Origin of the sequence: Streptomyces sp. M-16 (assembly GCF_052114405.1) — a bacterium.
Lineage (GTDB): Bacteria > Actinomycetota > Actinomycetes > Streptomycetales > Streptomycetaceae > Streptomyces.
Map to the genome: position 1 here is coordinate 1 of NZ_JBFRER010000021.1, position 56,390 is coordinate 56,390.

General features: G+C 71.5%; 52 protein-coding genes and 2 pseudogenes (1 of these 54 running past the window's edge). 32 read left to right on the plus strand and 22 right to left on the minus strand.

Annotated features, from left to right (window positions below):
• Nucleotides 1-333: 333 nt before the first annotated feature.
• The gene (locus AB4039_RS12235; protein ID WP_266844413.1) at nt 334-843 is read right to left on the minus strand and encodes a hypothetical protein; all 510 of its coding nucleotides are present in this window, start codon (nt 841-843) and stop codon (nt 334-336) included.
• Nucleotides 844-1,116: 273 nt separating this feature from the next.
• Nucleotides 1,117-2,100, minus strand: a complete 984-nt coding sequence (locus tag AB4039_RS12240) for an aldo/keto reductase (protein WP_266844415.1) — start codon at nt 2,098-2,100, stop codon at nt 1,117-1,119.
• Nucleotides 2,101-2,222: 122 nt separating this feature from the next.
• Between AB4039_RS12240 and AB4039_RS12245 the strand changes: the two genes are divergently transcribed.
• From AB4039_RS12245 to AB4039_RS12260, 4 genes are all read left to right on the plus strand, one after another.
• Complete coding sequence (locus AB4039_RS12245) at nt 2,223-2,852, plus strand: TetR family transcriptional regulator (RefSeq protein ID WP_266844417.1); 630 nt, start codon at nt 2,223-2,225, stop codon at nt 2,850-2,852.
• Nucleotides 2,853-2,883: 31 nt separating this feature from the next.
• Nucleotides 2,884-4,104 (plus strand): aromatic acid exporter family protein, encoded by a 1,221-nt coding sequence (locus tag AB4039_RS12250; protein ID WP_266844419.1) that lies wholly within the window; start codon nt 2,884-2,886, stop codon nt 4,102-4,104.
• 134 nt (nt 4,105-4,238) lie between these two features.
• Nucleotides 4,239-5,633, plus strand: coding sequence for an alpha/beta hydrolase family protein (locus AB4039_RS12255; protein WP_442270702.1), 1,395 nt, complete (start codon nt 4,239-4,241; stop codon nt 5,631-5,633).
• 77 nt (nt 5,634-5,710) lie between these two features.
• Complete coding sequence (locus tag AB4039_RS12260) at nt 5,711-6,466, plus strand: tRNA-dependent cyclodipeptide synthase (protein WP_442270703.1); 756 nt, start codon at nt 5,711-5,713, stop codon at nt 6,464-6,466.
• A gap of 6 nt (nt 6,467-6,472) precedes the next feature.
• Here AB4039_RS12260 and AB4039_RS12265 read toward each other — a convergent pair whose 3' ends face one another.
• From AB4039_RS12265 to AB4039_RS12305, 9 genes are all read right to left on the minus strand, one after another.
• Nucleotides 6,473-7,117 carry a GTP-binding protein gene (locus AB4039_RS12265; RefSeq protein ID WP_442270704.1) on the minus strand — a complete coding sequence of 215 codons (645 nt, stop codon included), beginning with the start codon at nt 7,115-7,117 and terminating at the stop codon, nt 6,473-6,475.
• The gene (locus tag AB4039_RS12270) at nt 7,104-7,475 is read right to left on the minus strand and encodes a DUF742 domain-containing protein (RefSeq protein ID WP_371680878.1); all 372 of its coding nucleotides are present in this window, start codon (nt 7,473-7,475) and stop codon (nt 7,104-7,106) included. Before AB4039_RS12270 ends, AB4039_RS12265 begins: the two co-directional genes overlap by 14 nt.
• Nucleotides 7,475-7,879 (minus strand): roadblock/LC7 domain-containing protein, encoded by a 405-nt coding sequence (locus tag AB4039_RS12275; protein WP_266844427.1) that lies wholly within the window; start codon nt 7,877-7,879, stop codon nt 7,475-7,477. The genes AB4039_RS12270 and AB4039_RS12275 overlap by 1 nt, the downstream gene beginning before the upstream one ends.
• On the minus strand, nt 7,876-10,239 hold the full coding sequence (locus tag AB4039_RS12280) for a nitrate- and nitrite sensing domain-containing protein (protein WP_442270705.1): 2,364 nt from the start codon (nt 10,237-10,239) through the stop codon (nt 7,876-7,878). The genes AB4039_RS12275 and AB4039_RS12280 overlap by 4 nt, the downstream gene beginning before the upstream one ends.
• A 257-nt stretch (nt 10,240-10,496) precedes the next feature.
• Nucleotides 10,497-10,961 (minus strand): hypothetical protein, encoded by a 465-nt coding sequence (locus AB4039_RS12285; protein WP_442270706.1) that lies wholly within the window; start codon nt 10,959-10,961, stop codon nt 10,497-10,499.
• Nucleotides 10,962-11,120: 159 nt separating this feature from the next.
• Entirely contained in the window at nt 11,121-11,552 is a 432-nt protein-coding gene (locus tag AB4039_RS12290) for an ATP-binding protein (RefSeq protein ID WP_442270707.1), read from the minus strand.
• 266 nt (nt 11,553-11,818) lie between these two features.
• Nucleotides 11,819-12,091 carry a GNAT family N-acetyltransferase gene (locus AB4039_RS12295; RefSeq protein WP_442270761.1) on the minus strand — a complete coding sequence of 91 codons (273 nt, stop codon included), beginning with the start codon at nt 12,089-12,091 and terminating at the stop codon, nt 11,819-11,821.
• Nucleotides 12,092-12,605: 514 nt separating this feature from the next.
• Entirely contained in the window at nt 12,606-14,162 is a 1,557-nt protein-coding gene (locus AB4039_RS12300) for a hypothetical protein (RefSeq protein ID WP_442270708.1), read from the minus strand.
• Nucleotides 14,163-14,282: 120 nt separating this feature from the next.
• Entirely contained in the window at nt 14,283-14,525 is a 243-nt protein-coding gene (locus tag AB4039_RS12305) for a hypothetical protein (RefSeq protein ID WP_442270709.1), read from the minus strand.
• Nucleotides 14,526-14,797: 272 nt separating this feature from the next.
• Here AB4039_RS12305 and AB4039_RS12310 point away from each other — a divergent pair, with 272 nt between their 5' ends.
• A complete protein-coding gene (locus AB4039_RS12310) occupies nt 14,798-15,508 on the plus strand; it encodes an O-methyltransferase (protein ID WP_442270710.1) in 711 nt (236 codons plus the stop codon).
• A gap of 217 nt (nt 15,509-15,725) precedes the next feature.
• Here the strand turns inward: AB4039_RS12310 and AB4039_RS12315 are convergent, their stop codons facing one another.
• Together AB4039_RS12315 and AB4039_RS12320 are read right to left on the minus strand one after the other, a co-directional pair.
• A complete protein-coding gene (locus tag AB4039_RS12315) occupies nt 15,726-16,829 on the minus strand; it encodes a serine hydrolase domain-containing protein (protein ID WP_442270711.1) in 1,104 nt (367 codons plus the stop codon).
• 56 nt (nt 16,830-16,885) lie between these two features.
• Nucleotides 16,886-18,445 carry an alpha/beta fold hydrolase gene (locus tag AB4039_RS12320; protein WP_442270712.1) on the minus strand — a complete coding sequence of 520 codons (1,560 nt, stop codon included), beginning with the start codon at nt 18,443-18,445 and terminating at the stop codon, nt 16,886-16,888.
• A 554-nt stretch (nt 18,446-18,999) separates the two neighbouring features.
• Here AB4039_RS12320 and AB4039_RS12325 point away from each other — a divergent pair.
• Nucleotides 19,000-19,887 carry an ATP-binding protein gene (locus tag AB4039_RS12325; protein ID WP_266844443.1) on the plus strand — a complete coding sequence of 296 codons (888 nt, stop codon included), beginning with the start codon at nt 19,000-19,002 and terminating at the stop codon, nt 19,885-19,887.
• Nucleotides 19,888-20,076: 189 nt separating this feature from the next.
• Nucleotides 20,077-21,174, plus strand: a complete 1,098-nt coding sequence (locus AB4039_RS12330) for a pentapeptide repeat-containing protein (RefSeq protein ID WP_442270713.1) — start codon at nt 20,077-20,079, stop codon at nt 21,172-21,174.
• A 34-nt stretch (nt 21,175-21,208) separates the two neighbouring features.
• Here AB4039_RS12330 and AB4039_RS12335 read toward each other — a convergent pair.
• A pseudogene (locus AB4039_RS12335) lies at nt 21,209-21,286 on the minus strand (integrase); the annotation flags it as partial.
• A gap of 369 nt (nt 21,287-21,655) precedes the next feature.
• A complete protein-coding gene (locus AB4039_RS12340; protein ID WP_266844446.1) occupies nt 21,656-22,501 on the minus strand; it encodes a MurR/RpiR family transcriptional regulator in 846 nt (281 codons plus the stop codon).
• 52 nt (nt 22,502-22,553) lie between these two features.
• Here AB4039_RS12340 and AB4039_RS12345 point away from each other — a divergent pair, with 52 nt between their 5' ends.
• Nucleotides 22,554-23,429, plus strand: coding sequence for an EamA family transporter (locus tag AB4039_RS12345; RefSeq protein WP_442270714.1), 876 nt, complete (start codon nt 22,554-22,556; stop codon nt 23,427-23,429).
• 84 nt (nt 23,430-23,513) lie between these two features.
• Here the strand turns inward: AB4039_RS12345 and AB4039_RS12350 are convergent, their stop codons facing one another.
• A complete protein-coding gene (locus AB4039_RS12350; protein ID WP_266844448.1) occupies nt 23,514-23,693 on the minus strand; it encodes a DUF6480 family protein in 180 nt (59 codons plus the stop codon).
• Nucleotides 23,694-24,124: 431 nt separating this feature from the next.
• Here AB4039_RS12350 and AB4039_RS12355 point away from each other — a divergent pair, with 431 nt between their 5' ends.
• A complete protein-coding gene (locus AB4039_RS12355) occupies nt 24,125-24,634 on the plus strand; it encodes a TspO/MBR family protein (RefSeq protein ID WP_442270715.1) in 510 nt (169 codons plus the stop codon).
• 4 nt (nt 24,635-24,638) lie between these two features.
• On the opposite strand, the gene AB4039_RS12360 is transcribed toward AB4039_RS12355, so the two are convergent.
• The gene (locus tag AB4039_RS12360; protein WP_442270716.1) at nt 24,639-24,983 is read right to left on the minus strand and encodes a hypothetical protein; all 345 of its coding nucleotides are present in this window, start codon (nt 24,981-24,983) and stop codon (nt 24,639-24,641) included.
• A 249-nt stretch (nt 24,984-25,232) separates the two neighbouring features.
• Nucleotides 25,233-25,454, minus strand: coding sequence for a DUF7489 domain-containing protein (locus AB4039_RS12365; RefSeq protein WP_266844453.1), 222 nt, complete (start codon nt 25,452-25,454; stop codon nt 25,233-25,235).
• Between the two features lie 359 nt (nt 25,455-25,813).
• Here AB4039_RS12365 and AB4039_RS12370 point away from each other — a divergent pair, with 359 nt between their 5' ends.
• A complete protein-coding gene (locus AB4039_RS12370; RefSeq protein ID WP_442270717.1) occupies nt 25,814-26,869 on the plus strand; it encodes a hypothetical protein in 1,056 nt (351 codons plus the stop codon).
• Nucleotides 26,870-27,025: 156 nt separating this feature from the next.
• Complete coding sequence (locus AB4039_RS12375) at nt 27,026-27,577, plus strand: hypothetical protein (RefSeq protein ID WP_442270718.1); 552 nt, start codon at nt 27,026-27,028, stop codon at nt 27,575-27,577.
• A 123-nt stretch (nt 27,578-27,700) separates the two neighbouring features.
• Here AB4039_RS12375 and AB4039_RS12380 read toward each other — a convergent pair whose 3' ends face one another.
• On the minus strand, nt 27,701-28,627 hold the full coding sequence (locus AB4039_RS12380; RefSeq protein WP_442270719.1) for a LysR family transcriptional regulator: 927 nt from the start codon (nt 28,625-28,627) through the stop codon (nt 27,701-27,703).
• A 79-nt stretch (nt 28,628-28,706) separates the two neighbouring features.
• Here AB4039_RS12380 and AB4039_RS12385 point away from each other — a divergent pair, with 79 nt between their 5' ends.
• The 4 genes from AB4039_RS12385 to AB4039_RS12400 all read left to right on the plus strand — a co-directional run bounded on the left by AB4039_RS12385 (nt 28,707) and on the right by AB4039_RS12400 (nt 31,165).
• On the plus strand, nt 28,707-29,435 hold the full coding sequence (locus AB4039_RS12385) for an SCO6745 family protein (protein WP_266844457.1): 729 nt from the start codon (nt 28,707-28,709) through the stop codon (nt 29,433-29,435).
• A gap of 215 nt (nt 29,436-29,650) precedes the next feature.
• On the plus strand, nt 29,651-30,298 hold the full coding sequence (locus tag AB4039_RS12390) for a dihydrofolate reductase family protein (protein WP_266844912.1): 648 nt from the start codon (nt 29,651-29,653) through the stop codon (nt 30,296-30,298).
• A 334-nt stretch (nt 30,299-30,632) separates the two neighbouring features.
• On the plus strand, nt 30,633-30,911 hold the full coding sequence (locus AB4039_RS12395) for a DUF5825 family protein (RefSeq protein WP_442270720.1): 279 nt from the start codon (nt 30,633-30,635) through the stop codon (nt 30,909-30,911).
• Complete coding sequence (locus tag AB4039_RS12400; RefSeq protein WP_442270721.1) at nt 30,818-31,165, plus strand: VOC family protein; 348 nt, start codon at nt 30,818-30,820, stop codon at nt 31,163-31,165. The genes AB4039_RS12395 and AB4039_RS12400 overlap by 94 nt, the downstream gene beginning before the upstream one ends.
• Before the next feature lie 147 nt (nt 31,166-31,312).
• Here the strand turns inward: AB4039_RS12400 and AB4039_RS12405 are convergent, their stop codons facing one another.
• On the minus strand, nt 31,313-31,966 hold the full coding sequence (locus AB4039_RS12405) for a TetR/AcrR family transcriptional regulator (protein WP_442270722.1): 654 nt from the start codon (nt 31,964-31,966) through the stop codon (nt 31,313-31,315).
• Nucleotides 31,967-32,097: 131 nt separating this feature from the next.
• Here AB4039_RS12405 and AB4039_RS12410 point away from each other — a divergent pair, with 131 nt between their 5' ends.
• From AB4039_RS12410 to AB4039_RS12420, 3 genes are all read left to right on the plus strand, one after another.
• Nucleotides 32,098-33,060, plus strand: a complete 963-nt coding sequence (locus tag AB4039_RS12410; RefSeq protein ID WP_266844462.1) for an alpha/beta hydrolase — start codon at nt 32,098-32,100, stop codon at nt 33,058-33,060.
• A 10-nt stretch (nt 33,061-33,070) separates the two neighbouring features.
• On the plus strand, nt 33,071-34,048 hold the full coding sequence (locus AB4039_RS12415) for an aminoglycoside N(3)-acetyltransferase (protein ID WP_442270723.1): 978 nt from the start codon (nt 33,071-33,073) through the stop codon (nt 34,046-34,048).
• Between the two features lie 114 nt (nt 34,049-34,162).
• A complete protein-coding gene (locus tag AB4039_RS12420; RefSeq protein ID WP_266844466.1) occupies nt 34,163-34,558 on the plus strand; it encodes a DUF6924 domain-containing protein in 396 nt (131 codons plus the stop codon).
• Between the two features lie 53 nt (nt 34,559-34,611).
• Here the strand turns inward: AB4039_RS12420 and AB4039_RS12425 are convergent, their stop codons facing one another.
• Entirely contained in the window at nt 34,612-35,286 is a 675-nt protein-coding gene (locus AB4039_RS12425) for a DUF4232 domain-containing protein (protein ID WP_266844468.1), read from the minus strand.
• 646 nt (nt 35,287-35,932) lie between these two features.
• On the opposite strand from AB4039_RS12425, the gene AB4039_RS12430 reads away from it, so the two are divergent.
• Genes AB4039_RS12430 through AB4039_RS12450 form a run of 5 tightly spaced genes read left to right on the plus strand, consistent with a single transcriptional unit; the run spans nt 35,933 to nt 43,452 of the window.
• A complete protein-coding gene (locus tag AB4039_RS12430; RefSeq protein ID WP_266844470.1) occupies nt 35,933-37,201 on the plus strand; it encodes a phenylacetate--CoA ligase family protein in 1,269 nt (422 codons plus the stop codon).
• A complete protein-coding gene (locus tag AB4039_RS12435; protein WP_442270724.1) occupies nt 37,198-38,565 on the plus strand; it encodes an MFS transporter in 1,368 nt (455 codons plus the stop codon). The genes AB4039_RS12430 and AB4039_RS12435 overlap by 4 nt, the downstream gene beginning before the upstream one ends.
• Nucleotides 38,562-39,701 carry a GNAT family N-acetyltransferase gene (locus AB4039_RS12440; RefSeq protein WP_266844473.1) on the plus strand — a complete coding sequence of 380 codons (1,140 nt, stop codon included), beginning with the start codon at nt 38,562-38,564 and terminating at the stop codon, nt 39,699-39,701. Before AB4039_RS12435 ends, AB4039_RS12440 begins: the two co-directional genes overlap by 4 nt.
• The gene (locus tag AB4039_RS12445; protein ID WP_266844475.1) at nt 39,698-40,867 is read left to right on the plus strand and encodes a LuxE/PaaK family acyltransferase; all 1,170 of its coding nucleotides are present in this window, start codon (nt 39,698-39,700) and stop codon (nt 40,865-40,867) included. The genes AB4039_RS12440 and AB4039_RS12445 overlap by 4 nt, the downstream gene beginning before the upstream one ends.
• Nucleotides 40,864-43,452, plus strand: coding sequence for an acyl-CoA reductase (locus AB4039_RS12450; protein WP_442270725.1), 2,589 nt, complete (start codon nt 40,864-40,866; stop codon nt 43,450-43,452). The genes AB4039_RS12445 and AB4039_RS12450 overlap by 4 nt, the downstream gene beginning before the upstream one ends.
• An 86-nt stretch (nt 43,453-43,538) precedes the next feature.
• Here AB4039_RS12450 and AB4039_RS12455 read toward each other — a convergent pair.
• Nucleotides 43,539-45,104 (minus strand): annotated as a pseudogene (locus AB4039_RS12455) (ATP-binding cassette domain-containing protein); the annotation flags it as partial.
• Between the two features lie 332 nt (nt 45,105-45,436).
• On the opposite strand from AB4039_RS12455, the gene AB4039_RS12460 reads away from it, so the two are divergent.
• The 9 genes from AB4039_RS12460 to AB4039_RS12500 all read left to right on the plus strand — a co-directional run.
• Nucleotides 45,437-46,690 (plus strand): hydroxymethylcytosylglucuronate/cytosylglucuronate synthase, encoded by a 1,254-nt coding sequence (locus AB4039_RS12460; protein ID WP_442270726.1) that lies wholly within the window; start codon nt 45,437-45,439, stop codon nt 46,688-46,690.
• 117 nt (nt 46,691-46,807) lie between these two features.
• Nucleotides 46,808-47,797 carry a cytosylglucuronate decarboxylase gene (gene blsE / locus AB4039_RS12465; protein WP_266844479.1) on the plus strand — a complete coding sequence of 330 codons (990 nt, stop codon included), beginning with the start codon at nt 46,808-46,810 and terminating at the stop codon, nt 47,795-47,797.
• Nucleotides 47,785-48,720 (plus strand): CGA synthase-related protein, encoded by a 936-nt coding sequence (blsF, locus tag AB4039_RS12470; protein WP_266844481.1) that lies wholly within the window; start codon nt 47,785-47,787, stop codon nt 48,718-48,720. Before blsE ends, blsF begins: the two co-directional genes overlap by 13 nt.
• A 130-nt stretch (nt 48,721-48,850) precedes the next feature.
• Nucleotides 48,851-50,017, plus strand: coding sequence for an arginine 2,3-aminomutase (gene blsG, locus AB4039_RS12475; protein WP_266844482.1), 1,167 nt, complete (start codon nt 48,851-48,853; stop codon nt 50,015-50,017).
• Nucleotides 50,014-51,195: a DegT/DnrJ/EryC1/StrS family aminotransferase gene (locus AB4039_RS12480; protein ID WP_266844483.1), complete on the plus strand. Its 1,182-nt coding sequence runs from the start codon at nt 50,014-50,016 to the stop codon at nt 51,193-51,195. The genes blsG and AB4039_RS12480 overlap by 4 nt, the downstream gene beginning before the upstream one ends.
• Nucleotides 51,192-52,433 carry an ATP-grasp domain-containing protein gene (locus AB4039_RS12485; RefSeq protein ID WP_442270727.1) on the plus strand — a complete coding sequence of 414 codons (1,242 nt, stop codon included), beginning with the start codon at nt 51,192-51,194 and terminating at the stop codon, nt 52,431-52,433. Before AB4039_RS12480 ends, AB4039_RS12485 begins: the two co-directional genes overlap by 4 nt.
• A 95-nt stretch (nt 52,434-52,528) precedes the next feature.
• Complete coding sequence (locus AB4039_RS12490) at nt 52,529-53,758, plus strand: MFS transporter (protein ID WP_442270728.1); 1,230 nt, start codon at nt 52,529-52,531, stop codon at nt 53,756-53,758.
• Nucleotides 53,759-53,876: 118 nt separating this feature from the next.
• On the plus strand, nt 53,877-55,760 hold the full coding sequence (locus tag AB4039_RS12495) for a hypothetical protein (protein ID WP_266844486.1): 1,884 nt from the start codon (nt 53,877-53,879) through the stop codon (nt 55,758-55,760).
• 48 nt (nt 55,761-55,808) lie between these two features.
• Nucleotides 55,809-56,390 carry the 5' portion of a class I SAM-dependent methyltransferase gene (locus AB4039_RS12500; RefSeq protein ID WP_266844487.1) on the plus strand. It continues 69 nt past the right edge of the window, so only the first 582 of its 651 coding nucleotides appear in the window; it begins with the start codon at nt 55,809-55,811; its stop codon lies beyond the right edge, outside the window.

A 56,390-nucleotide genomic window follows, 5' to 3' on the forward strand; every position in this document is an offset into this window, starting at 1 on the left:
ACTGCCGCCTCAAAGGCGACGGAGTGCACCAAGCCATGCTCGGCATCGCCCGCCTGCACAACCTCGCCCTCGCCGGATAAGCCAGCGGATCGCACCGCGACCGACCCTGCCCAGGGCGACTCAAAGATCATTTACGGGACAAGTCTTAGGTACCGCATGCACGAACGATCCGGACTTCTGGGCCCTGGTCCGAATTCCGGGCCCGAGGAGTCGGGCTGCCGGCGCCACGGGATCGACTGGGGCCGGGCTGGGCCCCGAGCGGAGCTTGGTGGATCCGCCCCGGGCCCAGGGGCGGCCGACGCCCGCCCCGTCGGCCACCGTTGCCGTCCCGGCTCAGCAGCCTCCGCAGTTGTAGTAGAGGACGTCCCAGTGGTTGCCCTCGTCCGCGTAGACGTTGCCCGAGCCGGACTGCCACATGGGAGCTCCGTCGCCGCGCAGGCCGATGTAGGAGAACGTGCTCTTGACGTAGTTGGTGAGGCACGAGGCCTTCGCGTAGTCGAGTTTGTAGCCGTTCCAGTGGGAGTACGTGCCGCTCGCGTGGCCGGTCTCGGTGCCGCCGGTGATGTTCAGGGCGCAGCCGGTGGCGCTCTTCAGCGTCTGGGCGCCCTGGGCCGTCGCGAGGTTGAGCTGGTCGAAGGACGTGCAGGTCGGGTTGTTTCGGTCCGAGCAGTTGCCCGACGAGGACCATGTGATCCCGGCCTGGCGGAACATCGAGGTCGCCGTCGCATGGCTGATCTTGGTCGCCGCGTGGGCCTGTGTCGTGCCTGCCAATGCTCCGAAGCCCGGTGCGAACAGCGCGCCGAGGAGGAGTAAGAGTGCGGTGACGACGGATCGGGTCTTCACGTGGGAAGCCTCCTGCTGGGTGAACACGAGCGGTGGGGGCCGTGCCCGTACGGGTCGGGCACCGCGATGGTGCCCGACCGGGCCGCCGTTGCGCCAGAGGGCCGCGTCCCATGCAGCGCGGCCCCGGCTCCCACCTCCCCGGCACGGCACCTTCCCCTGCCGCTACGGAGGCCCGCACTGCCCGGCCGCGGGCCTCGCCGCACGCCCCGCCGCCCGTGGCGGCCGGGCCCCCGAGGGCACCCTCCGTACGGCACGGCAGGGCGGGGGTGTCCATCAGCCGTTGAGGTTGTGCATGAAATCCGGGGCGTAGCGGTCGCCGGAGGCGATGCCGCGGGGCGCGACGGCTTCGATCGCGGCGATGTCCTCATCGGTGATCGTCACGCCGGTGGCGGCGATGTTCTCCTCCAGGTACCCGCGCCGCTTCGTCCCCGGGATCGGCACCGCGCCCCGGCGCAGCACCCAGGCGAGGGCCAGCTGGGAGGGGGTGACCTCCTTGGCCTCCGCGAGGCGTCGGACGGCGTCGACGACCGCGAGGTTGCGGGCGAAGTTCTCCCCCTGGAAGCGGGGGTCCGTCCGGCGGAAGTCGTCGTCGGCGAAGTCGTCGGGGCTGGTGATGGCGCCGGACAGGAAGCCGCGGCCCAGCGGGGAGTAGGCGACCAGGCCGATGCCGAGTTCGTCGAGGGTGGCCTGCACGCCGTTGTCCTCCAGGCCCCGCTCGAACAGGGAGTACTCGGTCTGCACGGCCGTCAGGGGGTGGACGGCGTGCGCGCGCCGGATGGTGGCAGCGGCGGCCTCGCTGATGCCGAGGTAGCGGACCTTGCCCGCGGTGACCAGCTCCGCCATGGCGCCGATGCTCTCCTCGATCGGCACGTCCGGGTCGACGCGGTGCAGGTAGTACAGGTCGATGTGGTCGGTGCCCAGGTGGCGCAGCGAGCGGTCGGCAGCACGGTGGATGTAGGAACGGCGGCCGTTGTGGCCCCGGACGGCGCCGTCGTCGTCGATCTCGATGCCGGTCTTGGTGGCGATGACCACCTGGTCGCGGCGACCGGCGACGGCCTTGCCGACCAGCTGCTCGTTGACGAAGGGACCGTAGCCCTCGGCGGTGTCCAGCAGGGTGACGCCCAGCTCCAGTGCCCGGTCGATGGTGGCGAGCGATTCGGTCTCGTCGGTGGCTCCGTAGAAGGCGCTCATGCCCATGCAGCCGAGTCCTTCGGCGCCGACCTGCAGTCCCTGGGAGCCGAGTGCGCGCAGTTCCATGGTGTTCTCCTTGCGGGGGAAGCGACGGGTCCAGCAGTAAGTAACTAACTGGTTATCTACACGATGCACGAGCCCCGCCCCACATGTCAATAACCAGATAGTTACTTGCTAGCCTGGGGGCCATGGCACGTGATTCCAGCGCAACGAAGGCCCGTATCCTCGCGGCCGCCTTCGACGAGTTCGCCGAGTACGGTATCGCCGGCGCCCGGGTCGACCGCATCGCCGACACGGCCGGGGCGAACAAGCGGATGATCTACGTCTACTACGGCAACAAGGAAGGCCTGTTCGACCAGGTGCTCCTGCAGGCCGTGGAGCAGGGCGCGGAATCGGTCCCCTTCGACGCGGAGAACCTGCCCCGCTACGCCGGTGCCATTTTCGACCACCTGACGGCCGACCCGCGACTCATGCGCCTGGTGATGTGGAAGCGGCTGGAGCGCCCGGAGGCCACCGCCCTGGAGGCGGAGGCGTACGCACGCAAGGCGGCCTCCCTGGCCGCGGCCCAGCGCGACGGGCTTGTCGACCCCACACACGACCCGGCCGACCTGCTCGTCCTGGTCCTCGGCCTGGCCCAGGCCTGGTACACCACGACCGGTGGTGGCGGGAACCCCGAAGAGCACCGATCCGGCCATCGTGCGGCCGTGGTCGACGCCGTTGCCCGTCTGGTCGAGGTCCGCGAGCCCGCCCCGCGGAACCCGGCCGCCCGAAACGAGGGCACCCCGCCCCGGCGGGGAGCCGGCGCCCTCGGGGTGTGATCGCGGGGCCCTACGGGGAACAGGCGATGGTATGCCGGAAGTCGCACATCCCCCCGCCCCTCCCCTCCTCCGCCGCCGCCTGCGCCAGCTGCTGTCCAGGCGGCGGGACCCCGTGGTGGTGCAGAGCGTACGGTCCACCGGGGCCGCGGTGGTGTCGTACGTCATCGCACTCCGGCTCAGTGACGAGCCCGCCCCGCTGACGGCCCCGCTCACGGCCCTGCTGGTGGTCCAGGTCACCCTGTACTCCACGCTCACCACCGGGGTGCGCCGGGTGAACTCCGTCGTGGCCGGGGTCCTGGTCGCGATCGGCTTCAGCGCGCTCGTGGGCCTTACCTGGTGGAGCCTCGGGCTGGTCATCCTGGCCTCGCTGGTGGTCGGGCACCTGGTCCGGGTGGACGAGTTCGTCCCGGAGGTGGCCATCAGCGCGATGCTGGTCCTCGGCGTCAGCCAGGTGGCCGCCACCGCCTGGGACAGAGTGCTGGAGACGCTGATCGGCGCAGTGGTCGGACTGGCGTTCAACCTGCTGTTCGCCCCGCCCGTCTGGGTGGAGCCCGCCAGCCGGGCGATCGACGACCTCGCGGCGCGCATGGCCACACTGATGACCGGCATGGCCGACGGGCTCACCGGACACACCACCGTCGCGGGGGCCGTCACCCAGCTGCACGAGGCGCGCCGGCTCGACAACGACATCGCCGGGGTCGACGCCGCACTGCGCCAGGCGGAGGACAGCCTGCGCATGAACCCCCGTGTACGGGAAGGGCTGATGTTCCGGCTGGTCCTGCGCACGGGCCTGGACACCCTTGAGATCTGCGCCGTCGTGCTGCGCGTCTCGGCCCGGGCGCTCACGGACCTGGCGAAGGCCCGCGAGGACGAGCCGATGTTCTCACCCGCGGTGACCCGGGCCCTTCAGGACCTGTTCGGGCACATGGCGCTCGCCGTCCACAGCTTCTCCCGGCTGATCACCGCGCAGGTCACCACGAACGCCGAGGAGCAGGAGGAACGGCTCACGCGGGAGCTGGGCATGGCACGGGAATGCCGGGACCTGCTGGCGAACCTGCTGCTGGAGCAGCTGCGCACCGCGCCCGCGCAATGGCAGCTGCACGGCGCTCTCCTCGCCGATGTGGACCGCGTGCTGGACGAACTCGACGTGGACAAGCGGTCCCACCGGCTCATGGAGGAACTGGACCGCCACTCCCGGCTGCGGCGAGGGCGCGGCGGCCGGCTCCCCGGTGTGCTGCGCCGCCGCGGGTGAACCGAGCGGCATCCTGCCGGCGGCCCCGTCCGGTTCACGTCGCAGCCCTCCTCGAACGCGCGCGACGGTAGCCGATTCGAGCCATTTCACCTCAACTAAAGTGAGGCTTACCTAAGTACCCCTGGGCTGTGCGCATGAACAAGATCATCCACAGGGCCGCCGCAGCCGCGGCGGCCGGGCTTCTGCTGCTGGGCGGCGCGGCGACGGCCACCGCCGGGACCGCCGACCGGGCCGACGCCCCCGCCGGTGCCACGCGCCTGGCGCTGCCCCGCCCCACCGGCCCCTTCGCCGTCGGCCGGGACACCCTCCACCTCGTCGACGGCAACCGCAAGGACCCCTGGGTCCCGGCCGCCGACCGCGAGATGATGGTGTCCCTCTACTACCCCGCCCTCGCGGACACCGGCATCCCGGCCCCGTACACGACCCTCGACGAGGCCCGCGCGCTGCTCACCTACCGCGGTGAGCCCTCCCGCCACGCCACCGCCGAACAGGTGGCCGCCGTCCGCACCCACGCCCGTGAGGGCGCGCTGCCGCGTACCGGACCCGGGCGCTACCCGCTGATCGTCCTCTCACCCGGCTTCACCCTGCCCCGCTCCTCACTCACCGTGCCGGCGGAGGACCTGACCTCGCGCGGCTACGTGGTGGCCGCACTGGACCACGCCTACGAGTCCGACGGCAGCACCTTCCCCGGCGGCCGACTGCTGGGCTGCACAGCCTGTGACCAGGTGTTCCCCGACCGGTCGCTGAGCCGGGTGTCCGAGGCCCGCGCCCGGGACGTGACGTTCCTGCTGGACCGGCTCACCTCGGACCGTCCCGCCTGGCGGCACGCCCGGCTGATCGACACCCGGCGCATCGGCATGGCCGGCCACTCCATCGGCGGCGCCTCCGCGGCCGCCGCCATGGCCGCCGACCCCCGCGTGGGAGCCGGGGTCAACATGGACGGCACCTTCTTCGCCCCGCTGCCCGAGGGCGGCCTTGGCAAGCGCCCGTTCCTGCTGCTCGGCGGTGACCCCGCCCTGCTGCCGCCCGACATCGAGGACACCAGCTGGGCGGACGCCTGGCCCCGGATGGACGGCTGGAAGCGCTGGCTCACCGTCACCTGCATGGGCCACCCCGGCTTCACCGACTGGCCGGTGCTCTCCGACCGGGCGGGCGCCCCCCACCCGGAGACCCCGCTTTCGGGCACCCGCTCGCAGCAGATCACCCGCGCCTACCACGGGCGACTTCTTCGACCGGCACCTCAAGGGCCTGCCCGCGCCGCGCCTGGACGGGCCGACGGCCGCCGACCCCGAGGTGCTGTTCCAGCGGAGCTGATCCGCCCTCCGAGGCCCCGGCACGACGGCTCACCGGCCTCGGGCGAGGTGCAGGGACTCGGTCGACTCCCGCAGGCGGGCGAGTCGTCCGTGCTGACCGCGATCGTGTCCGCGGGCGCGCCGGGACCCGGCTTTCACCCGGCCGGAGGAACGGTCACGAGGTCCGCTCGCCGGCGAAGGTCGCGGGGGCGTGCCGTTCGCGGCCGCACCGACTGAAGGAACGTTTCTGCCTCGCATGCCGTCAAGCAGGACGACTGCCCCTACCAGGCGACCCCTTCAGGCGGAAAACCACCATGGACCACCGGACCCTCCCCTCTGCTCCTTCGCACGCCTCCACCCGTCCGGCAACGGGACGCCGGACCCGCTACCGGGCCGCGATCCAATCGGTCTCCCCCGCGGCCCACCGGAGCACCTTCGAAGACCAGGAGGCGTGTTTCCTCGGCGTCAGCCTGGACAACAGCACCTTCACCCCGGCCAAGTTCGACAGCATGCTCCGGTGGATCTCCCCCCGCTTCAGCCGCTGCACCGTCCTCACAGGCGACGGCATCCACCGCCTCACCCTGGCCTCGACCCGCGGCATGGACCCCGGGCGGGCCCTCGAACACGCCCTCGATCTGGGGCGGCAGTTCGTCCGCGCCCAGCAGCCGGTCCTGGAGACGTACCGCGCGGCGACCGACTTCACCGTCGTCACCTGCAGCGAGGTCCAGGAGACCGAGGAGTACGCGGAGCACCACCGCCGCCTGCGTGCCCTGTTCACCCAGGACGCCGCTTTCCGCACCTCGGTGGAAGCCTCCGGGCGCGCCTTCCACGCCAAACACTCCCCCGCGGTCGGTGCCGCGGAACGCCGGCAGCGCGTCGACGCGTCCAGCTCCTACTTCCTCGAAGAGTCCGCCGTCTTCTGCTGCCTCACTCGCCGCGGCCTGCCCGTCATGGTCCACCCCGGACGGCTCGGCACCCTCGCCGACATCGCTGCCGGTCACCACCCCCGAGCCCCCGGCGAACTCCGCGACCTGACCCTCGTCGCCCTCCGCATCCAAGGCGGCCGGTGACCCCGGTCAGGGACGCGCCGTGCGGGCTTCGGCGCCGCCTCGGGCGCGGGGGTGTCCGGCCGGGGCTCCCGCCTGCGCGATGACCACGTCGAGCAGGGCCAGCAGGCAGTCGCGCGCTTCCGCACGCGAGCGGGCGTCCAGCAGGAGCACGGGGGTGGCGGGGTCCCTCAGCCGCAGTGCCGCGGCGATCTCCTCGGCGGTGTAAGGCTGTTCGCCGTGGAAGCAGTTCGCGCCGACCACGAAGGGCAGCCCCCGGCTCTCGAAGAAGTCGATCGCCGGGAAGCCCCGGTCCAGGCGGCGCGTGTCGACGAGCACGAGCGCCCCCAGGGCACCGTTGAGCAGGTCGTCCCACATGAACCAGAACCGCTCCTGGCCCGGTGTGCCGAACAGGTAGAGGACGACTCCGGCGTCGGCGAGGGTGATCCGGCCGAAGTCCATCGCGACGGTGGTCAGCGTCTTGGACTCGATCCCGTCGAGGTCGTCCACACCGATCCCCGCGGACGTGAGCCGCTCCTCCGTGCGCAGCGGCTCGATCTCGGAGACCGCCTCGACCAGGGTCGTCTTGCCGACTCCGAATCCCCCCGCGATGAGGATCTTGACGGGGGACGCTCCCTGGGCGGCGGGGGCGGCGGGGGTGTCATATCCGGGCAAGGTTGTCCCTGATTTTCATGAGCAGGTGGACATTGGTGGTCCCGGCGCCGTCCAGGGGCGGCCGGTGGTGGATCAGCCCGCGTTCCGCGAGTTCGCCCAGCAGGAGTTTCATCGGGGTGAGGCGCATGTGCATGCGGGCGGCGATCTCGGCGACCGCCAGTCCGCCCGGCGGCGCGCACATGGTGAGGACGGCCCGCCATTCGGTGGCCAGGCCGGTGTGGGCGTCGTCCCCGGCGACCGCCGCCACGATGGTGGTGTCCATCGTGAGGACGGTCTGCGGAGCGGCGGCCGTGCGGCCGTCGGTCAGCGCGTACAGCCGTGTCCTGCGGGGGCTTCGGCGCTGCGGCTCGTCCGGCATTACGACGTCGGCGCGGACGTGCGCTCGGGTGTTCCCAGCCACTCGCCGAGCGCCTGGGCGGTTCGCACGGCCTCGCCGCCCAGTTCGCCGAGCCGTGCCTTGCGGGAGGTCACCACGATGAGAGTGCTGCCTTCGCCGCACCCGACGACGCAGAGATACCGGTCGTCCATCTCGACCAGTTGGCGGATGACCCGGCCGCCGTCGATCTCCCGGGATATCGCCTTCATCGTGGCGGCCACGCCGGAGGAAGCGGCCGCGATGCGCTCCGCCTGGTCCCGCTCCAGCAGGTAGGCGCTGAGCTTGATCCCGTCGTTGGACAGGAGCACGGCTCCCTCGATGCCGGCGATCCGGCTCAGGTTGTTGTCCAGGATGCCGTACATCATGTCACTGGCTGTCGTCGTCATGGCCGATCCGTTCCGAGCTCTGCTTCCACTTTCCTGGTCCCCTCTTCGTAGTCCGCCCAGGCGTCGGCCACCTCTTGGGGTGTCTCCGCGTCCCGGTCGCCGGCTTCCGGCTCCGGGGCGCGGGGGCCCCGGAGTTGCCTGGTGAGGTGGGTCTGCGGGACGCGCTCGGGCAGGGCCGGCCTGGTACCGCCGGCGGGCGCGGCACGGGTGGGCAGCGACCGTGCGGGCAGGGGCGTCAGGGGGGCGGGGGCCGGCCGGGCGTCGGCACCGGGGGCGGGCTCGCGTACGGGGCCGCGTACGGGCTCTCGTGCGGGTTCTCGTACGGGCTCGCCTACGGGTTCTCGTACGGGATGGAGCACGCCGGCCGGACCCGGATCCCGCTCGGGCCTCGGCCCCGGCTCCGTCTTCCCTCCGGCAGGCGCCAGCAGTCCGCTCGGCAGGATCACCACGGCAGCCGTCCCCCCGTACACCGAACGCCGCAGCGTGACCCGGGCCTGCAGCTGGTCGGCGAGGTGRCCCACGACGAAGAGGCCCAGCCGGTGCGCGTTCTCCGCGAGGACGGAGTACGGCGGCGCCGAGTGCAGGCGCTCGTTCATGGCCTCGTACCCGGCGGCCGGGACACGGGGCCCGCGGTCCTCGATCTCGAAGGACAGCCCGTCCGGGACGAGTTCGGCGCGGACGACCACCTTCGCGCGGGGCGGCGAGAACCGCGTCGCGTTGTCCAGCAGCTCCGCCAGCAGGTGGCTGATCTGGCTGATCGCGTGGGGCTCCACGCTCGCCTCGTCCAGCGCCTGCCGTTCGATCCGTCTGAAGTCCTCGACCTCGGCGGCGGCCTCGCGGAGCAGGTCGGCGACGCGCATGGGCTCGGTGTGCGGGTCCGGGATGTCGCCACCGGCGAGGATGAGCAGGTTCTCGATCTGTCGTCGCATCCCCACCGTCAACTGGTCGGACCGCATCAACTGGGCCAGGAGCGCTTCGTCGTGACCGAAGGCGTCCTGGAGGTCCTCGGTCAGGCTCAGCTGCCGGCTGACGAGGTTTCCGGTGCGCGAGGCGATGCCCGAKGCGAACAGGCCGAAGCCGTGCCGCTCGGCGGCGAGTTGCCGGTGCCCGTCGACGGACGCGGCGACCACCCGGGCGAAGGCGTCGGCGATCTGCCCCACCTCGTCCCGGCGCCCGCGCACGACAGGCAGTGCCTGCGCGTCGACGGCCTCCCCGCGCTGGAGCCGGGCCACGACGTCGGGCAGAGTCTCCTCGGCGATGGCGACCGTACGGGTGTGCAGGCGGTTCAGCCGGCGCAGGACCGACCGCGTGGTGAGGACGACGACCCCGGCGACCAGCAGCAGGGCGCCACCGCTGGCCCCGACCAGCCAGTACACCTCGGCCTCCAGCGCCGAGGCCTTCTCGTCGGCGTGCGCGAGCACGCTGCGGGCCCGGTCCAGGTCGAGTGCGGCCAGCCCCGGCGCGACGGTGCGGTGCGCGGCGGGCCAGCCGTCGACATCGACCGGCAGCTTCACGCCGGTCGGGGTGTCCTTGTGGTTGGCGACGACCGCGTTCTCGATGCGGACCTTGGTCTGCCAGGCGTCCGAGCCGGTGAGTTTTTCGTACGACGCCAGTTCGGCGGCAGAGAGGTACGGCACGATCCAGGTCTCGTACAGGTACCGGTGGGTGCCGACCGCGTCCAGGAACTCGGAGAAGGCGGTGGCCGGCAGTTCACGGGACGGCCCCGCCAGCGCGAGGGCCGTGTCCTCGCGTGCGACCATCTCGGCGGCCGAGAACAGGGCCACGGCGGGCCTGCTCTCCTGGGCGAGTTCGGCGTCGTCCGCGTGGCTGAATTCATCCTGGTAGGCACGGATGATGTCGTCGATCACGTCCGTGTAGTAGCCGACGGCCTGTTCGGCGCTGCCGCTGTGGGCGTCCGCGCGTTTGCGGTACGAGGCCAGCAGGTCGAGCCGCCCGCTCACGGCGGCGAGGCGCCCTTCGCCCTGCCCGGAGCCCTGCGCCGCGTCGTCGCCGCCCGTACCCGGGAGCCGCCGGAACTCCGTTGCCGCCCGGTCCGTTTCGGCCCGCTTCTCGCGCAGGGAGTCGTCGGACACGGGTGAGCCCGCCCACCGCGCCGCCGTCATGGCCCGCTCGGCCTGCAGCTCGGTCATCAGGCTGACCAGCGGTACGCCGATCCGACGGCCGGCCTCCACGTCGGCGCGCAGGTGCTCCGACTGGGCCAGCAACCGCTGGGCGGTCACGGTGACCTGGGCCCCCATCGCCACCGTCGGGACGACGGCCAGGCAGACCAGCAACGTACGCAGGCGCACGGTGCGGCGGCGCCGCACGGGCGGCGGGCTCGGTGGGCCTTCGGTTGCCATCGCAGACATCGGTCCTCGGGAGCGGCGGAGACGGGACGGGCTGGGTGAGGGCATGGGGGGAACTGCCGACACGGCCCTGGGGGGTGAGGCTGCCGATCATATCCAGCCAGTCCGAATAAACGGAGACCTTACTTCCATACTTCTGCGTGACCAAGGCGCCGATTCCGCTTCCCGAACGGCCCCGGGCGTCAAAACGGCGCACACGCCGACGGGAACTCCGTCAGCGTGTGCGCCGCAGTACCTTGGCGCGGGCCTGCTCAGCAGGTGATCGTGACCTCGTGGACGACCGGCTTGGCCGGCCAGGGGAAGGAGGCCACGCCGAAGGTGGCGCGCACGGTCGAACCGCACGGGGCGGTGCCGGCCGCACCGCGCACCGCAAGCGCCGATGATGCGAAGATGACCGACCTCGTCTGCGTGACGGGCGGGTTGCTCCCGACGACCTCGGTGGACAGAGTCGTGAAGAGCTCCTTCGGCGCGGGCGCCGGGCCGCCGGGCGAGGGCGGGCCGGCGAGTCCGACCGTGCCGAAGAACTCGACGGTGGTGCCGGTGACATCGGCGCACACCCTGGTGGTCAGACCCGCCTGAAGACCCGAAGCCCCGCAGGAGGTGACGGTCTCGGCGGCAGCCGCAGGGACGGCCGCGGGGGCGGCGGCGAAGGCGGGGCCGACCGAAAGGACGGTCAGGCCTGCGGCGCCGACCGCCAGAAGGGTCAAGCGGTTCATCGGAATTCTCCTCGTCATCGCGGATCGCCGCCCGGTGACCCGCAGGCGGCTTCGTATGTCATGTGATATTTCACATGACATACGAATGCGAGATGGTCAGGAGTTGAACCGTTCCTGCCCACGCCGTGACACCTGCGCTGTGGACGGCTCACGGCCCCGTCACGGCCCCCGGGCCTCCCGGCCGTGCGGGGCGGRCCCGTCCGGCGGATGGAAGCACGCCGTGATCGCCTTGCCGCCGTGGAAGGCGTGGGCGTCCCATCCGTCGGCGAGGGCGTCGACGATGGCCAGGCCCCGGCCGGAGGTGGCCCGGGTGGAAGCCGGCCTGGGCGCGGGCAGCTCCGGGTCGTCGTCCGCCACGCTGACGTGCAGACAGCAGCCGTCCCAGGTCAGGACGAGCCGGGCACTGCTGTGGGCGTGCACGTGCGCATTGGTGACCAGCTCCGACACCGTGAGCAGGATGGAGTGGACGGTGTCGGGGGCGCCCCCGGTCCACGGCAGGGTCTCCAGATGGGCCAGACACCACCGACGGGCCTCACGGACACCCAGGCTGACGGGAATCGACCGGGCCCAACCCACCGCTCGTACCGGCACGCCCCCTCCTCACCCTCGCTCGACGCGCACGATCATCAGCTGCGGCCGGCCCGGTGGCGGGGGCGGTGCCCGTCCCCTCGGGTGACCAGCAACAGGGCCAGCAGCATCGGTGCGATCAGCAGAACCATGATCCCCACGGCGATCAGTCTCCTCACGATCGGTACCTCTTCGACGTGTTCGACCTGTTCGCGTGTTTCCGCAGGGCCCCGGCTGAAACCCCCGGCCCGCCGTCCGGCCCGGATTATTCGTCCGGGCGCTCAAGAACGTCAGGTGGTCACAGGGTGCAGTCGGGCGAACTCGTCGGCGAGCATGCCCATCATCACGACGTCGTGGTACCGGCCGGAGAGGTACACGAGCTCACGCAGTCGGCCCTCCTCCACGAAGCCGAGCTGACGGTGGAGAGCCAGTGACGCTTCGTTGTGGGCGAATGTCCGCACTTGGCACTTGTGGTACCGGTTCTCATCGAACATGAAGCGAAGCAGCAGGACCGCGGCTTCTGCCGCGTAGCCCTGACGACGGTGCTCAGCACCGACCGTGATGCCGTACTCGAACCAGCCCGCACGCGCGTCAGCCTGGTGGGAGCCGACGGCCCCACTATTTCCCCCGTGCCGACCGCTTCGACTGCCAGCTGGAAGCGGTCGGCATCGGGCGCGGCGGTCGCCCGTTCATTGGCCCAGACGCGGTATCCCTCGGCGGACCGGGGCGGGCTGACCAGGTCCCCCAGACCCTCCTCGTCCACCGCGAAACGCATGAACGCCGTGGCGTCATCAGGCTCGATACCGCGCAGTCGCACCCGCTTGCCCACCCAAAACGATGTCATCCTGTATTGGATCATTCCGGGCTTCTCGAGTCCAGGCTTCCAAGGCGCTCGCTGGGCCTGTGAACTGCACTTTCAGCGGGGCCGATCGAGCCGGTGGGCCGACCTCGTGGACGGGTCGGCCTTCTCACCGGGCGGGGGCGGGGCCGGTCAGCGGTCGAGGGAACGTGAGACGGCCCGCCCGTCCCGACGGTTCGCGTCGGGCGCCCGGCGGGAATCGTCAGACGGGCCATAAATCAACGGCGCGAGGTCCGGCCCGGCTGGTCGGGACGGGTGGAGGTCGCTGCCAGCTCCCGGCTGGAGGCCTCCACCATGGCGCGCACCATCTCGTCCGCGGACGGGCCGGGCGTCCGGCACAGGGAGTCGAGGCTGTAGCCGTTCGGGGCGAGCCGCAGGAGGGTGTCGGCGATGTCGTGGCGCTGTTGCGCGAAGGCCGCGTGGGCGCCGGTGCCGTGCTCCTGGGCGGGCCGTGGCGCCGGTCCGGTCGTCGCGGTGTCGAGGTGGGCCTCGGCACCGACGGCGGCCAGGACCTCGCGGAAGGCCTCGGCCTCGGAGCGCCCGAGCGCCGCCAGGGTGGTCGCCAGATCGTCGGAGACCGGGGCCTTGCGAAGCCGGCGGGCTTCCTTGAGGTAGCGGTCGAGGATGAGGTGGAGGTACGAGCCGGCCGGGGGCGGATCCTGGTCCATGGCGTCCAGGACGGCGCTGAGCCAGTCGGCCAGGCGCCGGCCCGCGAGTCCGAGCTCGTCCCAGCACTCTGTCCGCAGGCTCTCGGCCAGGTAGCGGGCCCGTTCGAAGGCCTTCCGGCTCGGGGTCATGGGACTCGGGGCGTCCAGCGGGCCGTATACGTCCCTCAGCCGAGGAGCGTGCTGCTCCGCGAGGGAGCACAGCAGAGCCAGGTGGACGTAGACGTGGAAGGCCGCCATGGCGCGGTGGGCGTTCCACCGGTTGTTCCCGTCGGGGCCCGGGACGTTCCACAACGACACGACGCGGCGGACGTCGGCGGGCGCGTGCGGGGAGTCGTCGAGGTCGCGGACGAGCATGGAGTGGGCGTGACGGAAGTCGTACAGCTTCTGGTGGAGGGCCTCGTGGAGCAGGTGCTCGGCCACCCACCAGGGGTTCTGGAGGAGCTTGCGGTTCAGGAAGACGATGCCGACCACGGTGAACTGCGAGCTCGACGCCTTGCCCTCCCACGCGTCGGTCCCGGAGGTGATCCCGATCAGGTGGGTGTGGCTCAGGGCACCGCGGGAGGTCAGCGGGAGGAGCTCGCCGAGGAGCCGGTGGCCCTGGCGCAGCCGTTCGAGGTCGCTCTCGTCGGGCCGGTGCAGCCCGGCGTCGAACTGCTGCTCCACGAAGAGGTCGAACGTCTGCCCCAGAAGGCCGCCGTCCTGGCCGGGTGAGTAGATCCACGGGGTGTCGGACGGATCTCCGAGCCACCGCGCGCCGGCGGAATCGCCCTGCAGCGGTCCGTGGGCGGCGCCGGTTTCCACGTGCTGCGCGACGGCCTCGATCACCTGGGCGCACAGCTGCGGGGACAGCGATTTCCGCCGGGGGCCGACGACCTCCTGGGCCAGCAGTTGTTGGACGGCCTGACGCAGGAGCGGATCGCCCAGGGCGCGGTATTCGGTCTGGGGCCGCGCCCGTTGAAGTGCGGTCAGCAGGTGGCGGGCGGCCGGCACCGACTCACCGAGGTCTTCGAGCCGGCGTTTGAACGCGAGGTGCATCTGATCACGCACGTAGGGGCTGTCGCCGAACGGCTTGCGGGACAGTGCCGTGTCGAATGCGTTCAAGTCCATCTCTCGCCCTTCCGTCTGTGCCGTCCCGGCGCACCCGCGCGCCGTTCTCGTGTCGCCTGGTGGTGGTTCGCCGCGGCCGCGCGTGCCGCACGGTTTCCCGGTGCGGCACGAGCGGGGGCACTACTGGAGATCGTCGACCTCTCCGGCGTCCACGACGTCGTCGACCTCTCCGGCGTCCACGACATCGGGAGTGTTGTCGTCATCGTCGTGGTGGTGGTGGCCGCCCGCGGCCTCCAGGAACGCGGAGGTCGCGTTGTGCTTGGCCTGCATCTCCTCGACCTCTTTGTCGGTCACCTCGCGGTCGAATTCGAGGATCACGCGGGATTCCGGCTTGCGGTTCCCGGGATTGCTGGATGCTCCCATGGCTCGGCGCCCTTCTCCGGAGGGGCGGCAATGACCGGCTCCGGTGTTCGAATACGGTGCGAAATTGCAGGACAACACCCCCCGTGCGAACATCATTTATGCCCGTGCTGCCCGCCAATACCATTTCGTGCGCCGGAAAGCCACCTGAACGGGCGTGCGTGCCGTAGGGGCGCGCGGTGCGGCGGAACGGGCACGTTGCCGCACGCGGAGGGCGGCCGAACGCGGAAGGCGGCCGGACCGGAGGGCGGGCATTCCGACCCAGGAGGCATGCCATGGAGCCAACGGCCACCACGGGGAACTCGGGCGCGCGGTCCTGCGTCAGCCTGACGTTCGACCGCGAGATGTCGACGGCCGAGGTCGAGGGCATGAAGCGGAGCCTGGGCGCGCGAACCGCCCTGCAGGTGCCGGCCACGGTCGGCGCCGGCTACGCCCGGGCCCGTCAGATCGGATTCCGAAAATCCTGCCGCCCCGAGGTGGGCGCGCTGATGTCCGTCCTCGCGGCGGCGGTCCCCACCGGCGGGCGGATCCTCGAACTCGGCACGGGAGTCGGCGTCGGCCTCGCCTGGATCGTGCACGGGCTGCGCTCCCGCACCGACGTCGACGTCGTCAGCGTCGAGATCGACCCGCAGAAGTCCGACCTCGCCGCAGGCGCGGGCTGGCCCGACCGGGTGACGCTGGTGGTCGGCGACGCCAAGGAGGTCGTCCCGTCCCTGGGCGAGTTCGACCTGGTCTTCCTGGACGTCCCCGGTCAGCTGAAGGCCGCCCTGCTCGACGGCGCCATCACCGCATTGAGGCCCGGCGGCCAGCTCCTGATGGACGACATGAACCCTTACTGGGGCAAGGGCAAGACCCGCCTGGCCCTGGACGGGCACGATCCGGGACGGCTGCTGGAGGACTCCCGGGTCACCTGTGCCCTGCTCCAGTACGCGAGCGGAATGATCCTCGCCGCGCGCCTGCCCGACCAAGACCTGTCCGATGACTGATCAAGTGCGTGTGCTGCGCCCGTCGCCCTTCCCGCCTCGTCGGAGTCACCATGGCCCCATCCCCGGACCCACCCCGCCCACGCCGCTCCCGTGCGTCGATCCTGCCGGTCCTGCTTCCGATCGCGGTCCTGATCGTGGTGGCCGTGTCCGTGGGGTCGTGGCTGCAGTTCAGCGAGCGGCAGGCGATCGACACGGTCCGGCGTTCGGCATCCACCCGTCACTTGTCCCATATATCCAGCAGTTGATTGGCCGCACGGAAATTATCGGGTGAATCCACGTTGCACACGACGGTCACGGCGGTGTTGCGGTCCGAGCTCACCTTGAAGGTGCTGTGGAATCCCTCCCAGTCACCGCGATGCACCAGGCTCTTGTCGGGGAGGAGGAGGATTCCGGCTCCGTACCGCCCTTCATCGATGCCGCGCCGGTGCAGGACGTCACCCACGTTCACCGCTCCCTGTGTGACTCCGGTGAGCAGTTCTGTTCCACCGATGCGACCGGTGCGGTAGTTGTCGGCCCAGCGGACGAATTCCCCGGGAGTGGTCTGGACGGACCCGTCTCCGTACTGTTTCCAGGGGGAGGAATCAGGAGTGAAGGATCCGTTCTTCTCGTCGTACGACTTCGCCTTGCCGGGAACGTCCACCGCCGGGGACAACGTCATGCGCAGGTGCAGTGGGGTGAAGAATTCCTGTTGGAGAAAGGCTGGGAAAGATTTTCCGGTGACCCTTTCGACTACATGCGCCAGGAGGACGTAGTTGGAGTTGGAGTAGGAGAAGCGCTTGCCTGGTGGGTCTTCCGGCTGGGAGGCGAGGATGGCCGCGATCGCTTCCTTCTGGCCGGCCGGATCCGTCAGCTTGATTCCCTTGGCCTCCAGCAGATCCTGGTAGTCGGTGATGCCGCTGGTGTGACGCATCAGGTCGCCCAGCGTGACCTTCCGCGTCCATGCGGGCGGGTTGTCGAGGAACCCGGACAGGGGGTCGTTCAGTGTGAGTTGGTGCCGTCCGGCCAGCAGAAGGATCGCGTCTGCGGTGAACTGCTTGGAGTTGGACGCCATGCCGAAGACGGTCTTCGAGGTGATGGGGCGCCCGGTCGCCAGATCGGCTTCCCCTCTCCCCGCCTCCCAGATGACGTCACCGCGTCTGCCGACCGCTGCCGCGCAGCCCGGGCCATCGGCGGAGGGCACCAGATTCCGGAGAACCTCTGCGCTCCGTTTCTCGCGGTCGTCGCCGGTCGCGTGTGCCTGCGGGTGTGCGACACCGACCAGTGCAACCGCCACCATGGCACCCCCGGCGGTGCACAACGACACCATCCGGTGCCCGGACACCACCTTCTTTCTTGAGGTCCGGAAGCTACGACGCGACCGATGCTCACTTCGGGCGTTCACTTCGGGGTGATCGTGAACGGTTGCCACCCGAGGCCTGCCACGCAGCCGGTGTCGGGCGCGGTCGGACGGGCCAGGAAGGACGCCAGCACCTTCTGCGCGCAGGGCGACTGCGGGACCGCCCAGTGCCCGATACCGGGGATCTGCACGGCGGTCGAGCGGGGCAGCGTACGGGCGGTCTTCTGAGCCCAACTCGCCCCGGTCTTCATGTCGAACGTCCCGTTGAGGAAGAGCGTCGGGACCTTACTGACGGGGGCCACCCGCATCGTCGCCGTGCGGTCCGGCACGTTCCAGACACGGCACACCTGGTCCTGGAACGCCAGTTGGGGCGCCTGGGCCAGGACCGGGTCCGGCCAGTCGGGGAATGCCTTGCGGCCCGCCTCCAGCACATCGGACGCCGAGTGGTCCGGCACCCATTCGCTGCACACCACCGAGTTCGTCAGTCCGTGGGCGGTCTGGCCGACGTCCGGGACAGCGCCGGCGGCGCGGGCGCGGGCGAAGCGCTCCGGATTCCCTCGGCCGAGTTCGTCGATCGCGGCCGGCACGTCCTTGAACGGGATGGCCTTGGCGACGAGCAGGTTGACCAGCGCGCCGCCGTCGAGGACGACCTTCACCGGCTCTCCGCCCTGCGGCGGCCGGACGTTCAGCGTCAGGGGGTGGGCCTGCAGCTTGCGCACCTGCTCGTTCAGAGTGCGTGCGAGGTCCGGGTAGCGGCTCTTGCAGCGGGGCTCCGCCGCGCAGGCCTGGTAGAGGCGGTCGAGGCCCTCCCGGGCGCCGGCCCAGGCGAAGGGCAGGGAGACGTACTGCGGAGGGGCGATGGAGTCGAACGCCACCGCGCGGATCCCCTGGGGGTGCAGGCGCAGGTAGGTCATCGCCAGGTTGCTGCCGTAGGAGTGGCCGTACACGTTCCATTGCTTGATGCCGAGCGCCGTGCGCAGGTCGGCGAAGTCGGCGGCGTTCTCGGTGCTGTTGTAGGCGCTCAGGTCGGTTCCGTCGGACGTCAGGCGGTGCCGGCACTGCTTCACCGCGTCGAGCATGAGCCTCTGCGTCTGCGGTGCGTAGGAGGGCAGCCCCACGGAGGTGGCGTAGAAGCGGTCCAGCTCCGGGCAGGCGAGGTCGGGTTGGTCGTAGAGATTGCCGCGCTGGGCCATGACGATCAGTTCGCGGTCCCGGTTCAGGCCGGAGGAGACCAGGAACGGGATGTCGTCGAAGGTCTCGCCACCGGGGCCGCCCGACATGAACACCACGGGGTCCTGGGCAGGCTTCGCCGAAGTGGCCGGGATGACCGCGACGGCCAGCCGGATGATCCGGCCGCCGGGACGGGCGCGGTTCTCCGGGACCTCCAGGAATCCGCACCGGGCAGTGGCCAGCGCTTCGATCGGCTCCCGCGTCCTGGGGCAGGGACCCGGCACGAAGCGTGACGCTGCGGTCTTGCCGGGCCCGGTGATACCGGCGGTATGCGGCGGCGCGGCGCCGGCCGATGTCTGGCCGAGTGCTGCCAGGAGGGCCAGGAGGGCCCCGGCAGGTGCCACCTTGCTACGGAAGCCGTGCTCTGCCATAGGAGATCCTCTGCCGCTCGACGGCTGCCCCGCTGGGCTACGCCGCGGCGGTGCGGGCGGACCGCACACGACCAACGCTACTCGCTGGTCCGAGTCCGTGCACACGGACGGTCGCCGGCCCGGCACGCCGCGCCGCGCCGCGCTCGACAGCCTCGGTCAGAACGGACTGGGCCCGACGACGGCCTCCCGTCGCCCAGGTTCGCCGAAGCCGTCACCGGCCGGTCGGTAGCGGGCGATGACGGCGTGCTCAACGTCGGATTCCGCTTCATCTGTGCCGGCCATGCGGGAAGCGATCTCACCCCGAGCCCGTGACCTCAGGTCGTGCACTCACCGCGCCAGGTCAGTGGCCCCACGTGAAACGGTGAGACAACGGCCGAGTGCGACCGGGGGAGGCCGTCAGGCAGTAGGTACACGGCTGCCGCCACCGCTTCGGGCGCCGTGGCGAAATGAGCCGAGTCCTCGTCCATGACGATCGCCACCGCCACCACTGGCCCCGCCCGTCGCCCACCCGGCACGGCCAATGATCACGGCGGGCCGCCGCGGGGCAGGGCAGGATGGGGCTCGTGCCGAAGAACCCCCCGGAATCGATTCAGCACCACCTGCGCCAGCGTCTGAACCGCCACGCCCGCGAGTGCTGGCCCCACGTGGGCGCCATTACGGTCCGTTTCCGCGCAGGATTCGCCTACGTGGCAGCCGAGTTGCCCGGCGAGCAGAGCCTGCCGCTGTGCCGACTGCGTTTCACCGGCCTACTGCATACCTGGGGCTTTGCCCTCTATCTGGCCGGCAACGACAGCTACCGGGACAACATCCTGTCCAGCGGACTGCCGGCCGGCTCCCCGGAGGAAGCCCTCGACTGCGCAGGCGACCTCTACCTCAAGGCTCTCGCGCCGACCGTCCGGGTGCCGGCAGGACTCGTCGTCCTCGTCGGTCCCCCAGCCTCGGGCAAGACCAGCTTCGTTCAGGCACTGATCACGCGCCGGCAGATCGACGCGGAAGCCGTGGTGTCCAGCGACGAGATTCGCGCTGAGCTTTTCGGCACCTCACCTGCGGAAGCGGAATCCGACGCAGCGGACGCACGCATCTTCGAGGAACGTGACCGCAGGATCGTCGCCAGGCTCGCCGCCGGGCACAGCGCGGTCGCCGAGTCAACGAACGTCACGCCGCAGGCACGCGCACGACTCATCGCCATCGCCAGGCGCTTCAACGCGCCGGTGACCATGCTGCGATTCAACCCGGACGTCCCCGACCTCCTCCAGCAGTACACCGACCGAGGCCGCACGGACCTCACCACCGCGGACGTCCGTGCCTACGCCGCCATCATGTCCCGGGACGCCGGCGCCGACCAACTCCGCTCCGAGGGCGCAACCACCGTCCACGACGTTCCCGGACGTCGCCAAGCGACCACGCCCGCCGAAGCCGCCGCGCTCTTCTACTTCGCCTGACACATCCGACGTGTCCAGATCAGCCTTCCCACACCCCTCCACGAACTTCCGCGGAGCAGCACCAGTAGCCATGACCGAGAAGGTTCGCCGGGCCCGGCCTTGCCCTATGATCCGATGAATATGGGGGAATCTGATACTGGTCGCCGGCGTCTGCCTCGTAACGTCGCTGTGGCGTCGGCCGTACTGGCTGTGCTCGTCGGACTGGCGTTTGTGCTCCTGGTTCTTCCGGGGCTGGTAGTGGATCATGACCTCGCGGGCACCCAGCTCGCCGCGGCCGACCGGGTGAACGCGGTGAACAACGTGCGCACCACGCTCCTGCAGGCGGTCGGTGGCGCGGTCGTCCTCTTCGGCGCCTATGCGACCTGGCGGCAGCTGCGCGTGAGCCAGGACGGTCTGAACGCGACCCGGGAGGGGCACATCACCGACCGCTTCAGTCGGGCCGTGGACCAACTCGGCAGCGACAGGCTGGACGTGCGGATCGGGGGCATCTACGCACTGAGGCGGATCGCAGACCATTCTGCTTACGACCACGAGGCGGTCGTTTCGATCATGGCGGCGTATCTGCGGACGCACCTGCCGTGGCCGCCGCGGGAGCTCGGAGCGCCGGCGGCGGACGTGTCCATCAACTCGGTGCGCCCGCTGGAGACACGTGCGGCGGATGCTCAGACGGCGCTGACCTGCCTCGGCGTCCTGGGTCAGGAGCGCCGCCCAGAGTGGCTCAACGTCAGCTTCACCGATCTGCGTCGGGCGGACTGCGACGGACTCTGGCTGAACGGAGTCAATCTCGATGGCGCGTGTCTGGAAGCCGCCAGCGTCTACCAGGTCAATTTGAGCGGAGCGTCGCTGATCGCGGCCAACCTGCGGCATGCCGAACTCGGAACTTCGATTCTCCGCCACATCCGCTGCATCGGAGCTGATCTGCGTGGCGCACGCCTGGTGAAGGCCGACTTGCGCGAGGCGAATTTCTCCGGTGCGGACCTGCGGGAGGCGAATCTGCGAAAGGCCCGTGCTGATGGCGCGGTGTTCGTCGGCGCGGACCTACGGTTGGCCGATCTCCGGGGCTGCGATCTCAGCGGCGCCGACCTGCGGGAGGCGAAACTGGAAGGCGCGGTGGCGAGCGATCTCACGATCTGGCCGGTCGGCTTCGAAGTTCAGACGGCCGGCGTTGTCGTCGCCGAGGACCCCGGCGTGGAACCTGACAACCTGCTGCCGGCTGCCGCGCTCACACGGCAAGCCCCGCCGCTGCGGTCGGACCTGATGCCCGGTCCGGCAGCTTCGTCGAATTGAGGAGTCAGGCCGCAGATTCGTGGGACCGGCCTCCCCAGCGCAGGTAGGCATGCAGCCCACGGGTCTGGACCGTGTGGTTCGGATGGTTCGAGTTGGCGGGCGTGAACGGCCCGGGTGGACAACTCCGATGCTCTACAGCGGCCAAAAGGGCGGCCGCCGGAGGGGCGCCATTTCCCCAGCAGCCGGCAGCCGTCGGGCGCGGCCCGACTCGCGGGTCAAGGCGCGGAGCGGGAACCGTTGAGCGCTGGAAATCGCCCTGGAGCATCCTGCCTGCTCGCTCGACACCGCGCCGGCTTCTTGGCCGTCCCCGGGCGACCGGTGAAGGCCAGGGAGATCAAGGTGGGGTTGAGCCGAACCGCACCCCGCGCGGCGACGCCGGTGGAGGGGCGGGGACTGGGAAGGCCACCGATGCGCAGGATCAGCTCGCATTCCGGCGAGTCCCCCGTCCAGTGCCGGGCGGGGGTTGTGCGTGAGGCCGCCCTCAGTACGAGTGGTCGACCGTGACGTCGGCCGCCAGCCTGAGTGCGGCTTCGGCCGGCGCCCCGCGCAGCCCTAGCAGGGTCAGGGTCAAGGCATCGACCACCGTGAGGTGGGCCAGTCGGCTGGCGACGGTCTCCAGTCCGAAGACCAGGTCCTGGCCGCCCGCGACCAGCGTGCAGTCGCTGGACTCGGTCAGGGGCGAGCGGGCGTAGCTGGTGAGGGCGATGACCGGAGTCCCGGCTTGCCGTGCGCGCCGGGCGGCGTCCACTGTGCTGCGCGTGGCTCCGGTATGGCTGATGGCCAGGCACGCGTCGGCGGGGGTCAGCTGCGCGGCGGCCAGCTGCGCGGTCAGCGGGTCAGCCGGCGCGTCGACCGCGCAGCCCAGTGCACGCAGCCGGTAGGCGGTGTCCAGTGCGACCGCGCCGGACAGTCCCGCGCCGACCACCAGCAGCCGGTGAGCCGCGTCGATCGTTCGGGCGGCAGCGCGCAGCTGGTCCGGGGTCACGGTCACCACCACCCCGTCGAGTGCCTCTCGGGCGGCGCGGACCGTGTCGGTCAGCGCACGGGCGGCCGGGTCCTGGTCCCGGGACGGCTCGGGGGCCGGTGCCTGCCGGGCAGCGGCGATCTTCAGCTCCTGGTACCCGCGGAACCCCAGCCGCTGGCAAGCCCGTACGACGGAGGACGGCGCGGTGCCGGCCAGCGTCGCGACATCACTGACGCTGAGGTGCACCAGCTCGGCGCCCTTGTCCAGGACCACCTGCGCGACGCGTGCCTCGGTGTCGCGCAGCTCGGACAGATGGGCCCGGATGTGGGCGGCGAGCCCGCCCTTCGTGGAATGAATTTCCATAGAGGTACCCTACCAAGGAATCTCATTCCATCATCAGTCGTGGGGAGCCCACGTGCCCACAGCCCTGCCGTCCGTGACGGGCGCCGCCGTGCCCGTCGTCGTCCTCGCCTCCGCGCTGCTGCACGCGGTCTGGAACGGCCTCACCCACGGCCTGCGCGACAAGCTGGCCGGTTTCACGCTCATCAGCCTCGCCTCCGCCGGCTGCGGGGCCGTCCTCGTCTGCCTCGCCCCCGTGCCCGATCCGGCGGCCTGGCCGTACATCGCCGCCTCCGCCGCACTGCAGGTCGCGTACCAGCTCCTGCTCCTGCGCGCCTACCAGCTCGGCGACTTCGGCCAGATGTACCCGACTGCCCGGGGCACCTCGCCCGTCGTGGTGGCCCTGGTCTCCACCGCCCTCCTCGGTCACGCCCTGCCGGTCGGCCAGGCCCTCGGCATCGCGGTGATCGCCTGCGGCCTGGTCGGCCTCGCCGTCGCCGACGGTGTCCCCCGCCGCGCCCAACTGCCCGCGCTGGCCGCCGCGCTCGGCACCGGCGTGATGATCGCCTCGTACACACTCGTCGACGGCACCGGCGTCCGCGCCGCCGGCAGCGTCATGGGCTACATCGCCTGGCTCTTCCTCTGCCAAGGGCTCGTCCTCCCCCTGATCGCATGGACCCTCCGGGGCCCCGCCCTGCTGACGGCCCTGCGCCCGCTCTACGCCCGTGGGCTGGTCGGCGGGCTGCTCTCGCTCCTCGCGTACGGGCTCGTGGTCTGGGCGCAGTCCCGCGGCGACCTCCCCACCATCGCCGCCCTTCGGGAAACCAGCATCGTCTTCGGCGCCCTGATCGGCGCGGTCGTGTTCCGCGAACGCCTCGGCCACCGACGCATCACAGCGAGCATCGCCGTCCTGGCGGGCATTGCGATACTCCAGCTCACCGCCAGCCCGTGAGGGCGGGCTCGGGAGCTCGGCTCGCCAGGGCCTTCGGAGCCCGGGCGGACTCCTCCGGCCCGGGCAGGCCGCGTTCGGGTGGGGCTACATGCCCCAGATCCGGGCCAAGAAGAAGCCCGCGACCATGAGCGCCCCCACCACGATCAGGAAGACGAATACGCCCGGGTGCTCCCAGAGACCTCCGTCCGCGCGCTCGCGGTGAGCGGATGCTGTCGAGCCTTCCGCCGGCGGCGTCTCGCCGGGCGGCACTCTGGATGGTGACATGCGATCCTCCAAGAATGCTTGATCGCCTCGGTCCGACGATGGGACCTGGAGCGGCTCCCTTGGCCGCAGGTCTCAGGTCGCAGGTCACAACCGGGCAGACGGGCGGCCAGGAGACTGAGCCGTACCTTCAGCCCCCGAGTCCAGGCCGGTGATGCCGGAAGGGCCGCTCTGTAGGCGGCCACACATCCGGCGCGCGCTGCCGATGTCCACAGCAGACAGGGTGGGGTTACGTGGAAGGGCCCCGAGAAAACCAAGCATCGTTGAACACGAGACGCCGGTAAAGTCGCATCGTTTCCGCAGCGATATGCAGTGATATCGGGCTCCATGGGGCATCTCAGGACGAGGCCGGGCCGGGCCAACACGGGGGCACCTGATCCGCCGACGCGGACGGCCGTGGCTCCGGGGGCCTCATTTCAGGGTAGGGAACTTTCATGAAGCCGATCAGCGAGCACCAGGAAAAGGCCACAGAGCGGGAGCGATGGCTGCGGTACGGCGCTGCGGCCGCTGCCGTGGCCACGACAGCGGTCGTGGGCTCGTTGCCCGTCGATCCGGCAGGCTCCTGGTACCGGCGCCTGCGCAAGCCGGTCTGGCAGCCGCCGTCATGGTTGTTCGGTGTGGTGTGGCCGCCGCTGTACGCCTCCMTCGCGCTGGCCGGCGGGCATGCGTTCGGCCGGGCCCGGGGCATGGAGCGGAAGGGTCTGGCCATTGGCCTCGGGGCCAACCTGTTCCTGAACGCCGCGTGGCCCTGGCTGTTCTTCGCCTGCCGCAGCCCGCGGGCCGGGGTGGCCGGCACGCTGCTGTTGGACGCCAGCAATGCGGAGCTCATCCGGCGGATCGCCCGCTTCGATGCGGTCGCGGCCCGCACGCTTCTGCCGTATGCGGCCTGGTGCACCTTCGCCACCGCCCTGAACACCTCGATCGCGCGGCGCAACAACTACTGAGGTTTCAGGGTCTCGAAGCCCGCGAGTCCCCGTAGGGCGACGCGCCTCCCGCGACGCGCAGAAGCCGGGACCGTCGCAACTCGGCGAGCCGTTCCGGCCGGCGCTCGATTTCGGCCGCGTCGGTCACCCCGCAGACGGGCAGCACCCGGCGGAAGAGGGGCAGGGACCCCATCGACGGCAGGTTCTGGCCGGCGAACCAGCCACCGATGGCGCTGTGGGCGCCCGGAGCGTCGACGCCTGCGGCGACGGCCCGGACGGTCAGGTCGGCCTTCTCACACAGACGCGTCAGGTCGGCCGGGAACTCCGCCCGCGATAAGGGGGGTTGGGAGAGGAACGGGGTGGGGTCCATGGGGCCGGCGAGCCGGGCCGCGAGCACCGACTGGATTGCTGCGGCGGGGGGTGAGCTGGGCGAGGCCGGTGAGCAGCGCGTCGTGGGCGAGTACCGACCGCAGCAGGAGGACGGTGACGGCCGGGCCGGCCGCCGGGCCGCGGAAGTACCCACCTCCGCGAGCGAGCGGGCCCGCTTCGGGGCACCGTCAGCCGGTGCGGCCACGACCCGGACTCCCCTGCCGCCTGGGTGATCGCGTAGGGGGCGGGATCATGGCCGGAACGGTTCGGACTCGGGCTGCTTGGCGATTCGGTCGCCGACCGCCAGCGCCTTCCACAGTCGGCGGCTGATCCGGACCTTCATCGATCGCCCATCGGCGAGGCGTACGTCGACGAAGTGGTACATGTTCGAGCCATCGAGCATGCCTCGCGACATGGCGGTGACGACGCCCTCCCAGGCGTCGTCAAGCCCATCTTTGTCTGCTTTCGTCATGCTCTGGAGTCTATGGAGCCGAGCTGGCGCTCCGACAGGGCCGTGCATCCCGTCCGGGACCGTACAAATGTCATGCCGGGCTCCTGGCGCCCTCCCCGGGTGCGTTCGATCTGCCCCACCGGTCCAGCGCCAGGTTCTCCCCACCCATCCGGGCCAGGAGCGGGCCCCGCCCCGCTGCCGCCTTCGCCCGGTTCCGGTGCCGACGGTGCGGCCTCGTCCCGAATCGGCCAGTTCTGAGCGGTTTCGGCCGTTCATAGCGGATGGGGGGTTCTCAGCGTGTTTGGCGGGATGGTGCTGGGGACGGCGGGGACCGCGCCCCGTGGGGGGAGCGCCCGTGGAGCCGACAGGGGGATGTGGCGATGGCCAACCTGCACTACGAGATACTCACCGATCCCGCACAGCTTCAGGTATCCGGCACGGGCAAGGACGAGGAGTCGCCCGGAACGGTGCACATCGTCGTATCCAATCCGAACGCGTGGTTCGTGACCCTCTACGATCTCGCCGTGACGGTGCCGTACGGCACCGGCCGGGACCATCTGACCGTCGACCCGGACCGGATCAGGGCCCGGGTCAGTCGCAGCACGCTGAGTCCCACGGTCGACCTCGCGGACACCTGGGACGGTACGGCCGGGACCTACCGGCTGGAGTCGTCCTCGGGCGCGCGCCTGCGGAGGGGCGAGGTCATCGTCATCGAGCTGACCGGCTTCCCCGTCTCCTCCGAGGAGGGGCTGGTCCTGCTGTCCGTGGCGGAGGAGTCGCAGGGCCGGGGCGCCAGGAACGAACACCTCGTCACGCTGAGCCTGCTGAAGCGGGCTCCCAAGATTCCCCGCAACTTCCGTGCGGAGAAGACCCTGCTGGGTTCGACGGAACGCGTCACCCTGCGGTGGGACGGACCCGACGGCCTGGGATACAAGATCCAGGGTCCCGACGGACTGACCCAGACCGTCCCGCAGCGTTCCGGACCGGACTGGAGCTGGTCGCCGAAGCCGGGTGAGGAGCCCAAGCGGGACGCCACCTACATCCTGATCGCCACCCCCCAGAGCGAGCACCAGCCGGGGTACTGCCTCACCGCGCAGCCCCGAGTTCGAGAGCGTCACGGCGGCGAACGGGCTGTCCACTCCCTGGGTCAAGGGCATCGGCCACGAGGGCCGGATCGAGTTCACCGACCTGGGCGCGAAGGTCCTGGACGCGCAGCAGAAGTACGGCACGCTCGCCGCGCAGGCAGCCACCGTGGAAACCGTCACCGCCACGACCGGCGTCACGACCCCCTGGGTCAGGGGCACCGCACACGAAGGCCGCATCGAATTCACCGAACACGGCGCCCGGATCCTCGACGACCGGCAGGCGCCGGGCACCGTCACCGCTGCAGCACTGGACGTGGAGACCGTGAGCGCCGCGCTGCTGCGGGGGCGTGACGGCGAAGCGGGATGGATCCGGTTCCCCGCCGACGGGATCACGGTCGGCCACGGCGCGGGCGGTGACCTGGGTGTCGTCACGGCGGACCGGGTCCGGGCGAACGGCTGGGTGACGTCGACGGTGGCAAGGGGTGGATCGAGTTCCCCCGGTCGGGGGTGAACATCCGCAAGGACGGAACGCAGGAATGGGGCACCGTCGCCGCCGACAAGGCGGATCTGACCGGTATCAACACCTCATGGGTGCAGGGCCGCACGACCGGGGACGGGTGGATCGAGTTCCCGGCCAATGGCCTGAACGTGTTCCAGGGAGCCGGCGACAGGCAGTGGGGCACCGTCGCGGCCGGCACGGCGGACCTCGATGACGTCGTCACCCACCGGGCCCGGGTCAAGGAACGGCTCAACCTGGAGGGCGGTCTGACCGTCGACAACGTGCTGGAGACGCAGGACGGCCCGCCTCGGCTGATCGTCCACGGCCGCCTCGACGCCCAGGGCGAGGTGCTGGCCGACCGCCAGGTCACCGTCGCCGGAAACCTCACCACCAAGGGGATACTCCGTGTTCAGGGGGAGTCTCTCTTTCGGGGCAAGGTGAACGCCAACGGGCACCTTTCCGTCCGCAACGCGGATGCCTGGATCATGCACACGAACGACGGACAGATCGCGGTCCAAGGAGACCTGCGAGTCCACGGAGCCTTCCGCTCCGACAGTTGACCGCTTCACCGTCGCGCTTGCTCCGCCGGCCCCATGGAGCCGGCGGAGCAAGCGCACCTCATCCGGAGCCGACGTCGATGTCCCTGCGTGAAGGCGCCCGCCGGCACGACGCGGAGCGACCGGTCACTCCCCGAAGGCCGACAGTCGGCAGGCGGCTTGGTTCTCCTCGGCGGCCGTGCGCAATGCCGCGGTGACGGCGGCGGTCGTCGGGTTCGTGTTCTCGGTGTGACGGGTCGCGGCGAACAGGAGGCGTTGGATCGGGTGGTCCGCGATGGGGCTCGTGCGGATTCCGGGTGTGGTCGGGTCGATGGCCGTGCGGGGGACGAGCGCGGCGGCCAGGCCGGCTCGTGCGAGGGTGAGCTGGGCGGATATGTCGGCGGTGATGTAGCGGGGTACGGGTGTGAAACCGACTCGCCGGCAGCCTTGCAGGATGGCTTGTCCGCAGTCCGTGGTCGGCGGTGGTACCGCGAGATCGCGCGTAGCCAGCTCCCGCAGCATGACGGGCCGGCCGTCGCCCTGATCGGCGGCGGTGACGACGAGCAGCGGATCGTCGAGCAGGGGTGCGAGGTCGACGCCGCGGGGTGTCGCGTCCGGCAGGTGGTGGTAGCGCTGTCCCAGCACCACGTCGACGGTGCCGAGTGCGAGTTCGCGTAGCTGTGCTTGGTCGGTGATGAGGCAGGTGACGGTGAGCTGCGGGTGGTACGAGCCGAGTTTGGTGAGTGCGGGGGCCACGATCCCGGTGACGGTGGACGGCAGCGCGGACAGGGTGGCGGCGGCGCCGACCGTGCCCTTGACCGCCGCTATGGCGCTTTCGGCCTCTTCCATGGCAGCGAGGATGCGGTCGGCGTGTTCGAGGAGGACGCGGCCGGCCTCGGTCAGTGCGACGGTCCGCCCGTCGGGGCGCAGCAGGTCGACTCCCACGTCGTTCCTCAGGGCTGCCAGCTGCTGGGACACCGCACCGGCGGTCAGCGCCAGTGAGTGGGCGGCCGCGGTGATGGATCCACGGGCGGCGACGGTCTTGAGCATGTACAGGCGTCGGACATCGAGCATGACTCGATAGGATAGCTAAAGGGTTCCATCAGGAAAGCGGCTCTTGACCTGTCGAGTGGTGATGGGCGACCTTCAGGCCATGGAAATCGCTCAGTGCGTGGCCGCCGTGGCCCGCCCCATCCATGACTTCGGTGACGAGTTCATGTCCGACGAGGCGACCGCCGGGATCGGCCTGCGTGCCGGGTTCGCTCCGGGCCGTGGCTTCTACTGCCGAGGACGCTTCGGAGTGCTCGGCGAGGCACCGGTCACCGTGGTCCAAGCCGTACAGGGCTTCCTCGGCCCCCGGCTGGTGACCGCGGGCTGGCTGGCGGGACGGCCCGTGATGCCGGCGGAAGAGGCCGCCGCCTGCTACGCACGGGCTGTCCGGGCGTGGGGGCGCGCACACATCCCCGCCGACGTGGACGTAGAGCACTTCAACCACTTGGCACAGCGGCTGATCGATGCAGCCGACGCCGACGCACTGCCGCTGTTCGCCGGCTGGCGGGCTCTGCCCTGCCCCGGTGACGACCCGGCCGGCGCGGCGATGCAGCGCATACATGTACTACGGGAACACCGGGGCGCCTGCCATCTGGCGGCGGTACGCCGGTGCGGGCTGAGCGCCCGGTCGGCCATGGTCATCAACCTCGGTGTCGAGCAGGCGGCGCACTACGGCTGGCGGGAACCGCAGCCCGTCGACCCGGCCCAGATCCCCCGACGGCAACGTGCCGAGCGGATCACCGACGAGATGCAGATGCCGCTCTACGCCGGTCTGACCGGCCCGCAGCGCACGGATTTCGCTCGGCTCGTAGGTGAACTGACCGCCCTCTGATGAGCCCGGCGCTCGTCAGCCGTGAGCGTCCGACAGCGGGCCGCCAGGCCCTCGGTGGGCACCGGGGTGCCGCCGACCGACTCGGGTGAGAGGTCGCGCGGGACACGCTTGGGAAGAAGTTCGGCGCCGCTGTCGATCCGGCCGCGTCCCGTTCGACATCCTGGTGTAGGACGCATGGCCATACCAGGAGGCGACAGGACCCGATGAGACAGCACATGGACCAACTGCTGCGCGTGCAGAACTTCACCATCTCCAGCGACGGCGTCGCCGCCGGCGAGGACCAGAGCCTGGAGCGGCCTTTCGGTCACGACGTCGATCCGGGAAAGCTCTTCGCCTGGGCGGGCGCCACGGCGAGCTGGCCCAACCGCACCGAGCCCGGGGGGAGCCGGGGTCTCGACGACTACTTCGCCCGGGACTTCAGCCACAACATCGGCGCCGAGATCATGGGCCGCAACAAGTTCGGACCCCAGCGCGGCCCGTGGAGCGACCACGAGTGGCGCGGCTGGTGGGGTGAGGAGCCGCCCTTCCACACGCCGGTTTTCGTCCTGACCCACCACGGGCGTCCGTCGTTCACGCTCTCCGACACCACCTTCCATTTCGTGGACGGTGACCCAGCCACCGTTCTCGCGCAGGCGCGGGAGGCGGCGCGGGGCAAGGACGTCCGGCTCGGCGGCGGCGTGACCACCATCCGGGAGTTCCTCGACGCCGACCTCGTCGACACCATGCATGTGGCCGTCTCACCGGTGAAGCTCGGGTCCGGGCTGCGCCTCTGGGGCTCGCCCGAGGAGTTGCTGGACCGGTTCCACATGGAGGTCGTGCCCAGCCCGAGCGGTGTGTCGCACCACCTCTTCTGGCGCAGGTGACGAGCGGGACGGCCCGGGGGGCTCCGCGCGGGCCGGCGTGAGGCGTGAGCTTGCCCCGGATGAACGCTCCGTTGTGGTCGAGTCGCCCCCTGCAGGAGAGGTGCACAGCCGACGCAACCCCATGAGGGGGCGGGACCCAACCGCGCCGCCGGCGCGACACCGGCAGCACCGAGGGCGTCATCGAAGGCCGCTAACGAACCAACTCTGACCCGGCCCGACCGGGGCTGGTCAGTGCACGACCGCGTCCCCCTGCCCACTCACCGGACGGGGGGCGCGGCGTTCCCCGGGAGCAGCCAAAACGCTATTTCTCGGCCGCGGGCTGCCTACGGCGCCCGTGCGCGACCGGCGCTACGGCGAGCTGCGCCGCTTCACCCTCGACGAACCGGAGTACCACGAGGCCATCGCGGCACTCGCCGACGGCGCCCGCGCCGACACACGGCAGCCCTGTGTGCAGCGGCACACACGCCATAGTCTTCCAACCAGCCCTGCACACTCATGCCTTCTCACCGGGAGCTGTCTATGGCCGTTCGCCGTGTCGTACCCAACATCCAGTCAGAGACCCAGCGGGAGAGCCGTGAGTTCTACGGCCTACTGGGCTTCGAGGAGGTCATGAACCACGGCTGGATCATGACGGTGGCTTCCCCCTCCAGCCCGGCGGCGCAAGTCAGCTTCATGGCCCGCGACAAGACCGCCCCGGTCACCCCCGACTTGAGCATCGAAGTGGACGACGTGGACGCGGCCTATGAGGCCGTGCTGAGCAGTGGTGCGGACATCCTCCATCCTCTCCAGGATGAGGAGTGGGGGGTGCGCCGCTTCTTCGTCCGCGACCCCAACGGGCGGGTGGTCAACGTGCTGAGTCACCGCTGACGAGCCCCTCCGCACGGGCGGGGTGATCACTGGGCGGGGCGATCACTGGGGGGCGGGCTTCTGCCGGTGGGCGTTCTGCCACGCCTCGCGCCCGGCCGGCGAGCCTGCGGCAGCGACCCGACCGCACGGCACGCACGATCCGGCACGTCAGGGGATCTGGGCCTCGATATGGGCGAGTTGGGCGGCGAGGATCTCTTCGAACGCGGCGCGGCGGTCTGCTCCGAGGGGGCGGATGTCGCGGGCGAAGTGGGCCAGGGCGGGGAAGCGTTCGGGGTCGGCGCCGAGCACCGCGACGCGGAACTGCTCCATGGCCTGTTCGTACTCCTTGGGGGTGATGGTGCTGATTCCGGCCTCGGAGGCGATCAGCGCGGCGAGGAGGATCACGATGCGGTGGTATCGCACCGGGACCTCCTCGTCGGGCAGGCCGGACGCGCGCAGAGCCTGTAGCAGCTCCTCCATGACCAATCGGGAGCCGGTGCCGCCGGAGGCGTAGCGTCCCCACACCGTGGCGAGTTGGGGTTGCTCGCCGAAGGCCTCGCGCAGGCGCAGGGCCAGGGCGGTGATGCGCTGCTTCCAGTCGCCCTCGGGGCGGTAGCCGTCCATGGCGGCCAGCAGGATCCGGTCGGCAACCGCGCGCAGCAGTTCGGTCTTGTTGCGGAAGTGCCGGTAGAGGCTGGAGGAGTCGGTCCCGAGCGCTGCGGCGAGTTTGCGCACGCTGAACGACTCGGCATCGCCCGTGCGCAGCAGTTCCGCCGCCGTGTCCAGGATCTCCTCGGTCGACCATCGCCTTCGGCCAGTCATCTCGCCCCTCTCCTCCGGACTCAGCCTAACCTATGCACTTGCCGATGCACGCACTGCGTGCATCATGAGGACATCACACCGTCCGGCCACAACGACACACCCGGCATCCGGCCGGGAGGGGAGAAGGACACATGAGTGAGCCCACTACCGCGATACGGCCCCCGGAGCCGGGCTTCTCGGCGATCACGGCCGAGGAACTGCGCGCCTACCGCGACGCGGAGAACCGCTGGCGGGCGTCCGGCGCGGCTCGGGCCCTGCTCGGGGAGCCGAATCCCGGCGCCGCGATCGCCTGGCGGCAGCTGGCGCTGCCCGGCCGCGACCTCCCGGTCCGGGTGTACCGGCCGGCGTCGACAGGGGAGGGCGGAGCCGAAACCCGGACCGACATGCCACTCGTGGTCCATGTCCACGGGGGCGGCTTCGTGGGCACAGCGGTGCAGTGCGACTGGACCAACAGCCACCTCGCCGCGGGACTGCACGCCCTCGTCGTCTCGGTCGAGCACCGCCTCCTCGCACCCGGCAGCCCGCTCTCGAACGCCGCTGACGATGGCTGGGACGTACTCGAACACATCGTGCGGCACGCCGCGCAGTGGGGTGTCGACCCGGCGCGCGCGGCCGTCTTCGGTGAGAGCTGCGGCGCGCTGATCAGCGCTCTGACCGCCATCCGAGCCAGGGAAGCCGGCCTTGCACTCACGGCGCAGGTGCTGGTCAACCCCGTGGTAGACGTGACCGAGACGATGTTCGACCACCCCTCGATCGGCGAGTACGCGTACAGCCCGACCCGGGCCCTGCCGCAACTGCAGCTCATCCAGCGGCTCGCCGTCCCGCCGGGAAGCGACGCCGGCGCAGTCTCGCCGCTGTACGAGGACGACCTGAGCGGGCTCGCCCCGGCGCTCGTGGTGCTGCCCACCAAGGACGCGGTCGCCGATCACGGCCGCCGCTACGCCGAGCGGCTGCGCGCGGCCAGGACGCCCGTGCGGCTTTCCGAATACCGGGGCGCGGGACACGCGTTCCTCACCTTGCCCGGCGTGGAACCACAGGCCGATGCCGCCCGGGCGGAGATCCTCCGGTTCCTCCGCGCGGCCCTGGCGAAGTGAGGAAGGAACGATGCCCCCCACAAAACCGCTGAACGCGACATACCTGCAAGGTGAGTTCGCATCACTGGGTGTGCGGCCCGGATCCGTACTGATGGTCCATTCGTCGCTGTCCGCCTTCGGGCAGGTGGACGGAGGGGCCGACGCGGTGGTGCAGGCCCTGTGCGCGACGGTGGGCCGGAAGGGCACGATCGTCGTGCCCGCCTATACCCGGCAGGTCGCCGACCCCTACCCTGACGGCCACGCCTTCGACGACCCCCGAACGGCCGAAGCACGCGCAGCCGTCCCGCTCTTCCATGAGGCGCTACCGACGGCGATGGGTGCGGTCCCCAGCGCAGTGCTGGGGCACCCGGACCGGATCCGGAGCCAGCACCCCCAAGCATCCCTGGCGGCCCTTGGAGCGGACGCACGCACCATCTGCGCCGGGCAGCCACTCGGCTACGCCCTCGGGAGTGGTTCGCCCTTCGCGAAGATCTATCAGCTGGGCGGGTCCATACTGCTGCTCGGAGTCGGGCACAACCGCAACTCGTTCCTGCACCATGCGGAATCCCTGGTGCCCGCCCACCGGAAGAAGCTGCGCCGCTTCCCGTACCTGGTTGACGGTGAGCGGGTGTGGCTCGAAGCGCTGGATGTCGGCAACGACAACGACACCCACTTCCCGCTCATCGGCGCGGAGTTCGCCGCCCTGGGACTGTCCCGCAGCCGCGTGATCGGATCGGCCCTCTGTCAATTGGTGCCCGTTGTCGCCTTCGTCGACTACGCCCAAGAGCGCCTGGCTCAACTGCTGCCCCAAAGTGGCCATTGCCGCCCGGGCCCGCCAACAGGCATGGCGGCCGGACCCCGATCGTCACCGAGGACGCTCCACACCACGGTCGGCCCCAGGGCGAACGGCGAGTCCGCCGAGCAGATCCAGCCCGACCCTGTCATCCCCACCGGCCAACGCGAGGGCCAGACCCCCTCAGTGGCCGACGGAGAGGACGCCCCCTTCTGAGTCAGCGTCTGACACCGCCTCCGCCCAGCGCCCGGGCCGGCGAGGTTTTCCCACCAAGCAGGCGGGGAGGCTCCGTCTGGCCCGACTGCCGCCTACACCCCGGGAGTCCCGCTCGTGGCAACGCTGCTGGTCCGCACCGACTTCGCCCATCCGCGCGCGTGGCAGGAGCTGTGCGAGACGGTCCAGGCTCCGAGCACCGACGGGTTTCTCGCCGACACGGCCACCATCGACGACACCGCCTACCGTGGCCTGCCACCGGAGCAGATCCTCCAGCGGCTGCCGACCCGCCCCCAGGACCGTCTCCTGGCCGTCGCCGACACCACCACCTGCGCCACCGCCGGCCGGCCCGTCCTCGTGATCGACCTCCTGCGGCCACTGCGGCCACTGCGGTCGCTGCGCGTCCTCGCCACCGAGCTCTGGTCCATCGACAACAACCTCACCCTGGGCAACATGGACTACCACGAGTTCCTCAACGCAGCCGACGAGAACGGGATCTTCCGGGGCTTCTGATGCAGCCCTCAGGTCACGGCATCAGGGGCCACCAGGGGGCATCAGGGACCGTCTCAGCCGCCCTGGCCGGCGCTGCCGATCGGGCCGACCTTGACCGGGGAACCGGAGCCCTCGGTGACGGGCAGCGTGGCGGCGCCCGGCCAGGCGAGGGTGACCGACTGCCTCTCCCCCGGCGGGGTCACCACCATGCCGGTGATGCGGACACCGGAACCACCCGAGGTGTTGAGCGGGTAGGTGACGCCGAAGGACACCGACGCCCCCTTCTTGAGGGTGCTCGGCTCGGCCTTCTCACCCGTGCGCTGCGCCGACAACGCACCGGAGGCGGTCTTCAAGTCGACGCCCGCGTACCCGGGCAGGGTGCAGTCCCGGTTTCCGTGGTTCTTCAACGTCACCGCGACCGTGCCCCCGGTGTCCCCGCCGATGGTGCTGTCCATGGCAGTGATCGTCAGCTCGCCCGTCTTGCACGTACCGGACGTGCCGCTGTCGGCCGGACCCGTGCCGCCGGCCGCCCCCTTCCCGTCGGAGGACGTCCCGGCAGAGGGCTTCGCGGTGCCCGCCCCCGTACCGGCCGAGGCCGGAGCCCCGCCCGAGGGCGACGACGGGACCGAAGCCGAGGCCGCGGACGACGGACTGCTCTGCGCCGCGCCGTCATCGCCGTTCTGGCAGGCCGTCAGCGAGAAACCCGCGGCGACGGCCAGGGCCGCGAAGGTCAGCTTGTGAACGCGCATCGTCTCATCCTCGGATCTGTCGGCGGTGCCCGGCACGTCGTTGCGGATCGGCACCAGTGGGTGTTCCTGATCAGCAAGACCCCACCTGAACGACAGCCGTTCCGCCCGGACACCCCCTAATACCTGGCCGTTACATACACAGCCGTGACGCCGGCCGTCACCACCGGACACACGGCACCGTGGCGCCCCATCGACCAGCCGAAAGCATGGATCCCGCCACCACTTCGCAGCTGCTATCGGCCACCACCTCCTGGCACACACCCGTGACACAGCCGATCTTGACCAAGGCCCGGTTCCGTCTCCTGGGTCAGCGCCGCACCTGACGGTGGCCGCCAGGGCGCCACCCGAAATCCGGGCAACCGTCTTTCTGCACCCCCCTTTCCCCCGCCGGGGCGGCGCATTTCCGGCCCCGCGGGCCAAAAGTCTGCCGTATGTGGCCGGAGTCAACTGCCATCGATTTGGTGGTGCGCTCCCGGTGTTCCATGATGTGAATGGGCATCAGATGGGGCTCACGCCTTCGAACTAGAGGGCGTGCCAACATTATTGAAGGATCAACAGCTTGAGCGTGTGACGACTCCCACGCCCTTGCTGCCATCTGCTCCCTTTTCTCTTTCTCTTTCAACTTTCGTCTTCCAGGTAAGGCAGCATGCCCGTCCAGCAGTTTTCAGACCTCGTGCGTTTCGCCCGAGACTGCTCTCCCTTCTACGCAGACCTCTACGCAGACCTGGCGCCCCAGGTGAACAGCCTCACCGATCTGCCCGTGGTGGATCAGAACGAGTTCTGGGCCGCCAACACCCTGCGCGACAACCTCGTCCTGACCGCCCCGCTCGGGGAAGCCGTCGTGTTCAAGACCGGCGGCACCACGGGGACTCCGCGCTTCTCCTGCTACACCCGTGAGGAATGGCAGGAGTTCGTCACCACATTCGGCGCCGGCCTCGTCGACGCGGGCCTGCGGCCCGGCCACCGGGTGGCCGACCTGTTCTACGCCGGGGAGCTCTACGCCAGCTTCCTCTTCATCCTCGACTCGCTCGCGCACGCCCCCGTCGCCAACGTACGGCTGCCCATCGGCGGCGCGGCACCGCTGGAGTCGACCGTCTCCACCCTCGACGACTTCGGCGCGCACGTCGTCGCCGGAACTCCGACCACGCTGTGCCGACTCGCCGAGTACCTGATCTCCACCGGCCGCCAACTCCCGGACGTCGAATTCCTCTTCTTCGGCGGCGAAGCTCTCTTCGACGACCAGCGCCGCCTCCTCTCGGGCGCGTTCCCCCACGCCGTACCCCGCTCCCTCGGCTACGCGAGCGTCGACGGCGGCCTCCTCGGCAGGCCGGTCCCCGGCCCCGACTCACGCGTCCACCGGCCGTTCTCCCCGCACACCGTCGTGGAGATCCTGGACGAGACGACCGGCGAACCCATCCGCGAGGCAGGCCGGCCCGGACGGGTCGTCGTCACCCAGCTCTTCCGCCGCCTCATGCCCGTCATCCGCTACCCCGCCGGCGACCGCGCCGAGTGGACCGACACCGAAGGCGGCCCCTTCCGCATCCTGGGCCGCGCCGAGGAAGGCGTACGCGTCGGCCCCGTCTCGCTCTACTGGGAGGACGTCGCGAACGCCGTCGCCGAAGCCGACACCGACGGACTCGTCACGGGCATGCAGCTCCTCGTACGCCGCGGGGAGGGCCGCGACGGCCTGGTCCTGCGCCTGGCCACCGCCCAAGACCGCGACCCGGCCGGCCTGGAGGTCCTCGCCAAGGCGGTCGTCACCGGACTGAACACCGCCCGGCCGCTCTACCCCGAAAGCGTCGCCAACGGATTCGTCCACCCCCTCCGCGTCGAGTGGGCCCGCCACAGCGACCTCACGGTCAACTCCCGCTCCGGCAAGCTCATCCGCGTCCTCGACGAGAGGCCGACCGCATGACCGTCCCCACGGCGGCCCCCGGCCGCCGGCTCCCGCTCGTCCTGCGCAACCGCGCCTTCGGAACCGTGTGGGTGGGCCAGGTGCTCACCCAGGCCGCGGTACGCATGTTCCAGGTGGGCACCTCCTGGTGGCTCATCGGCTACGCCGCCTCCGGCAGCGGCGGGCTCGCGGCCGGCCTGTTCATGTGCGTCAGCACCCTCCCCGCCGTGATCTCGGCCCCGCTCGTCGCCCGCGCCATCACCCGCTGCGCCCACGGCTCGCTGCTCCGCGCCGCGGCCGGTGGCGCCGGAGCGGCCGCCGCCGCGCTCGCCGTCTGGGCCGGTACGAGCGATCTGCCGGTCGCCGCGGCCTACGCGGCGGCCCTGGCACTGGCCACCTGCCAGGCCTTCTTCGACCCGTGCCTGACCACCTCCGTGCCCGAGCTCGTCGAGGACGAGGACATCGAAGCGGCCACCGGGTTCGAACTGTCCACCCAGTCGCTCGCCGGCCTGGGCGGCGCCCTGCTCGGCGCCCTCATCGTGGACGGGGGCGGCATCGCAGGCCTCGCGGCCGGCTGCGCCGTCGCCTACTGCGCGGCCGCGGCGCTGATCACGACCGTACGGTTCCGCACCGCGGACGCGCAGGCGTCGGATACCGCGGATGCGGCGGATGCGGCGGATGCGGCGGCAGACGCAGACACGGAGCGGGCCGAGGCGCCGCCCCGGCGCACGCTGCGCCAGATCCTCGGCGCGCTGCCCTACGTCCGCGCCATCCTGCTCTGCTTCGCCGCGGCCAACCTCTTCACCACCGCCGTCTTCGTCGTCATGCCGCTCTACACCGCTTCCGTCCTGCACGGCGACGGCGCCACCGTGTCCCTCCTGGAGGCATCGCTCGGCGCGGGCACGCTCCTGGGCTCCTTCACCGGTGCCCGGGTACCCGGCCGTCCCTCCGTGGTCGGCTCCGCCTGCCTCGGCGCGATGGCCCTCGCCCTCGCCGTCCCCGGTCTGATCGCGGCGCTGCCCGTCATCGCAGGGGCCCTGCTGGTGACCGGCTGGTGCGTCGGGGTGATCGGGGTCCGCTTCGTGGCCCTGTTCCAGCGGCTGGTGCCGACGGCCGACAAGCCGGCCTTCTTCGCCGTCATGCAGGCCGTGCTCGGGGCGACCTTCCCCGTCGCCTCGCTCCTCTTCGGCCTGCTGGGCGACCACCTCTCCGCCCGCACCCTGTGTCTGATCCAGGCGGCCGGACTGGTACCCGCCGCCCTCGCCCTGCTCCTGCTGCCCGGTCACTCCCGAACGGCGGACGACCCGGTCACCGGCCCGGTCGCCGACCGCGGCGCCGACTCCGCGGCCCCGTCGCCGGCCCCCGCCGCAGGAGGCGCCCGATGACCGCCGCAGTGATCGAGAAGGCCACCCCGGCCGACATCGCCGACCTCCGTCAGCTCTACTACGCCGTCTACGGCCCGCACTACCCCACGGCCCTCGGCACCGACCCCGCCGAAATGTCCCGCCTCATCCAGGACGCGTACACCCTCTGGCTCGTCGCCCGTTGCCCCCGTACCGGGGCCCTCGCCGGATCGGCCGCGATCCACGGCGAGCCCGGCAGCCGCATCGGCCGCCTCGAAGGGCTCGCCGTCCACCCGGACCAGCGCGGATCGGGGCTGGCCGGACAGCTGACCGAAGCCCTGTGCGCGGGCACCCTCAACGCGGGCACCCTCGACTCGGTGTACGCCACCGTCCGTACGGTCAGTGCCGGACCCCAGCGCGTCGTGGCCCGCAACGGTTTCCGCCCCATGGGCATCCTGCCGAACGCCGTGGACCTCAGCAGCCGGGAAAGCCTCGCACTCTACGCGCGTCACTCGCCCGGGGTGCTGGACCGCAGGGTTCCCGTCGCCGAGGTGCCCGCCTCCCTGGAGCCGCTCCTGCACACCGCCGGGGCGAGCCTCGGCATCAGCTACGCGGACACCCGGCCCACGGCGGCGCAGCCGGTGCCCGCCAGGCCCGCGGCGGCCCCGCTGGAGATGATCGAGGCCCCGGCCTTCGTCCGCCGCCGCTTCGACGCGCACTTCCCCGACACCGGCCGCTGGTTCTACCCCCTGCACACCCCGAACGTCCTCCTCACCCCCGGCGACGGCAGCTTCGAGGTGTACGCGTACCTCAACCGCACCGGCGGGTACTGCGCCCTGGTCGCCGCCCATCCCGACCCGGCCGCCGCCGCGGGCTGGCTGGAGCCGGTCACCCGTACCCTCACCCGCGCCGGGGCCGGCTACGTCGAGGCGCTCGTCCCCCTCGAACACCACGCCGCGCTCTCCGCCTTCACCGCGCAGGGCTTCATCGCCGGCGCCCTGTACCCGGCCATGCGCCGGGACCACGACGGCTTCCACGACTACGCGGTCATGTCCCGCACCACCGAGCACATCGACTTCCGCGGCGTGGTCGTCGACCCTCCGCTCCAGCCCTTCCTCGATTCCTATGTGTCGGCCTGGGCGTCGGCACATCTGCCCTCCCGTGAGGTTGCCCCATGATTCCCCCGCCCCCGGCCGTGAACCCCCATCTCGCCCCCGTCGGCGTCCCCGACGCCACCGCCCTCGCCCGGGTCCAGCAGCTCTGCGACCTGACCGCGCCCTACGCCTCCGGGCCCGCGGAGGAGGAGCTGTTCGCCGCCGCCATGGCGGAGATCAACACCTGGCACCGGGACCGGTCGCCGTTCTTCCGCAGCCTCTACGACGGGGAGCGCCCGGACACCCCGTACGAGGCACCCCTCGTGCACGCGAACTTCTTCAAGCGGCACGAGGTCCTGTCCATCCCCCGGGACGACGTCCACCTGCACCTGACCTCCTCCGGCACCACCGGGCAGAAGTCGCAGATGTTCTTCGACGAGTGGACCATCCGCTCGGCCCAGCGCATGGTCGCCCGCATCTTCGACCACAACGGCTGGATCGACCCCGCCCGGGACGTCAACTACCTGCTCTACAGCTACGAGCCCGCGCGCGACCTCAACCTGGGCACCTCGTTCACCGACAACTACCTGTGCGACTTCGCCCCGGCCCGGCAGGTCGAGTACGCGCTGCGCACCACCGGCAACGGGCACGAGTTCGACCCCTTCGGCTGCGTCGCCGCACTGCGGCGCTTCGCCGAGGAGGACGCCCCCGTGCGCATCCTCGGCTTCCCCGCATTCCTCTGGTTCACCCTGGAACGGATGCGCGCCATGGGCCTGGCGCCGCTGGAACTGCCGGAAGGGTCCCTGGTCATCCTCGGCGGAGGCTGGAAGGGCCACACCGACCGGCAGATCGGCAAGCACGAGCTGTACGCCCGCGTCACCGAGCAGCTGGGCATCCCCTCCGAGCGGATCCGCGACACCTTCGGCTCCGTCGAGCACTGCATCCCGTACATCGAATGCGCGCGGCACAACCTCCACGCCCCCGTCTGGTCCCGCGTGTTCATACGCTCCACCCGGACGCTCGAACCGCTCCCGTACGGCGAGCGGGGCTACCTGCACCTGGTGTCCCCGTACATCACCTCCGTACCGGCACAGAGCGTCGTCATGGGCGACCTCGCCTCGCTCCACCCGGGCGAGGAGTGCGGATGCGAGTTGTCCACCCCGTGGTTCACGATCCACGGCCGGGCCGGTGTCAGCCGCAATCGCAGCTGTGCCGTGGCCGCCGCCGAACTGATGAAGGGAATGTCATGACCGACACCACCACCCAGCACTACTGGCAGGGCGCCTTCATCGGCGACGCCGAGGCCGCCGACCGCCTCGCCGCGCTGCCCGCCGCCGTGGAGGCCGCACTCGCCGCACCCCTGGACACCGAGACGGTCCTGGCCGCCTGCGACGCCCTCGCCGAAGCCCTGCGCGACCCCGGCCACCCCGTCCGGGAGCGGCTGGCCCCGCACCTGCCCGCGGACGGCGGCGCGGACGGCGGCGCAGGCGCCGGGGCAGGCGCCGGGGCGGACGGCCCTGCGGCAGAGGAGCTCTTCGCCGAGCTCGCCGCCTTTCTCGGCCGCGGCTCCCTCACCCGCAAGCTCCACCGCGAGCTGGGAGGCACCGCCCCGCAGCGGCTGACCCGCCCCGACGCCAAGGAGACGGTCTACGAGGCCTGGGCGCCCGTCGGCCTGGTCGCCCACATAGCCCCCGGCAACGCCGCCACCGTCGCCCCGCTCAGCCTGATCGAGGGACTCCTCGCCGGCAACGTCAACGTCCTCAAGACGAGCAGCGCCGACACCCTGCTCGCCCAGCACCTGCTCGCCGAACTCGCCGCGCAGGACCCGACCGGCGCCCTCGCCGAGCGCATCATCGTGCTGCGCTTCCCCTCCTTCCGCCAGGACTGGCTGCGCCTGATGTGCGCACCCGCCGACGCCGTCGCCGTCTGGGGCGGTGAGGCCGCCGTCGAGGGCGTCGCCGCCCACGTCCCGGCCGGCTGCCGCCTGGTGGAGTGGGGGCACAAGATCTCCTTCGCCTACCTCACCCGGGACACCTGGGCGGACGAGCAGACCCTGACCGACCTGGCCCGGGACATCTGCCTCTTCGAGCAGCAGGCCTGCTCCAGCCCCCAGGTGGTCTACCTCGACACCGAGGACACCGGGGAACTCCACGCGTGCGCCGAGCGGCTCGCCGCCGCGCTCGCCGCCCGGCCGGCGCCCGCCGGGGTGGAGCTGGACCCGGCCGAGTACGCCGAGCTGACCACCACCGAGCACCTCGCCCGCCTGGAGGAACACCTCGGCTTCACCCGGGTCCTGGCCGCCCCCGACGGTACCTGGCGCGTCATCGCCGACGCCCGTCCGGCGCTCACCGCCTCCCCGCTGCACCGCAGCGTCTGGGTCAAGCCGCTGCCCCGCAAGAACCTCATCGCGACGCTGCGCCCCATGCGCCGCTACCTCCAGACCGCGGGCATCGCGGGCAGCCTGACCGACACCGCCGAATTGTCCGCCCTGGTCCTCGCGGCCGGCGCCACCCGCGTCACGCCCGTCGGCGCCATGACCGCCGGCTACTCCGGCGAACCCCACGACGGCGTGTACGCCCTCCAGCGCTACAGCCGCCGCGTCGCCGTCCAGACCGACCAGCGCTTCGCCGCCACCGCCTGCCTCGACGACCTCGCCCGCCCGGTCGCCTTCCCGGCGCCCGCGGGCCCGCTGCTCGACAAGGCCGCCGTCCAGGAGCTCAACCGCGGGGTCGACCGGAGCGACGCCGAGCTGTACTTCCGCAGCGGAGGCAGCACCGGTACACCCGCCCTGTCGCTCTTCACGTACGAGGACTACGACACGCAGATGCACGCCGCCGCCCGCGGCCTCCTCGCCGCCGGCTACGACCCGGCGCGCGACCGCACCGCCAACCTCTTCTACTGCGGCGGCATGTACGGCGGCTTCATCAGCTTCTTCTCCATTCTGGAACGCCTCGGCGGCGTCCAGATGCCGATGGCCGCCGGGCCCGACCACCGGGCCACCGCGGAGATGATCATCGCGTACGAGGTGGACACCCTCTTCGGCATGCCCTCCTACCTCTGGCAGCTGCTGCACGAGGCGTCGGACCTCCTGCGCTCCTACGGCGGCATCCGCAAGATCTACTACGGCGGAGAGCACTTCACCGAGGAGCAGCGCCGCACCCTCACCGAGGCCTTCGGCATCGAGGTCATCCACTCCATCACCTACGGCAGCACCGACCTCGGCCCCCTCGGCTACCAGTGCACGCACAGCACCGGCAGCGTCCACCACCTCCACGCCGACCTGCACACCCTGGAGATCGTCGAGATCGACGCCGACCGCCCGGTGGCGCCCGGGGAGACCGGCCGGCTCGTCTTCACCACCCGCGCCCGCCGCGGCCAGCACCTCGACCGCTACGTCATCGGCGACCTCGGACGCGCCCTGCCGGGCCGCTGCCCCTGCGGCAGCCACGCCCCGCGCTTCGAACTGCTCGGCCGGATGGGCGAGGTGATGCGGGTGGCGACGTACTTCCTCAACCACCGCCGCCTCGTGGCCATCGCGGAGGAGCGGCTGCACTACGGCGGCGAGATCCAGACCGTCCTGACCGGCGGGCCCGTCCGGGAGGTCCTCACCCTCCGCATGGAGCGCACCGACACCCTGGACCCGGCCGAGGCGCGCGGCGCCTTCCTGGCGGCCTACCCCGAATTGCGCTCGGCCGTGTCGGAGCAGCTGCTGGACTTCGCGGTCGAGCCGGTGCACGGCGCCGCCCTGGACCGCACGCCGACGAGCGGGAAACTCCGTGCGGTGGTGGACCACAGGCACGAAGCACGGGACCTGCACCGCCCCGCCCGACCGTAGCCCCGCCGCGCCGTCATGGCCCGGGCGGCGGCTGCGCCGTCCGGGCCATGACCGCTCTGCCGCGGGGCAGCCCCGGACTCCTCCCGGAAGACCAGGAAACGGCTGAACACCCGGGCGAACCAGCGGTCGTGGGTGACCGCCACGACCGTTCCGGTGAAGTCGGTCAGGGCCTGCTCCAGGGCCTCGGCCGAGATCAGGTCGAGGTTGTCGGTCGGTTCGTCCAGCAACAACAGGGTCGCCCCGGCGAGTTCCAGCAGCAGGACCTGGAAGCGTGCCTGCTGACCGCCCGACAGGGTCTCGAAGTTCTGGCGGCCGGCGCCTGCCAGGCCGTAGCGGCTCAGGGCCGACATGGCGCCCTGGAGGTCCAGCCCGGGTCGGTCGCCCTCGCCGGCGCCGAGGATGTCGGCCGGGGTCCGGCCGGCCCACTCCGGGTGCCGGTGCGTCTRGGCGAACAGCCCGGGCCGGACGCGTGCGCCCAGTCGGCAGGCACCGGTGTGTGCCACGGTCGCGGCCGTCTCCGCGGAGACCTCGTCGAGCAGGCGCAGGAAATGGCTCTTGCCCGACCCGTTCGAGCCGAGCACGCAGACGCGGTCGCCGAAGAACACCTCCAGGTCGAACGGCTTCATCAGTCCGCTGAGTTCGAGGTTCCGGCACGTGATCGCGCGGATTCCGGTCCGGGCGCCGCGCAGGTCCGGTGCGACCCGCTGCCGGCGCGGCGGCGCGGGCGGCGGCCCGGCCTCCTCGAACTTCCTCAGTCTCGTCTGGGCCGCGTGGTACCGCGAGGCCATCTCATCGCTGATGGAGGACTGCTGACGCAGGGTCCGGACCAGCTGTTTGAGCTGCTCGTGCTTCTCGCTCCAGCGCTGACGCAGTTCCGCCGCACGCTGCCAGCGGGCCTCCCGGGCCTCGCCCCAGCTGGCGAATCCGCCGCCGTGGGTCCAGGCCGTTCCGCCCTCCAGCGTCACGACCTGGCCGGCCGTGCGGCTCAGCACCTCGCGGTCGTGGGTGATCAGCAGCACCCCCTTCCGGGTCTGGGTGAGCTGTTCCTCCAGCCAGCGCTTTCCCGGAACGTCAAGATAGTTGTCCGGTTCGTCCAGCAGCAGCAGTTCGGCCGGGCCCCGGAGCAGGGCCTCCAGGACGAGGCGCTTCTGCTCCCCGCCGGACAGCGTCGTCACCTCCCGGAACTGCGCGGCCTGGAACGGGACGCCGAGCGCGGCGACCGTCACCGTGTCCCAGAGCACCTCGTGGTCGTACCCGCCGGCCTCGCCCCAGTCCACCAGCGCCTGGGCGTAACGGACCTGGGTCGTCTCGTCGTCGGCCTCCATCATGGCGAGTTCGGCCGCGTCGAGGGCGGCGGCCGCCGTCCGCAGCGACACGGGCGCGACGGTGAGCAGGAGGTCCCGGACGGTGCGCTCGTCGCGCAGGCTGCCGATGAACTGGGGCATGACCGCGACGGCGCCCTGGCTTCGGAACGATCCCTGCTGCGCCGGGAGGTCGCCCGCGAGGGTGCGCAGGAGCGTGGTCTTGCCCGCGCCGTTGTCGCCGATGAGCGCGACGGTCTGGCCTGCCGATACCCGGAACGAGACATCGCTGAACAGCTCGCGTCCATCGGGGAGAACGTGTCCGAGGGAGGCGGCTTCGAGGTAGCCCATGGGAGCAGATGCTAGCGGCCGGACACTCTCGGGGCGATTCGGTCCCGGCGGCCCGGATGATGGATTTTCGGCCTTGTGGCGAATACTCAATCACCGTTCACCGGGAAAGGATTATGCGACTGATCGGGCTATTCACTCGCCGGTTCCAGGGCTGCGCCGATTTCTTGCATCATGCACCCGCATGCGGAATGGTTGTGCTCGACAGGGACTTCGGGGAGGGACCGCCTGATGCCGCTGTGGGCCACTGTGCCTGCGTGTATGCGGATGCGTGCGCGGCGCCCGTCCCTCCTTTCCCAACGTGCCGCTTTCCACTGAAATGCGAGAGTCAGCCGATGCCGCCCATCCCCGTCCTGCACTCCGCGACTCCCTCCGCCCGCCCGGATCCCGTCACCGTCGCACTCGTCGGTGCGGAATTCGGATGGGGAAGCTCGGGAAAACTGAGTGCGGTGCTCTCCGAATTGCGGAACCGGTCGACACCTTCCCTGCGGTTCGTCGGAATGGCGTCGGGACTGGGCCGGCCCCTGCTCGCCGAGCACGCGGTGGACGGCTGGTACGACCTGCCGGACGAGCCCGGTCTGCTGGCCCCCGCGGTCGAGGAGTTCGTACGGTCACAGGGGGTGCGGGCCGCCGTGGTCGTCCTGGACGGCGCGGCCGCGACGGCGCTGCTGGCCATCGGCGTGCCCACTGTTTTCGTCGACAGTCTGCCCTTCCTCTGGTCCGAGGGCGACCGGGCCTCGCTGCCGCTGGACGCGACGGTGTACTGCGCCCAGAAGAGCGTCGAGCTGCCGCCCGAGTGCCTGGCCGTCCTGGCCGACGCCCGGGGGCTGCGCTGGGTCGAGGCCGTCATCGCCCGGCCCCGCTCCTCGGGTCCGGAGGGTGGCGCCCCGCCACGCGCCGGCCGCCCGTACCGCAAGGCGCTGATCAGCCTGGGCGGTCTGCGGGCGCCGAGTCTGGTGGATCCGCAGCACTATCCGCGCCTGGTCGTCCCGGCCGCCCTCGAAGCCCTCGCCGCCTACGGGGTCGAGGAGGTGCACATCGCGGGCAACCTGCCCGGCGACCTCGCCGGTCGCCTCGTCGACTCTTGCGTCACCCCGCCTCGAACGACCGCCGGTCCGCTGGGGCACGGCGCGTTCCTGGAACGCCTCGACGCCTGCGACGTGCTGCTCACCTCGCCGGGACTGACCACCCTGCTCGAGGCGGGCGGGCTGAACGTCCCCACCGTCTGCCTGCCTCCGCAGAACCTCAGCCAGATCTTCAACGGCCGGTACCACAGCCAGGCGCTCGGGGCCCGACTGCGGGTGCTGTGGCCCAAGGAGGTGCTCGTGGAGGACGAGGCGCTGGCGCTCCGTTCCGAGGGCGAGGAGCACGCTCTCGAACGGATCTACGGCGCGATCGGGGCGGCGGCGCGGGGCAACGACCGGCAGGAGATCGGCCACGCCCTGCGCGGCGGCGTCCTGGACGCACTGCGCCGGTCGGCCGGAGTCCACGAGTKGGGCGCCCTCACCACCGCGGTCGGCACCGGCGGCGCGGCCCAGGTGGCCGACGCACTGCTCGCGGTCCTGGGCTCGGCGGATCCGCTCTCCTGACCCGACCGAACCGCACGTACCGGTCGGCCCGGCAACCGCCCGGCCTCCGTACCGCCCTCCCCGTCCCGCCCTCCCCGTCCCACCCGTCCCGTGAGTCGCCTGGAAGGTTTCCACCCCGTGCGTACACGCGATCGCTACCTCTTCATCAGAATCCTGGAAGCCTGCAACGCCGACTGCTTCATGTGTGAGTTCGCCCTGTCCCGCGACACGTTCCGCTTCTCCCCGGAGGACTTCGCGGACCTGCTGCCCAAAGCCAGGGATGCCGGCGTGGGCTACGTCCGCTTCACCGGAGGCGAACCGCTGATGCATCCGGACGTGGTGGAGCTGGTGCGCTCCGGCACGGCCGGCGGGATGAAGATGTCGCTCATCACCAACGGCTCGCTGCTGCCCCGGATGGCCGCCCCCCTGGCCGAGGCCGGTCTGGCCCAGGTGATCGTCAGCCTGGACGGCGCCTCGGGCGCCACCCACGACGTCTACCGGCGCTCTCCCGGCATGTTCGACAGCGGGCTGCGGGGCCTGCGGGACGCCTCCGCGCTCGGTGTCCTGCCCAGGGTCAACACCGTGGTCGGGCCGCACAACTACACCGAGATGCCACGGCTGCAGGAGGTCCTCACCCGGGCGGGGGTGCGCCAGTGGGAGCTGTCCGCGCTCAAGCTCGACCGCACCATCACCTACCCCGACGCCGATCACGTCCGCGGCGTGTGCGATCCGATCTACGACGCCGACCCGGCCGCGCTGCTGGTCCCGATGGGCAAGCGCTTCTACGGCGACACCCCGCAGGAGCAGGAGCGGTACTTCTCCCGGTCCGTCACTCCCCGCGCCGCCGAACCGCTGTGCCACGTCGCCGACGACGTCATCTACGTCGACGGCAAGTACGGGCGGATGTACGCGTGCAGCTGCATCCCCCACCGGGAGGGCGAGGACGGGCCCGGTGGGGCACCGCTGCGGGAGCGGGGGGTGATCCGGCTGGACACCCCGGTGTTCCGGGCTCACGCCGACTACTTCCGCGAGCGCGGGCCCGAGGTGTGCAGCGGGTGCTCCACCACCGCCGCCGGATACAGCGACGACGTGGCCCGGCTCGGGGCGGTGGGAGCATGGCACTACTGACCCCGGCCGCGGAGCCCCCGGCCTCGCCGGGCCCCCTCACCCCGCACGGCCCGCGGGTGCTGCTGAGCTCCCGCGAGGACCAGCTCGACTCGACCCTCGCCCTGCGCCGGGTGGCCGCCCACCTCGGCGGCCTGCGCCGGACCGGCTGGTCCGAGCTCGAACCACCCCCGGTCGCGGCGCTGGTCTGCGACGACGTGGCCGCCACCGAACGGCTCCTGGACCTGGGCGTGCCGGTGGTGCACCTGGAATCGGGCCGTTGCGGACCGGCCGCCGCCGGTGCGCCGCCGACGCGGGCGCTCGGACGGGTCCACCGGCCGGGGTGGCTGCCCTCGTGCGGGCCCCCGGACCGGGGAGCACGGCCCACCGGGGTCCTCGCGCCGCAGCGCACCGGTCGGAGCCGCAGGCGCTCGGGCACGTTGCTGCTGCTGTCGCTGTGGTGCGTACCCGACGCCGAGGTGGCGCCCTTCGCGTCCGGAGCGCTGCGGGACCTGGCCGCCGCCGCGCTGCGCCGCACCGGCGGCTGCACCGTGGTCGCCGACACCGGGCTGGAGCTCCTGCGGTCCGCCCTGTCCGCGCACCCTGCCGTACGGGTGCTGCGGGCCGCCGAGGTCGACCCGGACGCGCTCCACGCCGACGCCGCCGTGTTCCTGGCCTCGCCGGTGCTGGGGGCGCTCGCCCTCGCCCAGGCACGGCGGGCCCCGCTGGCCCTGCTGCCCCCGCTCGGGTCCGCCCAGCGGGACCTGGCCGGCCGGCTCGCCGAGGTCCTGCCGCTGCCCTCGGCGGACGATCCCGCCGATCCGGCCCTGTGGGAGCCGTCCGCCGCGGCAGGCCCGTGGCACCTGCTCGACCCTGCCCTGGACGACCTGCGCGGCGCGCAGCGTGTCGCCCGCACTCTGCGCCAGCTCGCGCTCGCCCCGCTGTGAGCCCGCCTTCAGCCCGCCCGTTCGCCCGTTCGCCGTTCGCCCGTCTCGACGTCCTTCCCGTCAGCTGCCGGCCCGGCCGCACCGGCCGCAGCCACCCCGTCCACGTCCCCCGCGTCGTGCTGGAGCCGCCATGTCCGACACCCTTCGCGAACCCGCCGCTGCCACCCGCCCCGAACTGATCCGTCCCAGGGTCCCGGAGACCGACTGGGACGACTGGCGCTGGCACATGCGCCGTCGCATCACCAACGTCGAGAAGGCCCGGCAGTGGATCAACCTCAGTGCCGACGAGGAGGAGGCCATCGCAGGGGTGGCGGGCAAGTACCGCTGGAGCGTCACCCCGTACTACGCCTCGCTGATGGACCCGGACGACCCCGGCTGTCCGGTCCGGCAGCAGGCGGTGCCGGCGCTCGGGGAGCTGATGGAGTTCCCCGGGGCCGAGGTCGACCCGGTCGGGGACACCTACTACCGCAAGACCAACCGGGTGGTGCACAAGTACCCGGACCGGGTGATCATGCTGATCACCGAGGCCTGCCCGGTCTACTGCCGCCACTGCACGCGCAAGTTCCACACGACCGACGTCGACGGCACCTACTTCCGTGACGACGAGGGCGGCTCCTTCGACGAGGACCTGCGCTACATCGCCGACCACCCCGAGATCCGGGACGTCCTGCTGACCGGCGGCGACCCGCTCTCCTACCAGGACGGCAAGCTGGAGGAGATCATCGCCGGACTCCGGGCGATCCCCAGCGTGGAGATCATCCGGATCGGCAGCAGGTTCCCCGTGCTGCTGCCGCAGCGGATCACCGAAGACCTCTGCTCGATGCTCTCCCGCTACCACCCGGTCTGGCTGAACACCCACTTCAACCACCCGAAGGAGATCACCCCGGAGGCCGCGGCGGCCGTGGACCGCCTGCTGCGGCACGGGATCCCGGTCGGGAACCAGACCGTGCTGCTGCGCGGGGTCAACGACGACGTCGCCACCATGCGCACGCTGATGACCGAGCTGCTGCGGATCCGGGTCCGGCCCTACTACCTCTACCACTGCGACAACGTCACCGGGGTCTCGCACTTCATGACGTCCGTGGAGAAGGGCTGGGAGATCATGGCCGGCCTGCAGGGCCACATCACCGGGTTCGGCGTCCCCCAGTACGTCCTGACCACCAGGATCGGCAAGATCCCGATCGCGCAACCCTCCTTCACCCCCACCCCCGACGGCCTGCTGCTCCGCAACTACCGAGGCCAGGAGATGGTCGTCGGCGGTGAGGCGCAGCCGATCACGGAGTCCGGCACACGATGAGCACACTCGACAAGCGGCTCGGCCAGCGCTTCCTGCCCTACGGGGCGAACTACCTCGACTGGTCCGACATGTCGGAGCTACGGAAGGTGATCGAGCACCAGGTCCTGTTCCGGTACCAGACCGAGACCGAGAGCATGGCCTCCCGCCTGGAGCGGACCGTGGCCGAACGGCTGGGTGCGGGCCACGCCCTGGCCGTGCACAACTGCACGGAAGCACTGCGGCTGGCACTGATCTCCACCCGCCCCGCCATCGGCGACCTGGTGCACATCCCGGCGGTGACGTTCGTCGCGGTGGCCGGCGCGGTCCTGTCCTGCGGCCTGATCCCGGTGCTGGTCGACGCCGACGACTCCCTCTCCATGGACCCCACGCTGCTGCCGCCGGACGCCCAACGGGTGATCACGGCCCACATGGAGGGCACCGTGGCACCGCTGCCGGCGGACGTGCCGTACCTCATCGAGGACTGCGCCCAGTCCCTCGGCGCACGTTTCCCCGACGGCCGGTACGTCGGAACGGCCGGCTACGCCGGGACGTTCAGCTTCCACCACAACAAGGTCCTCACCTCGGGCGAGGGCGGGCTGGTCGTCACCGGCGACGACGACGCCTGGGCGACCATGCGCCGCTACCACGACCACGGCTCGGCGCGCGTGCCGGGCCACTACCCGACCTGGAACGAGGACGCCCACTTCGGGGAGAACTTCGTCACCAGCGAGCAGGTCGCGGCCGTCCAGTGCCAGCAGTTCCGGCACCTCGACGAGCTGCTCGCCGGCCTGGAGCGGATGTACGCCATCGCCATGGCCGAGCCGCCCGACCGGCCCGACCTGGAGGTCCGCCCGCGAGCCGCCGGCGACGTCAAGGTCAGTCTGCGGTTCCGGTGCGAGAGCAAGGAGCTGCGGGACGCCTCGGTGGCCGCTCTCACCGCGGCCGGCATCGCCAACTGGACGCTCGGGAAGTACCTGCTGCCCGAGCACCCGGTGCTCACCGGCCGCCGTTCGCTCTACCGCGACGGCTTCCCGTGGAACCACGCCCCCGAGGGCCCGCTCGTTCTCAGCCGCGACGGCTTCGCCCGGACCAGGGACCGGCTGGACCGCACCCTGTGCGTGCCGCTCTCCCCGGAACTGCCCGAGGAAGAGCAGGCCCTGGCGGCCAAAGCCGTCCGCCAGGTGCTGGAGGCGGTGTGAGCGGCGCCGAGGTGTTGCTGATGGTGGACGACCGGCCGTCGTCCTTCACCCGTTACGCGGCCCGGGAGCTGGGCGGCCGCCTGGTTTTGTTGCGGTTCGCCGCCACCCGGCTGGACCTGCCGGAGGACTACCTGCTCGAAACCGCGCACCTGCCCGCCTTCTGGGTGCGCGAGGGCGTGGCGGCGCCCGAGGAGGCCCGCCGGTACCGGGAGTGGGCTGCCGGCCTGCCGGTGGCGCCCACCCGGTTCTGCAACCCGTCGGAGCCCCGGCAGGCCGAGGCCCAGCGGTTCGCGGCCCTCGCCGGGTTGCCGCACCTGACCGAGCGACAGGTGGCCCTGGTCCGCGACAAGGCCGTCATGAAGACCTGCTTCCGGGAACTGGGCCTGCGTACAGCGGAGTTCGCACGGGTGCGGTCTCACTCCGAGGTCGAGCGGTTCGCAATCGGGCACGGCTGGCCGGTGGTGCTCAAACCGGTGGACTCGTTCGCCTGCGTGGACACCTACCGTCTGACCGGGCCGGGCGACCTCGCCGGGATCGACCTCGCGGCCCGGGACTGGATGGTGGAGTCACACCTCGCGGGCACCGAGTGGGAGGTGTGTGCGATCGTCCTCGGCGGCGAGGTCCTCGACGCGTGGCCCAGTGCCATGCCCTGCCGCCCGCTGGACATCGTCGACGGCGCGATGAACGCCAACATCAGCATCGCCACCGGCGAGGGTCCGCCGGTGGACCTGCGGGAGCTCGTCCAGCGGATCGTCACCGGCATGGGGATCGACCACGGCTACGCCCACATGGAGTTCTTCCTGATCGACGGCGAGGTGTACGCCGGTGAGATCGGCGTCCGGCTCGCGGGCTGCGAGATCCCGGCCAACCACGGCCACGCGTACGGCTTCGACGTGTTCGGCGCCACCCTGGCGGTCTACCTCGGCCTGCGGCCGGAGCTGGACTACCGCGAGCGCCGCTGTGCGGGCGATCTGCTGCTGCCGCTGCCCGGCTCCGGAACGATCCGGCGGATCACCTCACGTGAGGAACTCCTCGACATGCCCGGAGTCGTCGACGCCGTCCTCAAGGTCCGCGCCGGTGATCCGGTGACGGCCCGCAGGGCCTCGCACAACGCCTCGGGGTACGCCCACGTCGTGGGGACCTCCGTCGCGGAGGTGGAGAGCCGTATGCGCGAGGTCCTTTCCCGGTTCGGCATCGAGGTGGAGGCGGCGCGGGAGGCCGGCGCCGTCCCCATCTGATACCCGCTCCCGCCGCCCGGCCCGCCCGCTCGCCCCGGCAGCGGAACGGCACCCGACTCGGCCGCCCCGCGCGGCCATGGAACGGAGACCGACACGTGACCCGCGGCATGCCCCGTCGCTTCCTCGACCTGCTCACACGCCCTCGGGTGAGGGGGGCGGCCTGGTGGAGCGTCGTCTCCAGGCTGCCGGTCTACCTGATGTCGCTGGCCCTCGTCCTGACCGTCCGCGAGCAGGGAGGCAGTTACGCCCAGGCGGGCCTGACCGCCGCGCTGTACACGCTCGGGATGGCCCTCGGCAGCCCGCTGATCGCCCGCCGTCTCGACCGCAGCGGCCGCTGGGCCGTGCTGGCCGCGACGGCCGTCGCCTACCCGGCGGCGCTGGCCGTCCTGGTGTGGGCGACCCGCCCGGGCGGCTGGGGGCAGCCCGTGGCGGCACTGGTCGCGGGGGTGGTGCTGCCGCCCGCGAACGCCTGCATGCGCTCGCTCTGGGCGCGGCTGCCGCTGCGGAAGGAGGAACGCGAGACGGCCTACCTCTGGGAGGCGCTGCTCACCGAGGTCCTGGTGATCGGCGCGCCGCTGATGCTGGCCGCGCTGATGCTGGTCGGCTCGGCGGGCCTGGCGCTGACGGCGGTCGCGGTGGCGGGAGGCCTGGGCACGCTCGGGCTCGCGTACACGCGTCTGCCGGAGGGTACGGAAGGCGCCCCGGCGGCCGGCCCCAGGGGTGCCCGCCACCCGCTGGGCCCGCTGCGGGAGCCGGCCCTCCTGGCACTGGCCGGCGTCATGGCCGTCTCCGCGGTGCCCATCGGTCTGCTGACCCTGGCCATCCCGGCGTTCGTCGACCGGCACGGTGCTCCGGGCGGCGCCGGCGTGGTGTACGCCTGCTGGGGTGTCGGCAGCGCGCTGGGCGCCCTCTGGCTCGGCCGGTCCCAGTCCCGGGTGGCCCCCCAGGTGCGACTGCCCCGCCTGCTCCTCGCCTACGCCCTCGGCACGGGGCTGACGCTGCTCGCGGGGTCCCAGCCGGGCCTGGCGGTGGCGCTGGCGGTGGGCAGCGTACCGATCGCGCTGGTCTCCGCCACCGAGATGACCCTGGTGAGCGGCATCGCCGACGAACGGTCCATGGCGGAGGCGTTCACCTGGGCGTCGCTGGCCACCGTCCTCGGTGACGCCCTGGGCCAGCAGGCGGGCGGGTTGCTGATGGACCCCTTCGGGCCGCGGGTGGTGTTCGCGGTGGCGACCGGGACGGCCCTGGCCGCAGCCGGACTGGCCTTCGCCTGCCGGGGGTCGCTGGCGCGACAGGCGGCGCCGGAGGCGGAGTGCGCGGCGTGAGGGCCCGGCCCGGAACCAGGGGTCCCCCGTCGGCTGGGGCACCCGTTCCCCGACCGCAGCCATTCCCCTTCTCCCCTTCCTCTCCGCCCCCGCCGCGGACAACACGAGGTGGTCCACCATGAACGCCGCCGTCACCGACCAGCGGCCCGACCGGCCGTCCGGCCCGGCCCCCCTGTTCCGTCCGGTCACCCGGCGGGAATTCGCCCGGGCCGTCCGGGAGTTCCTGGACTCCCCCCGGCTCCTGCCGGTGCCGGTCCCGACCGAGGACCGCGCGGATCTGGCGGAGAGCGTCGAACTGGCCCGCCGGCTGTACGGGGGCCTGCGGCCGCCGCACCCGCTGGACGTCGGGATCGTTCTCGGCGGAGCACAACTGCCCGAAGGGCTCGCGGAGCTGGCCCGCCCGCTCGCCCGGACGTGGGTGGCCGAGGAGGAGCTGGCCGACGTCGCGGCGTTCCGGGCCCGGCACGGCGGCTCGCTGCTGGTCGTCGGCCGATACGACCGGCTCACCCTCGCACCCGTCCGGGCCCTGCTGATGGCGACCTACCGCGGCCCGCGGCACGGACTGACGCTGCTCAGCGGCCGGGACGACGCCTCGGTCGTCTGGAACGTAGCCAAGCAGTACGCGGAGCCGGCCCTCGACGTAGACGCCCTCGGCCTCTTCACGGACACCGACCGGCCTCCCCGGCTGCCCGGCGTCCAGGTCTTCGACGACCGCGACTTCGAGCGTTCGGACATCCAGGCGGAGATCCTGGGCACCCGGTGGAGGCGGGTGGCCTTCCAGGGGCACGGCAAGGACGACAGCGTCAACCTCGGCGAGTTCACCATCTGCGGCCTCAACGGCTCGGCCCCGGCCACGCCCGGGCTGCTGGGCCCGCGCTGCGCCTACGGCCTGCCCTGCTACAAGCCGGAGGACAAACTGGTCCCCCTCAACCGGGTGGAGGCCGTGGAGCTGGTGCTCAGCGCGTGCAACAGCGGCCCGCTCGCGGACCTCGCGCTGTACGACCCCAAGTACCAGCTGCTGCTGAACGCGCTCGACGGCCCGGCCCGCACCGTGGTCTCGGCCGTGTCGGTGCACGACTCCGACCGGCCGGAGAACGTCGCCTGGATGCACGGGGCCCTCATCGGCGCGGACTCGGTCGACACCCTCAACGCCAGCCTGGCGGGATCGCACCCCTACCCGGCGTTCATGCGCTTCGGACTGCCCGGGGCGCCGGAGGACACGCCCGCGCCCCCTGCTCCGGCGGACCACCGCCCCGACCCGCTCCTGCTCACCGTGGGCAGCAGGCTCACCGCCTACCTCGCCTCGGACCTGCTGCCGCACAACCACCCGCTGCGGCCCCGGCTGACCAAACTGGCCCGCAAGGTGGACCTGTGGGTGGCACGGCCCACCCACCTCGCCGACCAGTCGCCCGAGCAGATCGACGCCTCGCTCACCGCCGACCTCCAGTCGCTCGACCATGCGATCACCGAGCAGATCGCGGCCGACCCCGAGACCGAGCTGATGAACTACCCGGCGCACTTCGGCGACCGCAGCAGCCTGGACCCGGAGGTCCGGGAGGTCACCTGCCACTGCGGCCGCCCCGCGCAGGAGTTCACCCGCAGGGGCCTGCTCCCGCACGTCCTGGACACCACCTGCGCCGTCTGCATGCGGTGCGGCGACGTCACCTTCCGGATCCCGGACGCTCCCACGCTGCTCGCGCACGCCGCGGACGAAGTCGGGCAGGGCGAGGTGCTGGAGGTCCGGGCCACGGTCACCGCGGCCCGGACCGGCCCGGTCCGGCTGGGTCTCTTCGTCCCGGGCTACCTGCGCGAGGACACCACCCTGGAACCGGCCACCACCAGGCTCCGGCTCACCGGTGGGCGCGCCGAGGACGTCGCGTTCCGTGTGCGCTTCGCTCCCGGCACCGCCCCGCAGGCCTACTACTTCACGGTGTTCGCCGTGCAGGACCTCGCCGTCTCCACCGCCCGACGCCACTTCGGGGTCGTGCCCCGAACCACCTGACCGCCCCCCGTACCCGACCCGCCCCCACCCCCGCAGGGAGAAGGAAACATGGACAGCCAGAGCCTCACGGAGCGGGGCACCGCGCCCCAGGAGAAGCCCGCGATCGAACTGATCGAGCAGGACGGCGAAGTGACCCTCAGCATCGGCGGCGAACAGGCCATGCAGGCTTGGGAGCGGGACCTGATGTGGGCCAGCGCCGACATGCTGTGCGAATACGGCAAGGACTTCTACGAGGTCGGGCTGGGGCTCGGCCTGTCCGCGCTGCGCATCGCCGGGAACCCGGCGACCCGCAGCCACACGGTGCTGGAACTCTTCGACGAGGTCGAGGACCTGTTCAGGGCCCGGCACCCCCACGTGCCCGACAACCTCACGGTCGAGCGGGGCGACTTCTTCGAACGGATCTTCGAGCTGCCGTCGGAGAGCATCGACGGGATGTTCTTCGACCCGGCCCTCGACATGGAGGTCTGGACGGACACCGAGCTGTGGGCCAGGACCATGCCGGAGGTCGTCCGGGTGCTGCGCCCGGGCGGCGTCTTCATCCCGTTCTTCAGCACCAAGCCGGAACTGCGCTGGCAATACCTCCCGCACTTCCGCCGGATCCGGGTCGAGCGGCACCCCTTCGTCGCGTAC

Coding starts and splice junctions, on each gene's coding strand:
- AB4039_RS12370 (WP_442270717.1), top strand. CDS start 25,814: ATGGCCAACCTGCACTACGAGATACTCACCGATCCCGCACAGCTTCAG.
- AB4039_RS12240 (WP_266844415.1), bottom strand. CDS start 2,100: ATGGAACTGCGCGCACTCGGCTCCCAGGGACTGCAGGTCGGCGCCGAA.
- AB4039_RS12325 (WP_266844443.1), top strand. CDS start 19,000: ATGGGGCTCGTGCCGAAGAACCCCCCGGAATCGATTCAGCACCACCTG.
- AB4039_RS12360 (WP_442270716.1), bottom strand. CDS start 24,983: ATGGACCCCACCCCGTTCCTCTCCCAACCCCCCTTATCGCGGGCGGAG.
- AB4039_RS12450 (WP_442270725.1), top strand. CDS start 40,864: ATGACCGACACCACCACCCAGCACTACTGGCAGGGCGCCTTCATCGGC.
- AB4039_RS12495 (WP_266844486.1), top strand. CDS start 53,877: ATGAACGCCGCCGTCACCGACCAGCGGCCCGACCGGCCGTCCGGCCCG.
- AB4039_RS12425 (WP_266844468.1), bottom strand. CDS start 35,286: ATGCGCGTTCACAAGCTGACCTTCGCGGCCCTGGCCGTCGCCGCGGGT.
- AB4039_RS12310 (WP_442270710.1), top strand. CDS start 14,798: ATGGAGCCAACGGCCACCACGGGGAACTCGGGCGCGCGGTCCTGCGTC.
- AB4039_RS12300 (WP_442270708.1), bottom strand. CDS start 14,162: ATGGACTTGAACGCATTCGACACGGCACTGTCCCGCAAGCCGTTCGGC.
- AB4039_RS12320 (WP_442270712.1), bottom strand. CDS start 18,445: ATGGCAGAGCACGGCTTCCGTAGCAAGGTGGCACCTGCCGGGGCCCTC.
- blsF (WP_266844481.1), top strand. CDS start 47,785: ATGGCACTACTGACCCCGGCCGCGGAGCCCCCGGCCTCGCCGGGCCCC.
- AB4039_RS12275 (WP_266844427.1), bottom strand. CDS start 7,879: ATGACGACGACAGCCAGTGACATGATGTACGGCATCCTGGACAACAAC.
- AB4039_RS12270 (WP_371680878.1), bottom strand. CDS start 7,475: ATGCCGGACGAGCCGCAGCGCCGAAGCCCCCGCAGGACACGGCTGTAC.
- AB4039_RS12305 (WP_442270709.1), bottom strand. CDS start 14,525: ATGGGAGCATCCAGCAATCCCGGGAACCGCAAGCCGGAATCCCGCGTG.
- AB4039_RS12260 (WP_442270703.1), top strand. CDS start 5,711: ATGGACCACCGGACCCTCCCCTCTGCTCCTTCGCACGCCTCCACCCGT.
- AB4039_RS12285 (WP_442270706.1), bottom strand. CDS start 10,961: ATGAACCGCTTGACCCTTCTGGCGGTCGGCGCCGCAGGCCTGACCGTC.
- AB4039_RS12340 (WP_266844446.1), bottom strand. CDS start 22,501: ATGGAAATTCATTCCACGAAGGGCGGGCTCGCCGCCCACATCCGGGCC.
- AB4039_RS12250 (WP_266844419.1), top strand. CDS start 2,884: ATGCCGGAAGTCGCACATCCCCCCGCCCCTCCCCTCCTCCGCCGCCGC.
- AB4039_RS12440 (WP_266844473.1), top strand. CDS start 38,562: ATGACCGCCGCAGTGATCGAGAAGGCCACCCCGGCCGACATCGCCGAC.
- AB4039_RS12400 (WP_442270721.1), top strand. CDS start 30,818: ATGGCCGTTCGCCGTGTCGTACCCAACATCCAGTCAGAGACCCAGCGG.
- AB4039_RS12415 (WP_442270723.1), top strand. CDS start 33,071: ATGCCCCCCACAAAACCGCTGAACGCGACATACCTGCAAGGTGAGTTC.
- AB4039_RS12435 (WP_442270724.1), top strand. CDS start 37,198: ATGACCGTCCCCACGGCGGCCCCCGGCCGCCGGCTCCCGCTCGTCCTG.
- AB4039_RS12480 (WP_266844483.1), top strand. CDS start 50,014: ATGAGCACACTCGACAAGCGGCTCGGCCAGCGCTTCCTGCCCTACGGG.
- AB4039_RS12350 (WP_266844448.1), bottom strand. CDS start 23,693: ATGTCACCATCCAGAGTGCCGCCCGGCGAGACGCCGCCGGCGGAAGGC.
- blsG (WP_266844482.1), top strand. CDS start 48,851: ATGTCCGACACCCTTCGCGAACCCGCCGCTGCCACCCGCCCCGAACTG.
- AB4039_RS12380 (WP_442270719.1), bottom strand. CDS start 28,627: ATGCTCGATGTCCGACGCCTGTACATGCTCAAGACCGTCGCCGCCCGT.
- AB4039_RS12245 (WP_266844417.1), top strand. CDS start 2,223: ATGGCACGTGATTCCAGCGCAACGAAGGCCCGTATCCTCGCGGCCGCC.
- AB4039_RS12365 (WP_266844453.1), bottom strand. CDS start 25,454: ATGACGAAAGCAGACAAAGATGGGCTTGACGACGCCTGGGAGGGCGTC.
- AB4039_RS12445 (WP_266844475.1), top strand. CDS start 39,698: ATGATTCCCCCGCCCCCGGCCGTGAACCCCCATCTCGCCCCCGTCGGC.
- AB4039_RS12405 (WP_442270722.1), bottom strand. CDS start 31,966: ATGACTGGCCGAAGGCGATGGTCGACCGAGGAGATCCTGGACACGGCG.
- AB4039_RS12255 (WP_442270702.1), top strand. CDS start 4,239: ATGAACAAGATCATCCACAGGGCCGCCGCAGCCGCGGCGGCCGGGCTT.
- AB4039_RS12385 (WP_266844457.1), top strand. CDS start 28,707: ATGGAAATCGCTCAGTGCGTGGCCGCCGTGGCCCGCCCCATCCATGAC.
- AB4039_RS12430 (WP_266844470.1), top strand. CDS start 35,933: ATGCCCGTCCAGCAGTTTTCAGACCTCGTGCGTTTCGCCCGAGACTGC.
- AB4039_RS12410 (WP_266844462.1), top strand. CDS start 32,098: ATGAGTGAGCCCACTACCGCGATACGGCCCCCGGAGCCGGGCTTCTCG.
- AB4039_RS12390 (WP_266844912.1), top strand. CDS start 29,651: ATGGACCAACTGCTGCGCGTGCAGAACTTCACCATCTCCAGCGACGGC.